49 protein-coding genes, 2 tRNA genes and 1 riboswitch (2 of these 52 only partly in view) are annotated in these 57,198 nt (G+C 63.5%); of the genes, 32 read left to right on the top strand and 19 right to left on the bottom strand.

Features of this window, described 5'->3' with window-relative positions:
* The 4 genes from Q0H23_RS03445 to Q0H23_RS03430 form a co-directional block, all read left to right on the top strand.
* Positions 1-83, top strand: the 3' end of a protein-coding gene (locus tag Q0H23_RS03445) for an SMC family ATPase (RefSeq protein ID WP_293835717.1). The gene continues 3,235 nt to the left of window position 1, outside the view; only the last 83 of its 3,318 coding nucleotides appear in the window; its start codon lies beyond the left edge, outside the window; its stop codon occupies positions 81-83.
* Between the two features lie 90 nt (positions 84-173).
* Entirely contained in the window at positions 174-668 is a 495-nt protein-coding gene (locus tag Q0H23_RS03440) for a low molecular weight protein-tyrosine-phosphatase (RefSeq protein WP_293835715.1), read from the top strand.
* An 86-nt stretch (positions 669-754) separates the two neighbouring features.
* Positions 755-1,915, top strand: a complete 1,161-nt coding sequence (locus Q0H23_RS03435; RefSeq protein ID WP_293835713.1) for an aminotransferase class I/II-fold pyridoxal phosphate-dependent enzyme — start codon at positions 755-757, stop codon at positions 1,913-1,915.
* A 409-nt stretch (positions 1,916-2,324) separates the two neighbouring features.
* On the top strand, positions 2,325-3,551 hold the full coding sequence (locus Q0H23_RS03430) for an iron-containing alcohol dehydrogenase (RefSeq protein ID WP_293835710.1): 1,227 nt from the start codon (positions 2,325-2,327) through the stop codon (positions 3,549-3,551).
* A gap of 378 nt (positions 3,552-3,929) precedes the next feature.
* Here Q0H23_RS03430 and Q0H23_RS03425 read toward each other — a convergent pair whose 3' ends face one another.
* Together Q0H23_RS03425 and Q0H23_RS03420 are read right to left on the bottom strand one after the other, a co-directional pair.
* Positions 3,930-4,844: an HAD family phosphatase gene (locus Q0H23_RS03425; protein WP_293835707.1), complete on the bottom strand. Its 915-nt coding sequence runs from the start codon at positions 4,842-4,844 to the stop codon at positions 3,930-3,932.
* 10 nt (positions 4,845-4,854) lie between these two features.
* A complete protein-coding gene (locus Q0H23_RS03420) occupies positions 4,855-6,474 on the bottom strand; it encodes a Mur ligase family protein (RefSeq protein ID WP_293835704.1) in 1,620 nt (539 codons plus the stop codon).
* A gap of 204 nt (positions 6,475-6,678) precedes the next feature.
* Here Q0H23_RS03420 and Q0H23_RS03415 point away from each other — a divergent pair.
* The 6 genes from Q0H23_RS03415 to Q0H23_RS03390 all read left to right on the top strand — a co-directional run bounded on the left by Q0H23_RS03415 (position 6,679) and on the right by Q0H23_RS03390 (position 11,366).
* Positions 6,679-6,754 (top strand) — tRNA-Val (locus Q0H23_RS03415).
* Positions 6,755-6,849: 95 nt separating this feature from the next.
* On the top strand, positions 6,850-7,809 hold the full coding sequence (gene murI / locus Q0H23_RS03410) for a glutamate racemase (RefSeq protein WP_293835702.1): 960 nt from the start codon (positions 6,850-6,852) through the stop codon (positions 7,807-7,809).
* 13 nt (positions 7,810-7,822) lie between these two features.
* Complete coding sequence (gene rph / locus Q0H23_RS03405; RefSeq protein WP_293835699.1) at positions 7,823-8,557, top strand: ribonuclease PH; 735 nt, start codon at positions 7,823-7,825, stop codon at positions 8,555-8,557.
* Between the two features lie 102 nt (positions 8,558-8,659).
* Positions 8,660-9,286: an RdgB/HAM1 family non-canonical purine NTP pyrophosphatase gene (gene rdgB / locus Q0H23_RS03400; protein WP_293835696.1), complete on the top strand. Its 627-nt coding sequence runs from the start codon at positions 8,660-8,662 to the stop codon at positions 9,284-9,286.
* 332 nt (positions 9,287-9,618) lie between these two features.
* Entirely contained in the window at positions 9,619-10,356 is a 738-nt protein-coding gene (nagB, locus tag Q0H23_RS03395; RefSeq protein ID WP_293814335.1) for a glucosamine-6-phosphate deaminase, read from the top strand.
* Positions 10,357-10,592: 236 nt separating this feature from the next.
* Positions 10,593-11,366 carry an HAD family hydrolase gene (locus Q0H23_RS03390; protein WP_293814334.1) on the top strand — a complete coding sequence of 258 codons (774 nt, stop codon included), beginning with the start codon at positions 10,593-10,595 and terminating at the stop codon, positions 11,364-11,366.
* 107 nt (positions 11,367-11,473) lie between these two features.
* Here the strand turns inward: Q0H23_RS03390 and Q0H23_RS03385 are convergent, their stop codons facing one another.
* Positions 11,474-12,562: an aminopeptidase P family protein gene (locus tag Q0H23_RS03385; protein ID WP_293814333.1), complete on the bottom strand. Its 1,089-nt coding sequence runs from the start codon at positions 12,560-12,562 to the stop codon at positions 11,474-11,476.
* 147 nt (positions 12,563-12,709) lie between these two features.
* Here Q0H23_RS03385 and Q0H23_RS03380 point away from each other — a divergent pair, with 147 nt between their 5' ends.
* The 3 genes from Q0H23_RS03380 (at position 12,710) to Q0H23_RS03370 (ending at position 14,049) form a co-directional block, all read left to right on the top strand.
* Positions 12,710-13,009, top strand: coding sequence for a Veg family protein (locus Q0H23_RS03380; protein ID WP_293814332.1), 300 nt, complete (start codon positions 12,710-12,712; stop codon positions 13,007-13,009).
* A 9-nt stretch (positions 13,010-13,018) separates the two neighbouring features.
* On the top strand, positions 13,019-13,885 hold the full coding sequence (locus tag Q0H23_RS03375) for a 4-diphosphocytidyl-2C-methyl-D-erythritol kinase (RefSeq protein ID WP_293835693.1): 867 nt from the start codon (positions 13,019-13,021) through the stop codon (positions 13,883-13,885).
* Between the two features lie 87 nt (positions 13,886-13,972).
* Positions 13,973-14,049 (top strand) — tRNA-Pro (locus Q0H23_RS03370).
* A gap of 167 nt (positions 14,050-14,216) precedes the next feature.
* On the opposite strand, the gene Q0H23_RS03365 is transcribed toward Q0H23_RS03370, so the two are convergent.
* Positions 14,217-15,059 carry a fused MFS/spermidine synthase gene (locus tag Q0H23_RS03365; protein ID WP_293835690.1) on the bottom strand — a complete coding sequence of 281 codons (843 nt, stop codon included), beginning with the start codon at positions 15,057-15,059 and terminating at the stop codon, positions 14,217-14,219.
* Positions 15,060-15,265: 206 nt separating this feature from the next.
* On the opposite strand from Q0H23_RS03365, the gene tatA reads away from it, so the two are divergent.
* The 5 genes from tatA to Q0H23_RS03340 all read left to right on the top strand — a co-directional run bounded on the left by tatA (position 15,266) and on the right by Q0H23_RS03340 (position 23,131).
* Entirely contained in the window at positions 15,266-15,583 is a 318-nt protein-coding gene (gene tatA / locus Q0H23_RS03360) for a twin-arginine translocase TatA/TatE family subunit (protein WP_293835686.1), read from the top strand.
* An 82-nt stretch (positions 15,584-15,665) separates the two neighbouring features.
* Positions 15,666-16,142: a transcription elongation factor GreA gene (gene greA / locus Q0H23_RS03355; RefSeq protein WP_293835684.1), complete on the top strand. Its 477-nt coding sequence runs from the start codon at positions 15,666-15,668 to the stop codon at positions 16,140-16,142.
* Between the two features lie 154 nt (positions 16,143-16,296).
* Positions 16,297-18,243, top strand: coding sequence for a lysine--tRNA ligase (gene lysS, locus Q0H23_RS03350; protein WP_293835680.1), 1,947 nt, complete (start codon positions 16,297-16,299; stop codon positions 18,241-18,243).
* A 378-nt stretch (positions 18,244-18,621) separates the two neighbouring features.
* Positions 18,622-20,310, top strand: coding sequence for a threonine/serine exporter family protein (locus Q0H23_RS03345; protein WP_293814326.1), 1,689 nt, complete (start codon positions 18,622-18,624; stop codon positions 20,308-20,310).
* A gap of 202 nt (positions 20,311-20,512) precedes the next feature.
* Positions 20,513-23,131 (top strand): ATP-dependent Clp protease ATP-binding subunit, encoded by a 2,619-nt coding sequence (locus tag Q0H23_RS03340; protein ID WP_293814325.1) that lies wholly within the window; start codon positions 20,513-20,515, stop codon positions 23,129-23,131.
* Positions 23,132-23,405: 274 nt separating this feature from the next.
* Here the strand turns inward: Q0H23_RS03340 and Q0H23_RS03335 are convergent, their stop codons facing one another.
* From Q0H23_RS03335 to Q0H23_RS03290, 10 genes are all read right to left on the bottom strand, one after another.
* A complete protein-coding gene (locus tag Q0H23_RS03335; RefSeq protein ID WP_293814324.1) occupies positions 23,406-24,635 on the bottom strand; it encodes an ABC transporter permease in 1,230 nt (409 codons plus the stop codon).
* A 3-nt stretch (positions 24,636-24,638) separates the two neighbouring features.
* The gene (locus tag Q0H23_RS03330) at positions 24,639-25,454 is read right to left on the bottom strand and encodes an ABC transporter ATP-binding protein (protein ID WP_293835676.1); all 816 of its coding nucleotides are present in this window, start codon (positions 25,452-25,454) and stop codon (positions 24,639-24,641) included.
* Positions 25,455-25,456: 2 nt separating this feature from the next.
* A complete protein-coding gene (locus Q0H23_RS03325; RefSeq protein ID WP_293835672.1) occupies positions 25,457-26,962 on the bottom strand; it encodes an efflux RND transporter periplasmic adaptor subunit in 1,506 nt (501 codons plus the stop codon).
* A gap of 195 nt (positions 26,963-27,157) precedes the next feature.
* Complete coding sequence (locus tag Q0H23_RS03320; RefSeq protein ID WP_293835668.1) at positions 27,158-28,066, bottom strand: peptidoglycan-binding protein; 909 nt, start codon at positions 28,064-28,066, stop codon at positions 27,158-27,160.
* 94 nt (positions 28,067-28,160) lie between these two features.
* Entirely contained in the window at positions 28,161-29,207 is a 1,047-nt protein-coding gene (locus Q0H23_RS03315; RefSeq protein WP_293835665.1) for a polyprenyl synthetase family protein, read from the bottom strand.
* Between the two features lie 9 nt (positions 29,208-29,216).
* Complete coding sequence (gene galE, locus Q0H23_RS03310; protein WP_293835662.1) at positions 29,217-30,272, bottom strand: UDP-glucose 4-epimerase GalE; 1,056 nt, start codon at positions 30,270-30,272, stop codon at positions 29,217-29,219.
* 243 nt (positions 30,273-30,515) lie between these two features.
* A complete protein-coding gene (locus tag Q0H23_RS03305; RefSeq protein ID WP_293835657.1) occupies positions 30,516-31,715 on the bottom strand; it encodes a CHAP domain-containing protein in 1,200 nt (399 codons plus the stop codon).
* A 586-nt stretch (positions 31,716-32,301) separates the two neighbouring features.
* Complete coding sequence (locus Q0H23_RS03300) at positions 32,302-33,105, bottom strand: energy-coupling factor transporter transmembrane component T (RefSeq protein ID WP_293835654.1); 804 nt, start codon at positions 33,103-33,105, stop codon at positions 32,302-32,304.
* Complete coding sequence (locus Q0H23_RS03295; RefSeq protein WP_293835652.1) at positions 33,099-34,841, bottom strand: energy-coupling factor transporter ATPase; 1,743 nt, start codon at positions 34,839-34,841, stop codon at positions 33,099-33,101. Before Q0H23_RS03295 ends, Q0H23_RS03300 begins: the two co-directional genes overlap by 7 nt.
* Before the next feature lie 27 nt (positions 34,842-34,868).
* Positions 34,869-35,438 (bottom strand): ECF transporter S component, encoded by a 570-nt coding sequence (locus Q0H23_RS03290; protein ID WP_293835650.1) that lies wholly within the window; start codon positions 35,436-35,438, stop codon positions 34,869-34,871.
* Positions 35,439-35,444: 6 nt separating this feature from the next.
* Positions 35,445-35,588, bottom strand: a riboswitch (FMN riboswitch).
* Between the two features lie 308 nt (positions 35,589-35,896).
* Here Q0H23_RS03290 and murB point away from each other — a divergent pair.
* Positions 35,897-36,841 (top strand): UDP-N-acetylmuramate dehydrogenase, encoded by a 945-nt coding sequence (murB, locus tag Q0H23_RS03285; protein WP_293835648.1) that lies wholly within the window; start codon positions 35,897-35,899, stop codon positions 36,839-36,841.
* A 5-nt stretch (positions 36,842-36,846) separates the two neighbouring features.
* Here the strand turns inward: murB and Q0H23_RS03280 are convergent, their stop codons facing one another.
* From Q0H23_RS03280 to Q0H23_RS03270, 3 genes are all read right to left on the bottom strand, one after another.
* Complete coding sequence (locus Q0H23_RS03280) at positions 36,847-38,013, bottom strand: serine hydrolase (protein WP_293835645.1); 1,167 nt, start codon at positions 38,011-38,013, stop codon at positions 36,847-36,849.
* A 21-nt stretch (positions 38,014-38,034) separates the two neighbouring features.
* The gene (locus Q0H23_RS03275) at positions 38,035-39,399 is read right to left on the bottom strand and encodes a PFL family protein (RefSeq protein WP_293835643.1); all 1,365 of its coding nucleotides are present in this window, start codon (positions 39,397-39,399) and stop codon (positions 38,035-38,037) included.
* Positions 39,400-39,688: 289 nt separating this feature from the next.
* Positions 39,689-40,555: a DegV family protein gene (locus Q0H23_RS03270; RefSeq protein ID WP_293835640.1), complete on the bottom strand. Its 867-nt coding sequence runs from the start codon at positions 40,553-40,555 to the stop codon at positions 39,689-39,691.
* 203 nt (positions 40,556-40,758) lie between these two features.
* Here Q0H23_RS03270 and Q0H23_RS03265 point away from each other — a divergent pair, with 203 nt between their 5' ends.
* The 3 genes from Q0H23_RS03265 (at position 40,759) to nhaA (ending at position 43,913) form a co-directional block, all read left to right on the top strand.
* Positions 40,759-41,322, top strand: a complete 564-nt coding sequence (locus tag Q0H23_RS03265; RefSeq protein ID WP_293835637.1) for a DUF1836 domain-containing protein — start codon at positions 40,759-40,761, stop codon at positions 41,320-41,322.
* A 267-nt stretch (positions 41,323-41,589) separates the two neighbouring features.
* Complete coding sequence (locus tag Q0H23_RS03260; protein WP_293835635.1) at positions 41,590-42,516, top strand: manganese-dependent inorganic pyrophosphatase; 927 nt, start codon at positions 41,590-41,592, stop codon at positions 42,514-42,516.
* Positions 42,517-42,521: 5 nt separating this feature from the next.
* Positions 42,522-43,913, top strand: coding sequence for a Na+/H+ antiporter NhaA (gene nhaA, locus Q0H23_RS03255; RefSeq protein ID WP_293835634.1), 1,392 nt, complete (start codon positions 42,522-42,524; stop codon positions 43,911-43,913).
* 1,039 nt (positions 43,914-44,952) lie between these two features.
* On the opposite strand, the gene Q0H23_RS03250 is transcribed toward nhaA, so the two are convergent.
* Complete coding sequence (locus Q0H23_RS03250; protein WP_293835632.1) at positions 44,953-46,041, bottom strand: hypothetical protein; 1,089 nt, start codon at positions 46,039-46,041, stop codon at positions 44,953-44,955.
* 765 nt (positions 46,042-46,806) lie between these two features.
* The gene (locus Q0H23_RS03245) at positions 46,807-47,097 is read right to left on the bottom strand and encodes a hypothetical protein (RefSeq protein WP_293814307.1); all 291 of its coding nucleotides are present in this window, start codon (positions 47,095-47,097) and stop codon (positions 46,807-46,809) included.
* A 256-nt stretch (positions 47,098-47,353) separates the two neighbouring features.
* On the opposite strand from Q0H23_RS03245, the gene Q0H23_RS03240 reads away from it, so the two are divergent.
* From Q0H23_RS03240 to ricT, 10 genes are all read left to right on the top strand, one after another.
* Entirely contained in the window at positions 47,354-48,646 is a 1,293-nt protein-coding gene (locus tag Q0H23_RS03240; protein ID WP_293835629.1) for an aminotransferase class I/II-fold pyridoxal phosphate-dependent enzyme, read from the top strand.
* A gap of 116 nt (positions 48,647-48,762) precedes the next feature.
* Positions 48,763-49,635, top strand: coding sequence for a tetratricopeptide repeat protein (locus Q0H23_RS03235; protein WP_293835626.1), 873 nt, complete (start codon positions 48,763-48,765; stop codon positions 49,633-49,635).
* 13 nt (positions 49,636-49,648) lie between these two features.
* A complete protein-coding gene (locus tag Q0H23_RS03230) occupies positions 49,649-49,960 on the top strand; it encodes an STAS domain-containing protein (protein WP_293835624.1) in 312 nt (103 codons plus the stop codon).
* Between the two features lie 43 nt (positions 49,961-50,003).
* Positions 50,004-50,516, top strand: coding sequence for a twin-arginine translocase TatA/TatE family subunit (locus Q0H23_RS03225; RefSeq protein WP_293835622.1), 513 nt, complete (start codon positions 50,004-50,006; stop codon positions 50,514-50,516).
* On the top strand, positions 50,517-51,308 hold the full coding sequence (tatC, locus tag Q0H23_RS03220) for a twin-arginine translocase subunit TatC (protein ID WP_293835620.1): 792 nt from the start codon (positions 50,517-50,519) through the stop codon (positions 51,306-51,308).
* Between the two features lie 3 nt (positions 51,309-51,311).
* Positions 51,312-53,951, top strand: a complete 2,640-nt coding sequence (locus Q0H23_RS03215; RefSeq protein ID WP_293835617.1) for a DNA topoisomerase I — start codon at positions 51,312-51,314, stop codon at positions 53,949-53,951.
* 4 nt (positions 53,952-53,955) lie between these two features.
* The gene (locus Q0H23_RS03210; RefSeq protein WP_293835615.1) at positions 53,956-54,789 is read left to right on the top strand and encodes an HAD family hydrolase; all 834 of its coding nucleotides are present in this window, start codon (positions 53,956-53,958) and stop codon (positions 54,787-54,789) included.
* A complete protein-coding gene (tmk, locus tag Q0H23_RS03205) occupies positions 54,790-55,479 on the top strand; it encodes a dTMP kinase (RefSeq protein ID WP_293835613.1) in 690 nt (229 codons plus the stop codon).
* On the top strand, positions 55,472-56,626 hold the full coding sequence (locus tag Q0H23_RS03200; protein ID WP_293835611.1) for a DNA polymerase III subunit delta' C-terminal domain-containing protein: 1,155 nt from the start codon (positions 55,472-55,474) through the stop codon (positions 56,624-56,626). The genes tmk and Q0H23_RS03200 overlap by 8 nt, the downstream gene beginning before the upstream one ends.
* Positions 56,605-57,198 carry the 5' end (the start) of a regulatory iron-sulfur-containing complex subunit RicT gene (ricT, locus tag Q0H23_RS03195; RefSeq protein WP_293835608.1) on the top strand. The gene runs 990 nt beyond the window's last position, so 594 of the gene's 1,584 nt are visible here — the first part of the coding sequence; it begins with the start codon at positions 56,605-56,607; its stop codon lies beyond the right edge, outside the window. Before Q0H23_RS03200 ends, ricT begins: the two co-directional genes overlap by 22 nt.

Genomic DNA, 57,198 nt, shown 5'->3' with positions numbered 1-57,198 from the left:
TTCGCACCAGCATCGATCGCAAGATCGTGGTCGAGGCGGGACGTACGGGGTCCACCCTCCATATCGAAGGCGCCGTTGCCTAGCCAAAGGTGACAAGGGGACAGTCCCTTTGTCACCTTTTCGTTACTATGGTTGCTCAGCCGTCCACCCACTCTGAGACTCGGAGTGCCTCTATGCATCGCATCCTGTTCGTCTGCCTCGGTAACATCTGTCGCTCGACCATGGCTCAGTTCGTTATGGAGGACCTCGTCCGCCGCGCGGGACGCGAGGGCGAGTTCATGATCGACTCCGCCGGCACGTGTGACGAAGAGCTTGGCAATCCGCCCCACTACGGCACGGTCAACAAGCTGAACGAGATTGGCGTTCCCGTGGGGCATCACCGCGCTCGCCTCATTCGAGCCAGCGAATATGCGGATTGGGACTACATCGTCTATATGGACTCGAGCAACGGCCGCGATCTTAACCACATCTTCTCGGGCGATCCGGAAGGCAAGTGTGTGAAGCTTCTCTCCTTCGTTCCCGAGGATTCTACGCTGCGTCCTCGTGCTCGCATGCACGATGGATCCGTGCGTGACGTCGCCGACCCCTGGTGGACTCACAATTTCGATGACACCTACCGCGACGTTTCCGCCGCTTGTGTTGCGATGCTGGAAAGTCTTGAGAAATAAGCCGAGCGTCCGGCGAACTCCGACGTACAATCGCAGGTCACAAAAACGCGCCTGAAAGCGCGTCGTGTCCAGCGACGGAGGTTCCCATGCAGTTCTCGAAGCGTCTCGACCGGTTCGGCAGCGAGGTCTTTGCCTCGCTCAACGCTCGCCGCCGCGAGCTCGAGGCTTCGGGCCGCACGGTTATCGACCTTTCCGTGGGTACGCCGGACTTCGAGCCACCCGCGCATGTGAAGAACGCTCTTATCGAGGCTGCCAAGGATTCCGAGAACTGGAAGTATGCCCTGGCAGATCTTCCCGAGCTCACCCAGGCCGTCATCGACTACTATGCAGACCGCTTCGGCGTTACCGGGCTCACCCCCGACCAAATCATGAGCGTGAACGGAACGCAGGAGGGCATGGGCCGCATGGCGGAGGCCCTCCTCGACGAGGGCGACCTCGTGCTCGTGCCCGACCCCTGCTATCCGCTCTTCCGCGCCTCTGCCCTTATTGCCGGCGCCGACCTCGCCTTCTATCCGCTTGCGGAGGAGAACGGCTTCCTGCCGGATGTCTCCGCCATCGACCCCGCCGTCGCGGACCGTGCGAAGTACATGGTTGTTTCTCTGCCCGCAAACCCCGTGGGTTCGGTGGGCACGCCGGAGAACTACGCCCAGATCATCGAGTTTGCCCGCGCCCATGACCTCCTGATCGTCCATGACAATGCCTATAGCGACATCATCTTCGATGGTGGCGAGGGCCATAGCTTCTTTGAGAACCCCGGTGCAGCTGAGGTTGGCGTCGAGTTCTTCAGCCTCTCCAAGTCCTTCAACGTCACGGGTGCTCGTGTGAGTTTCCTTATCGGCCGCGCCGATGTCATCGCGGCTACGAGAAAGCTCCGTGGCCAGAGCGATTACGGCATGTTCCTGCCCATTCAATACGCTGCCATCGTGGCGCTCAACGGCCCTCGCGATTCCGTTCGCACCCAGGAGCTGCTCTACCAGGAGCGTCGCGATGCCCTGTGCGATGGCCTGGAATCAATCGGCTGGGAACGTCCCAACGCGCATGGCTCGATGTTCGTCTGGGCGCGCCTTCCGCATGGACGCACGGATTCGATGCAGTTTGTGCTAGAGCTTATGGAAAAGGCCGGTGTCATCGTGACGCCGGGTGCCAGCTTCGGTCCCGCGGGGGAGGGCTTCGTGCGTATGGCGCTCGTGCAGCCGCCTGCGGTCATCCGCGAGGCCGTCTCTGCGATTGACGAGTCTGGGCTATAGCGCCGAGCCCGCTTGGACCCCGTTCGAGGTCCAAAGTTGTACATGAATCAATGAACAACCACTCTGAGCTGGCATTAAATTGTCTATCGGAACGAGGTCAATTCGTCTTGTAAATCGACGGATTGAGAATTTCCGTGGGCGGTCATTACTCCACGCTTACGGAAAACAGCGTTTGGAGAAACCGCTCGCCGGATAAACTTCTACGCGGTTGAGTCCTTCGAGCTGTGGCTTATTGAGAGCCGCGTTCGAGCAGAACGGGCCTGACCCTGTGGCGTCCATGCGAAGGGGATTCGCGTTCGCTGCATGCGCGGCAGGCGTGGGGATATCGCCTGTCTTCTGGGAAAAGCCGGCGGTTCTTGCCGTCGGGTACCGGTGACAATTCCACCGGAGATTGATTTGGAGGATCGTTATGGCTGGTCGTTTTACCAATCCGCGTGACCTCTACTTTGGCGAGGGCGCTCGTCACGAGGTGAAGAACCTCAAGGGCTCCAAGGCCATCATCGTCAGCGGCGGCGGCTCCATGCGTCGCGGTGGCTTCCTGCAGGACATCCAGAAGGATCTTGAGGACGCTGGCTTCGAGGTCAAGCTGTTCGAGGGCGTCGAGTCTGATCCTTCCATCGAGACCGTCATGAAGGGTGCCGAGGCCATGCGCGAGTTCCAGCCTGACTGGATTATCGCCCTCGGTGGTGGCTCCCCGATCGACGCCGCCAAGGCCATGTGGGTCTTCTACGAGTACCCCGAGGAGTCCTTCGACAACATCATCCAGCCGTTCTCCTTCCCGGAGCTGCGCCAGAAGGCCCACTTCTGCGCCATCTCCTCGACCTCCGGCACCGCTACCGAGGTCACCGCGTTCTCCGTCATCACGGACTACGCCAAGGGCATCAAGTACCCGCTGGCCGACTTCAACATCACCCCTGACGTCGCCATCGTCGACCCCGAGCTCACCTACACCATGCCTGCCAAGCTTTGCGCCCACACCGGCATGGATGCCCTGACCCACTGCATGGAGGCCTACGTCTCGACCTTCGCTTCCATGTTCACCGACGCCAACGCCCTCCACGGCATCCGCGAGATCGTCGAGTGGCTCCCGAAGTCCTATGAGGGCGACAAGGAGGCCCGTCAGCACATGCACGAGGCTCAGTGCATCGCCGGCATCGCCTTCTCCTCTGGTCTCCTCGGCATCGTGCACTCCATGGCTCACAAGACCGGTGCCGCCTTCGAGAACGGTCACATCATCCACGGTGCCGCCAACGCCATGTACCTCGGCAAGGTCATCCAGTGGAACTCCAAGGACCCGCGTGCCGCCGAGCGCTACGCCTACGTCGCCAAGGAGGTCCTGCACCTTCCCGGCGAGACCAACGAGGAGCTCATCGCCTCGCTCGTCCAGAAGATCCGCGATCTCAACGACCAGCTCAACATTCCGCAGTCCATCAAGGACTACGCGAACGGTGGCGTGAAGGTCGACGCTGAGAACCCGCAGATGGTCTCCGAGGAGGAGTTCCTCGCGAAGCTCCCCGAGATCGCCGCGAACGCCGAGCAGGACGCCTGCACGCCGGAGAACCCGCGTGAGACCAAGGCCGCCGACTTCGAGAAGATCCTCAAGGCCTGCTACTACGACACGGATATCGATTTCTAATTTCGCTTCCTAGCGAACTGGCTTGAGTGAGGCCCGGTACGGCGTCGCACGCAAGGCTCCCCACGCTATGCGCGGCGGATGGCTTGCCCCGCGATGCCCGTCCCGGGCCTTCTCATGTCCCGGGACGCGTGCCGGCCGCGAGCGCTCCGTGTCAGCTGCGGCACCGCGCCGGCGCGCCGCGGGGCCGCGGGGCGGGACCGCGGGCTCGCCGTCGCCGAGTCGCGGCAGAACGGGGACCGCGGGCTTGCCGGCGCCGAGTCGCCGCAAAGCACAACGCCTACCTCTTGTAAGGGTTTGGGGCCAGAATCGGGCCGGATTCCTTACAAGAGGTAGGCGTTGGCGTCTGATGCGCGCGGACCCGCGATCGCGCGCGGGTAGCTACTCCTTCGCGGCGAGCAGGCCGCGCATGGCGGCGACCCAGCCGTCGGTCGAGCGCTTCGTAGAGACGAGGATGTTGTCGCGGGCGGCGATCTCCTCCTTCGCGCGGTCGTGGCCCAGGCCGTTGCACATGAACAGGAACGTGCCCACGGCGTCTGCGATCACGCAATCTGCCGGGGAGTCGCCCGCGCCGAGAACCTCCTCGGGAGCCAGGCCCGCGAGCTCGATAAAGCGCAGGATGCCGGTGCCCTTACTCACGCCGGCCGGCGTGATGTGGTACGTGTGAATGCCCTGGGGGTTTGCGCGGTCAACCTCGAGTGTCGTTTCGCCGGAGATGTGGTCGACCATGCCGTTGTCGGAGAGGTACAGGGGCAGACCGCAGTGGTCGAGCATGTCCTGCATCTCCTCCTCGGGCGCGTCGCCGCGCATGGCGATGGTGACCTCGCGGTATTCGAAACCGATGCCGTTATCGTGGTAGGTCTCGAGATGTCCGGGCCAACGCTCGAGCATCGCGTCGATGACGCCAGTCTCCCAGATCACGTCGTGAGGGGTCTTGCCGCAGGTCTCGGCATACGGCATGCGTCCGCAGAAGTAGTGCCACTCGGGCTGGCTGGCCTGCTTGGTGCACACCACGCCGCCCATCTCCGCAATCCAACCGGGAAATCCCAGCACGCGGGCGTCTTCCATGATCATGGCGCGGTTGCGGCCGGTGCATGGGATGACGGAGACGCCGGCGCGCGTGAGCTCGACCAGCGTCTGGACGAGGTCTGCGCAAGGCTCCCCGGCGGAGTTCACTGTGGCCTTGGCGCCTGTGAACATGGTGCCGTCCGCGTCCGTGATGACGTAGCGGACCTTGCGCAGGCGCTCGGCAAGCTCGCCGGTGGGACGCTCCGGAAACGTGAGGTAACCAGCCATGTCCATCCCCCTAGAGCTCGATGCCGCGCGCGGCGGCAGCGTTTTCGAATGCCTTGCCGTCGGGTACCATCGTCTGGAACTCGTCACCGCGGTGAATGAGCGTCTCGTCGCCCTTGCCAAGCAGGCAGACGAGCGACGGCTCCTCATAGCCGAGCGCGACGTCGAGGCAGCGGGCGACGGCCTCCTCGCGATTGAGCACGTACTCGTGCGTCACGGGAGTGCCATCGGCGAGCGTGGCGCCCTCGGGCACGTTGCCGTCCATCTCGCGGCAGATCTCCTCGTTCGAGTCGTGCGCCGGGTCCTCCTCGGTGGTGACGATGTGGCACGCCCAGCGAGCGGCCTCGCGCGGGAGCTCGACACGGCGCTCGAACGCCTTGCCGCCGGGCGCCCCGATGAGGGCGATGATGCGCCTGCCAGGGAACTCCTCGGTCATGGATGCAAAGAACTTCTGGTAGGAGAGGGTGTTGTGCGCGTAGTCGACGACGCAGAGCACCTTGGAATCCGGCTTGCCGATGAGCTCCATGCGGCCGGGAACGCGACAGGCGGCGAGGCCCGCCACGATGGCGGCGTCGCTTACGCCGAGCAGCTTGGCGCAGGCGATGGCGACGAGGGCGTTCTCCACGTTGAAGAGGCCGGGGAAGTTGATGGTGACGGGGAGCTGCCATTCGACGCGCGCGCCGTCTTCCTCCGCGGCATCCGTGCCGTGGGCGACGAAGGTGAGCTGGGTGCCCAGGGGCTTGATGTCGGTCGCCCAGATGTCCGGGTAGACCATGTCGCAGCTGCCGCACTCGACGGGATCGGCGCCAGAGGTCGAGACGGTGACGATGCTCTCGACGCCGGCGGCACGCGCCGCGTCAAGGACGCGCTCGAGGTGGGCGGTGCCGAGGTTGATCACGGCATTGTCGCACTGGGAGAAGATCTTGAGCTTGCTGGCGAAGTAATCCTCGAATGTGGGGTGCTCGACGGCGGAGATGTGGTCCGCGCCGATGTTGAGGAACGCCGCAACGTCGAGTGAGAGCCCGAGGCTGCGGTCATACTTGAGCGCCTGGCTCGAGATCTCCATCACCATGGCGGAGAGGTCATGCTCGCGGGCGTTGGCGAGGTGGCGCCAGAGGTCGGGTGCCTCGGGCGTGGTGTTTGTGGATTCGATGTCCTCCGCGCCGTCATAGGTGTCGATGGAGCCGATGATGCCGCAGGTCTTGTCGCCGTTCTCGGCGTCGATGATGTAGCGCAGCATGTACGCGGTGGTCGACTTGCCCTTGGTTCCCGTGATGCCCACCTGGGGAACGTCGAGGTCGGGCCTGCCAAAGGCGGCGGCGGAGACGAGGGCCATGGCGCGGCGCATGTCGCTGGTCACGATCGCAGGCGCGGAAGGCGCGGTGGCAGCGAGCTCCTCGGCGTGGTTCGGGTCGCAGATGTAGGCGACGGCGCCCGTCTCGAGGGCAGAGGTGAGGAAGGCGGGCTTGAAGGCGCGTCCCTTGCAGAAGAAGACGTTGCCCTTGCGGACGCAGCGCGAGTCGCAGGCGGCTCCAGTCACATTCGCGTCCGCCTCCTCGGGAATGCCGCTTACGAGAATGTCGTTGGCATCGAGCAGGTCACAGAGCTCGAGCAGGGTGGTGGCGCTGGTCATGAGACGTCTCCTAACGTGCGGCCGGGCTGTGCCGGCGCGTATTCAACATTCCAAGTATACGCGGCGCGCGATGGAGGGACGGTTGTGGGTGCGGTAGAAGGGTGACGCGTGCGTCTCGGGCCGGGCCGCGGGGATGACGGGTCGTGGGCATGCCGTGGTGGAGTGAGCCGTGGGCTCTCCCTGTGCTACACTTCCCATGCCTGCGGGCGATTGGCGCAGTGGCTAGCGCAGGTGCCTTACACGCACAAGGTCGGGGGTTCGAATCCCTCATCGCCCACCATGTAACCGCAGGCCGGAGGCATTGTCTCCGGCCTTTTTTCATATGCCGCCACCGGCTCCGGATTCCGTCGGTCCCGGTGAGAGGGGAGCGAGTCCATGAGCGTGCTCGATGACGGGTTCGACCCCGCGGCCGTGACGTCGCCTCACGCGGTCATCGCTTCTGAGAACAGCAAGCCCATCGGCATTTTTGACTCTGGCATTGGCGGCCTCACCGTCGCCCGCTGCATCGCGTCGCTTCTCCCCGCCGAGTCGATCTATTACGTTGGCGACACCAAGCGATGCCCCTATGGCCCGCGTCCCCAGGCGGAGGTTCGCCTGTTCGTGCGCCAGGTCGGCCGCTGGCTCGAGCGCCACGACGTCAAGCTCGTCGTCATCGCGTGCAACACCGCCACGGCCGCCGGCCTCGATGTCATCCAGCGCACGCTCAAGGTGCCGGTCATCGGCGTGATTGAGCCGGGCGCCCGCGCCGCGATTCAGGCGACCCGCTCGCGTCGCGTTGGCGTGCTCGCCACGCAGGGCACGGTCGACTCGGGTGCCTATGAGCGTGCCATTCACAACCTCGATGCCGGCGTGCGCGTCACGCAGAGTGCCGCCGGTTCGTTCGTCGACTTCGTCGAGCGCGAGCTCGCTACGGGCACCTATCTGCACGAGGACTGGATGGATAGCGTCGGCATCTTCGACACACCGGAGGTCCGCGAGCTGGCTCGCAGAAACGTCGCCCCGCTTCTGGGCCGCGGCGTCGACACGGTCGTTCTTGGCTGCACGCACTTCCCGCTGCTTGCGCACGAGATCTCGAGTGCCCTTGGCCCGGACGTCCGCACCGTGAGCTCGGCGGAGGAAACGGCCCGCGAGGTGGCGGAGATTCTCGGCCGCCGCGGCGAGCTTGCAGACCCTGCCTCGCCCAACCTCGGCGCTGGCGGCGAGCCCAAGTATCGCTTTGCCACCACCTCGGATGACATCACGTCGTTTGCCGTCGCGGGTAAGTTCATCTTCGGGCATTCGCTCGATTCGATCGAGCACATCGAGCTAGACACGCTCGAGTCGCTCGTTGACTAGCAAGGAGACTCTCATGCAGGACTTCACGCAGCGCAGGCCCGAGGGCCGCGCCCTCGACCAGCTGCGCCCCATCACGCTCACGCGCGACGTCATGAAGAACGCCCACGGCTCGTGCCTCGCGGAGTTTGGCGACACACGCGTCATGTGCACCGCCACGATCGAGGAAACGTTGCCTGCGTGGCGCAAGGCGAGCCGCAAGGGCTGGCTCACCGCGGAGTACGCGATGCTGCCCGCCTCCACGAGCTCGCGCACGAAGCGCGAGTACAAGGGCCGCAAGGGTCGTTCGATGGAGATCGAGCGCCTCATCGGCCGTAGCCTTCGCGCCGTGTGTGACCTCGATCACCTGGGCGAGTTCACCATCACCGTCGACTGCGACGTCCTCCAGGCGGATGGCGGAACGCGTACCGCGAGCATCACTGGCGGTTGGGTGGCGCTGCACGATGCGCTGATGAACTTCGTGGAGCAAGGCAAGATCAAGAGGCTGCCGCTCACGGGCCAGGTTGCTGCCATCAGCATGGGCGTCGTCGCTGGCACGCCGATGCTCGACCTCGACTACCCCGAGGACTCGCACGCCGACGTCGACCTCAACCTCGTGGGGACCGCGGACGGCGGCATCGTCGAGATCCAGGGAACCGGCGAGCGCTCGACCCTTTCCCGCGCCCAGCTTAACGAGCTGCTCGACATGGGCGAGGCTGGCATTAAGCGCCTGTGCGACCTCCAGAACGAGGTCACGGGCTTCACGGCGTAGGCCATGAGCTGGGTGCGCGCCCATTGCGTGGCGCGCCCGCCGAGCCGGTCCGGCCATTCTCGATGCACTTCCCATTACACGCGCACACGATAAGGAGCAACCATGGCCAAAGTAGACATCGCCACGCTTGACCCCGCAAAGACCGTCGTCGTCGCCACGGGCAATCCCCACAAGGTGACTGAGATAGAAGCCATCCTTGCCCCACTCATGCCGGGCGTCTCCTTCTACGCGCTTGGCGAACTCGGCGATTTCCCCGATCCGGTGGAAAACGGGGACACCTTCACGCAGAACGCCATCATCAAGGCCGAGGCCGCGCTTGAGCAGACGGGCTTTGCTGCCGTGGCTGACGACTCTGGCCTCGTCGTCGATGCGTTGTCCGGCGAGCCGGGCATCATGAGCGCCCGCTGGGCTGGCGTCCATGGCGACGACCAGCGCAACAACGAGAAGCTCATGCGCGAGATGGAGAACGTGCCGGAGGAGGAGCGCACCGCGCGCTTCCATTCGAGCGTTGTGCTGATCCAGGCCGACGGCACCGTCATCTGCGGTGAGGGCGACTGCGAGGGCATGATTGGCTGCGAGCCGCGTGGCGTCAACGGCTTCGGTTACGACCCGCTCTTCTGGCCTACCGACACCCCAGGCCGCACCATGGCCGAGCTCGAGCCCGCGGAGAAGAACGCCATCTCCCACCGCGCCCACGCCCTCGCCGACCTCGCCCGCCAGCTCGCCTAGAAAAACCAGAAAAAGGGACAGTCCCTTTTTCTGGTAGCGTTGCAAAAGTTGACAAAGGGACAGTCCCTTTGTCAACTTTTGTGAGCTTTGCCGGCAACTCCTGCCATTCCCCGAATTATTGCTTGAGGCTTGGGACACGTCGGTTCATCATGGAAGCGCCTGGGGCAACGCCCCAATCCGCCATGGACGGGCAGGGGCCTCGACGTGGCGCGAAATCCTCATAGCTGCGCGACCTCGCCCTGGTGGCCGCGTCTCACGTTGGTTGCGGCCGACGCGGGCCGCAGGTGGGGCGCAAAGGATAGCACCCCATCCCGTTAGAGAAGGGACGCGCCATGAAGATCATTCACGCCAAGGATTACGAGGACATGAGCCGCAAAGCGGCGAACATCATCGCCGCTCAGGTCATCCTGAAGCCGAACTGCGTGCTCGGCCTCGCCACCGGTACCACGCCCATCGGCACCTATCAGAACCTCGTTGAGGCCTGCAAGAACGGCGACTGCGATTTCTCCGAGGTCAGCACGTACAACCTGGACGAGTATCGCGGACTCGACCATGATGACCCGCAGAGCTATCACTTCTTCATGCGTGACAACCTGTTCGATCACGTCAACATCGACCTCGCCAACACTCACGTGCCGGATGGCTCCAACCCGGATGCCGCCGCTGCCTGCGCCGAGTATGACAAGATCGTCGCCGAGGCCGGCTATACCGACCTTCAGCTCCTGGGCATTGGCAACAACGGGCACATCGGCTTCAACGAGCCCGACGACCACTTCAGCGCCGGCACCCACTGCGTCGACCTGACGGAGAGCACTATCCAGGCCAACAGCCGCCTCTTCGAGAAGGAGGAGGATGTCCCGCGCCAGGCTTACACCATGGGTACGCAGACCATCATGTACTCCCGCATGATTCTCGTTGTCGCTAACGGCGAGAAGAAGGCCCAGGCTGTGCATGACATGTGCTTCGGCCCGATCGCGCCCAGCTGCCCGGCATCCATCCTGCAGCTTCACCCCAACTGCGTTGTCGTTGCCGATGATGCCGCGCTCTCGATGTGCGAGGGTCTGTACTAGAATCGGTCAAAGCAAGCCGATAAGAGCCAAGTCCGGGCCCGGGGCATTGCGCCTCGGGCCCTTTTCGTTGCACGGAGTGGGTGTGGGCGACAGGCGGGGTTGACAAAGGGACAGTCCCTTTGTCAACTTTTAAGCTAGGCCGGGGCTCGCCGCACCCGTCAACCTGAAAAAGGGACTGTCCCTTTTTCAGGTTTTGGTGGGGCGGCAGGGGATATGCGCGAGAAGCGGAGTTGCACATGGCAATCAAGGCGCTGTTTCTGGACATTGATGGCACGCTCGTCCCGTTCGACGCGCCCGATATGCGCCCCAGCACGAGAGCCGCCCTCGAGGAAGCCCATCGCCGCGGCGTGGCCTCGTTCATCGTGACCGGCCGCTATAAGGACAGCATCGGCATGGACGCGAGCTTTGACTTCGACGGCTATGCCACCGCCAATGGCGAGTACTGCTTCATGGCCTCTGGCGAGGTCATTTCGAGCAAGCCCATGCCCGAGAAGTGCGTGGCCGCTCTGGTGGAGCGCCTTCGCGAGCGCGGCCTCTCCACGTCCTTCACGGAGCCGGACGCCCTGTACTTCTGCGGCGACCCGGATGAGCTCGCCCGTTCCCTTCGCTACAAGCCTGGGCATGAGGTCCGCTCGTGGGACGATGTCGACTGCGCGAACGTTCTGCAGATCGTGACCGACGTCGCGCCCGAAGCGGACGAGGAGCTCCTCGGTGGCATAGATGGGCTCGAAAACGTGCGCTGGTCTCCTAACTTCCTCGACATCGTCAGCGCGGGCTGCGGCAAGGGCGATGCGATTGACGCCTTCTGCGTGCGTCTGGGCATCACGCCGGCCGAGTGCATGGCCATCGGCGATGGCGGCAATGACATCCACATGCTGCGCCATGCGGGCATCGGCGTGGCCATGGGCCAGGCAAGCGATGACGTGAAGGCTGCGGCGGACGTAATCGCGCCATCCGTGGACGAGGACGGCGCGGTCTGGGCCATCCGCAAGTACGTGCTGGAGGGCTAGCCGCCGCGTAGCGGCTCTGTCGCCAACTCCCTCGCGAAGCACACATGAGCGGGCCGAGGCGAGATCGCTCGCGCCTCGGCCCGCTTGGCTTTCTCTTCGGCCCCCTGCTACTCGATGACGGCGAGCTCCTTGGGATAGCTGTTCATGACCTCGCAGCCATCCTCCGTGACGATGAGCAGGTCTTCGATGCGCACGCCCATCTCGCCCGGCAGATAGATGCCTGGCTCGATGGAGAAGCACTGACCGGCGCGCACGGGCTCGTCGTGAGCCGAGGAGACGTCCCCGGGCTCGTGGTCCTCCAGGCCGATCTGGTGACCCAGGCGGTGCGTGAAGTACTCGCCGTAGCCTGCCTCCTCGATGATGCGACGGGCGGTGAGGTCAATCTCGGCGAATGTCACGCCGGGGCGCACGATGGCCTCGGCGGCCTCGTTGGCGCGACGCACCGTCTCGTAGATCTCGCGGTCGCGTTCGCTGGGTTCGGCGCCAAAGAAGAACGTGCGCGTCATGTCGGAGCAGTACGAGTCGCGCTTGCAGCCTACGTCGAAGAGCACGAGGTCGCCGCGGCGAAGCTGCGTCTCGTCCGGCTCGTGGTGCGGGTCTGCGGCGTTGGCGCCGAAGCTCACGATTGGCGTGAAACTGTGCTCCTGGGCGCCAAGGCGTCGGTACTCGGCGAGAAGGCCGCTCGCGATTTCGTGCTCGGTCACGCCCTCGCGCAGCTGGGAGCGCAGCCACTCCATCGCCTTGTCGTTCGTGGCGGAGGCGGCGCGCATGAGGTCAAGCTCGCTGGCATCCTTGATGGAGCGCGCGAGGTCGACGGCGGGCGAGCCCAGGCGGAACTCGCTCGCGGCGTGGGCGTCCATGAGGGGGAGCAGCCAGCGGGCGGCGAGCACCTTGTCGACGCCGAGCGGCGAGCTCCCGTCGCAGGTTTCGACGACGAGCGGAATCGGGTCCTCGGTGTCATCGAAGACCTTGATCTCGCAACCGGTCGCGGTGGCGTCCGGGAAGAGGCGGTTGCAGAACATGACCGTCTTGACGCCCCCGTCCGTGCGGGCGAGGTAGAGGGCATAGAAGCGCTCGTAGGGGAGGTTCCAGTAGCCAGTGAGGTACCAGATGGACATCGGGTCGGTGACGAGCACCTGGCTCATGCCCATGTCTTCGAGGTTGTCGAGTACGCGACCTGCACGCTCCATGTTCATTCTGCGTTCCTTTCGCCCGGGATGTTGAGGCGTTGATAAGCAGACAGTACGATAGCAATTCACATGAATCAGAGTGGCCGCAGTCTACCTTTGTTAACTCCTTCCAAACATGGAGTTATTTCAGGCGGTCAGGATAGAGAGCGTAGCATGGAGAACGAAGTCCCTTCCGTCAACAGGGTTGATGAAATCCGCGAGAAGCTCGAGGGCCTCAAGGGCGAGCGCCTGAAGGTCAAGGCCAACATGGGTCGCTCTCGCATCGTCGAGCGCACCGGCATCCTCGTCCAGGCGCACCCGTCGCTGTTCGTCCTCGAGGTCGAGGAGCGCCGCGGTCGCAAGGCCCGCCAGTCCTACCAGTACGTTGACGTGCTCACCGGTACTGTCGAACTGTTTGACAGCGAGTCTGGCGAGCGTCTCTTCGACTACGTCGCTGCCGATCTCGAGGAGTAGCGTCCGCTTATGTCGCGGCAGGTCGTCGAGACCCCTTGTAAGGTCAACCTCCACCTTGGCATCCATCACGAGAAGGACGACCGCGGTTATCATCGCGTCGATTCTGTGATGGTGCCGGTGGCGCTTTGCGACACCGTTGTCGTAAGCGATGCTCCTGAGCTCGAGGTTGTTCATACGCCCGCTCTTGAGGTCGCTCCCGAGAAGACGACGGTCTGGCGTGCGGCGACGCTTCTCGCCGAGGCCCTGGGGGAGCGACCCGAGGTCCGCGTCGAGGTCACGGCGCGCATTCCGGAGAAGGCGGGTCTGGGAGGCTCGTCCGCGGATGCGGGCGCCGTCCTGCGTGCTCTTTGTGAGCGCTGGGGCGTCTCCGTGTGCGACGAGCGTGTTGTAGCCGTGGCGAGGCGCGTCGGCGCCGACGTCGCGTTTTTCCTCGATCCACGACCGGGCCTGTACCTGGGTGCCGGAGATGTGCTCGAGCGCACCTTCCCGGAGTTCTCGATGCCCGTTGTTCTCGTCATGCCCGCCGTCGGTGGCGTCTCCACCAAGGAAGCGTATGACGAGTTCGATCGTGCGGGCGAGGATCCTGCGAGCTACGAGGTGGTGTGCGAGGCCCTCGCCGCCGGCGATGTTGCCGCGATGGCGGCCAACCTTTTCAACAACCTAGCTCCTGCGGCGTGCCACCTGTGCGGCGATGTCTGGGTAGTGAGTGAGTGGCTTGCATGCCAGGATGGCGCTATCGCTTCGATGGTGACGGGTTCCGGCGCGTGCTCGTTCGCGATCTGCGAGAGCGGGGACGCGGCGGAGCGCATTGCCGAAGCCGCGCGAGAGCATCATGGTTGGCGAGCATGGGCCGCTATCGCCGGAGGCGCGGAGTAGCTTTTCGGCTCATAAATCGCTCATTTAACTCCGTTGAAATTTTTCGGTTGCATCAAGCGCACAGTGTGCTAAACTTCTCTCTCGCATCGGGTTGTGGCTCAGTTTGGTAGAGCACCGCGTTCGGGACGCGGGGGTCGCTGGTTCGAATCCAGTCAACCCGACCACGAAATTGCAGGCCAGGGGCTTCGGCTCCTGGCTTTTTTGTTTGCGTTTGCCTCGATGCTCCCCATTTCGTGGCGTCGGGGTTGCAAAACAGCGTCTATCGCGTGGATTGCACTTTGTCCCGTGGCGCCCGCCCCGCGTTATCGCAGAGTTCGTTCAGCTTCTCGACCTATCTCGCGCCGCCGCGCCACTCGAAGCCGGCGAGCCTCTCGCAGCCTGCCGCGACGAGGTCGGTGTCACTTGCGACAAGCGTGTTGTTGCCGGGCTCGGTGGGTTTCTCGGCCGCCTCGGGCACGAGCCACACGTGCGCGAAGCCGGCGGCGAAGGCGTCGCAGGTCTCCTCCAGCGGACGCGCTTTGCGACCCTCGAGCGGAAGTCTCAGCGTCGCGAGGTGGGTGCCGCCCTCGCACAGGTGGTCGCGCACGACGCGGACGCCCTCCTCCCCGGTCAGCGGCCCAAGCGGCTTCGAGCCGGAGAACGCCTCGTTGATGATGAGGTCGAAACCCTCCTCCTGCGACTTCAGCCAGCTCCAGCCGTCCTCGACGGCGAGCTCGAAGCGCCCATCCTCCCCATGCTCTCGCTCGAGGCGATCGAGGCCGAAGCTCTCGCGTGCAATCTCGACGATCTTGGGGTCAATCTCCGCCACGCTCACGCGGACGGGAGGGAGATGGTCCACGAGCCACTTGGGCATCGAGAACCCACCGCCGCCAACGACCGCCACGCGGCGCAGGCACGGCAGCTCGGAGATAATGCGAGCCTGTTCACGCTGGTAGGAGACGGGAAGTTCGCTCCAAAGCTCGTCTGTGGCATAGGCGACGCTTTGGAAGGCTCCATTGACATTGAGCATGCGCACGGGGGTGCCGTCCGCATCTTCCGTATCGAAGATGAACGTCACGCCAAAGCGCGTGTGCCTCACGGTGACGCCGCGCCACGCAAGCAGGCGCATGCAGAGGAGATGGATGAGGAACCCGGCAATCGTGAGGGCGATGAAGACGAGAAGGGCGGTGGGCATGAGTCTCCGACGGATTCGGGGATTGGCGTGCGGCTAAAGTGGGTACACGCCAATCAACGTGGAAATTGCGGGCACGAAGGCGCATTGTCTAAGTAGTCGCTGCGGAATCGCGCTGGGGCTAGTATACTTTCACAGTTGCACGGTTCCACTGGAGCTGTTTTGCTTGCAGACCACGCCACAAAGGCTGTCGTTGAGAGGAACTACACATGATTTTTGGTCTTGGTATGCCCGAGCTGATCGTCATCCTGGCCGTTGTTCTGGTCATCTTTGGCCCGAAGAACCTCCCGAAGCTCGGCAAGTCCCTTGGCAAGACCGCCAAGAGCATCCGCGAGGGCATGGACGAGGCCGAGGCTGAGGCTGGCAAGGACAAGGCCACCGAGGCTGCCGATGTCGTCGTTGAGAAGCCCGCTGATGCTGAGGATGCTGACGTCGACGCTGACGACGGCAAGTTCTGCGGTGCTTGCGGCACCAAGAACCCGGCGGACAACAAGTTCTGCAAGAGCTGCGGCGCCAAGCTCGACTAACTAGTTTCTTTTAGGCTCGCGTGCGTATGCATGCGAGCCTTCGCACCACTGTACCAACCGCCCTTTGGCAAGAAAGCGAACCATGGCTGAGAACGAGATTATCCTTACCCCCGAAGGCCGCCAGAAGCTCCTCGACGAGCTCGCCTGGCGTGAGGGAGACCACGACGCCGAGATCATCGAGCGCATCAAGGTCGCTCGCGACTTCGGCGACCTCTCCGAGAACTCCGAGTACGATGATGCCAAGGAGGAGCAGTCCAAGAACGCTTCCCGCATCGCCGAGATCCGCAAGATTCTCTCGACCGCTAAGGTCTCCGAGAACGCCGGTCACGTTCTCGCCGTCTCCATCGGCTGCACCGTCGAGATTCAGGAGGTTGGCAAGGATAAGAAGGTCGCCTACACCATCGTTGGCACCACCGAGACCAACTCTCTAGAGCACAAGATCTCGAACGAGAGCCCGGTGGGCTCTGCGTTGATGGGTCGCGCCAAGGGCGATGTCGTCGAGGTCACCAGTCCCTCTGGCATCACGCGCTCCTACATGATCACCAAAATCTCGCGCTAGGGCGAGTGGTCGCACGGGCAGATGCCCGAGCCTAGTACGTAGTCGCCCCTTCCGTGCCCGTCGCGGGAGGGGCGTTTTGTTTGTTGCAGCCAGCCGGCACCCTGTGTCCGGCGAGCGCCTGCGCGGTAGAGCGCGGGCAGAAGGAGACAAGAGCATGTCTGACGAGACCAAGAACGTGGCCGCCGAGCCTGCCACTACCGACGAGCGCGCGATGCGTATCACGCGCAGGCAGGCCATCATCGACGCCGGTGGTGACCCGTACCCCGAGCACTGCGACGTGACCGCTCACGTCGCGGACCTTCTCGAGCGTTATGATCACCTCGAGGCCGAGGGTGAGGACGAGACCGTCTGGACCGTCGCCGGCCGTATCCGCGCCAAGCGTGGTCAGGGCAAGGTTGCCTTCGTCGTCCTCCAGGACGCCACTGCTCGTATGCAGCTCTTCTGCCGCATCGATAACCTGGGTGAGGAGGGCATGGCCGCCATCCGTCAGTTCGACCTTGGCGATATCGTCGAGGCTACCGGCAACGTGGTCCGCACCCGTCGCGGCGAGCTGTCGCTTTCGCCCAAGTCCGTGCGCCTGCTCACTAAGTCTGTCCGTCCGCTGCCCGAGAAGTTCCATGGCCTCTCTGACAAGGAGACCCGCTATCGCCAGCGCTACGTCGACCTCATCGTGAACGACGACGTCCGTGAGACCTTCCGCAAGCGCTCCGCCATCATCACGGCCTTCCGCCGCTACATGGAGGAGGACGCCTACATGGAGGTCGAGACCCCGATCCTCCAGACCATCCAGGGCGGTGCCACGGCCAAGCCGTTCATCACGCACTTCAACGCCCTTGACCAGGAGTGCTTCCTGCGCATCGCGACCGAGCTCCCGCTGAAGCGCCTGCTCGTGGGCGGCTTCGAGCGCGTGTACGAGATTGGCCGCATCTTCCGCAACGAGGGCATGGACCAGACTCACAACCCCGAGTTCACCTCGATGGAGGCCTATCGCGCCTACTCTGACCTCGAGGGCATGAAGGAGCTCGCCGAGGGCGTCATCAAGGCCGCGAACGCTGCCATTGGCAACCCCGAGCAGATCGATTATCAGGGCACCACGATCGACCTCTCCGGCACCTGGCCCTCCATTCCGATGACCAAGGTCGTCTCCAACGCCCTTGGGGAGGATGTCGACCTCGACACCCCGATCGAGCACCTGCGCGAGCTCTGTGCCGCCAACAAGATCGAGACTAAGCCCGAGTGGGGCACTGGCAAGCTCATCGCTGAGCTCTACGACGAGATTGGCGAGCCCTCGCTTGTGAACCCGACGTTCGTCGTTGACTATCCCGTCGAGGTGAGCCCGCTTGCCAAGCGCTACGACGACGAGCCGCGCCTCACGCACCGCTTCGAGCTCGTCATTGCCGGCCACGAGTATGCCAACGCGTTCTCCGAGCTCAATGACCCGATCGACCAGGCGGAGCGCTTCCGTGCCGAGATTGCCGAGCGCGATTCCGGTGATGACGAGGCCATGCAGTTCGACGCCGACTACGTCCGTGCACTCGAGTACGGCATGCCGCCGGCGGGTGGCATCGGCATCGGCATCGATCGCGTCGTCATGCTGCTTACCAACCAGCCGTCCATCCGCGACGTCCTCCTCTTCCCGCACATGAAGCCTGAGGCGGGTGCCAAGAACGGTGCCGCCGAGGCCAAGGCCGCAGAGCTTGCCGCTGCTGCCGAGGTCGCGCCCATCGACTTCTCCAAGGTGAAGGTCGAGCCGCTGTTCGAGGACTTCGTCGACTTCGAGACCTTCAGCAAGTCCGACTTCCGCGTTGTGAAGGTCAAGGAGTGTGATGCTGTCAAGAAGAGCAAGAAGCTCCTGCGCTTCGTGCTCGATGACGGTTCTGGCACCGATCGCGTGATCCTCTCCGGCATTCACGGGTACTACGAGCCCGAGGAGTTGGTGGGCAAGACGCTTATCGCGATCACCAACCTGCCCCCGCGCAAGATGATGGGCATCGACTCCTGTGGCATGCTGATCTCCGCCCTCCACGAGGAGGACGGCAAGGAGTGCCTCAACCTCCTCATGGTGAGCGATCGCATCCCCGCCGGCGCCAAGCTGTGCTAAGCCGGTTGCGTCGAGTGCCGTCGCGTTCGAGTTGCTGACACATGCGTCTTGCGGCCGTGATGTCACGGGTGATGTGACGTCCATAATGAGCTTTGAGCCCGTCGTTGCCCTTTCGGCAGCGGCGGGCTCTTTGCTGCTCTGTGATGCCGACGCGCGGGATTGGCCGTGGACCGGTATGACGCGTCTCACGAGTCGTAGACGTTGCAAATCGGCATGCACATGCGTCTTAAGCGTGTCGTTGCACAGGGGGATTGCTCATGTGCTGCCATCGAGAGTAGCGCCTCGCGAACTTTCAGCTATGTAAAGTGGTACTGTTGCGTGCGGAAAACGGGCAGGAGTGACCCCAGTCGAGCCACCCCTTTGGCTGGGAGGTTGCCCATGATTAGGCGCGAAGATGAATGCGAGTCTGAGGCGGAACGGGTGTTTACGCGAGCATCCGAGGCGGAGCACGGGATCGCACGAGAGCGTGACGCAGAGCGCGAAGCCGTGAGCGACGCGGAACGCGAGGTCGTGCGCGAAGCGACTCTCGAGGGCGTCAACATGTTCGACGGGGCGGATGATGCTGACGAGGACGACGTCCCAGGGCATCGAGCCCTTGAGCCTCTAGACGACTTCGACATTATCGATGACGAGCCAGATGCTGCGACGGCGCGCCCTGCTACCGCGAGGACGGTCGAGCATACAAGGCCCATACAGTCTCCAGTCGTCCATCACCACGGTGTTCGAACAAACGCCCTGCATATGAAAACGGTTTGGAAGGACGTTGTCGAGGCGGGCGACGAGCTTGCAGTGAAGGCGCCAATTGCTGACAAGTCCACGATCGTGTGCCGTACGGGCATGCTTATGCTCGCGAGCGGCACGGGTGCCTGGCGTGTGCGTGACACGATGAACCGTGTCGCCGCCGTGCTTGGCATCACGATTCACGTCGACCTATCGCTTCTCTCCTTCGAGTGCACATGCATCGAGGGGCATCACATCTTCAATGAGGTTGTGAGCCTGTCTTCCGCCGGCGTTAATACGCATCGCATCTGGATGATGGAGAGCTTTCTTCGCGAAATCGAGACGTATGGACGTAACTTTACGGTTCATGAGTACCACCAGATGCTGGAAGACGTCGAGCACGCGAGGCCAGACTATCGCCCCTGGCAACAGGGGCTCGCTGCGGGCGCTGCCTGTGGCGCCTTCGTGTTTCTGCTCGGCGGCGGCCCTGTCGAGATGCTGTGTGCGCTCGTAGGCGCAGGCATTGGTAACTTTGTGCGCTCGAACATGCTTGGCAAACGCCTCGGGCAGTTCAGTTCGCTCGCGGTGGGAGTTGCCGTTGCATGCGTGTCATATCTTTTTGCCCTGCTCGCGCTTAGTGGTTTCGACCCGACTGCGATGGCGCATAAGGAAGGCTACATCGGGGCGATGCTCTTTGTAATTCCGGGGTTCCCGCTTATCACCGCCGGGCTCGACATCTCGAAGCTCGACATGCGTAGTGGTATGGAGCGTTTAGCGTATGCCGTCTCGATTATCGTGGTTGCCACACTTGTGGGCTGGATGGTGGCGGAGTGCGTCGGCCTTTCTCCTGATGATTTTGCTCCGCAAGGTCTTGGGATGCTCCAACTCACAGCGCTACGCATGGCGATGAGCTTCGTGGGAGTCTTCGGCTTCTCCGTGATGTTCAACAGCCCAATGCGAATGGCCGCGACTGCGGGTTGCATCGGTGCGGTGTCGAATACAATCCGCTTGTCCCTCGTAGATCTGAACGTACTCGTTCCATCGCTTGGCCTGGCTTCTGGCGTTCCGCCCGAGGCGGCGGCTTTTATCGGGGCTCTCATCTCGGGACTTTTAGCAAGCGGCGTTGAGGAAGTTCTGACGTTCCCGCGCATCGCGCTTACGGTGCCCTCGATTGTCATCATGGTGCCGGGCCTGTATCTGTATCGAGCGATGTACTACATGTGCATCTTCGACACGGTGGATATGCTTGGCTGGCTCGTTCGCGCAATTCTTATCGTGACGTTTTTGCCTCTTGGCCTTGGAATTGCGCGCACCCTCACGGATTCTCGCTGGCGCCATACGTCGTAAGGCCAATTGCCGGGTGGTGTCGGGTGGTGTTAGCCGAACGAATCGTTGGCGCTGCGTGGGCACCGCCCATAGGCGAGCGATATAGACGTCGCGGTTTTGCCTACCCGGCTCGAGGGTATAAGCTAACAACGTGCCCGTGCTGCCATGAGGCCGCATGGGCACGTTGGTTTTGCAGGAAGAACGACCGAGGGGGAACCTTCGCATGTTCGATAAGTTCACAGACAAGGCCCGCAAGGTCATGAGCCTCGCCCAGGAAGAGGCTCGTACCCTGGGGCAGATGTACGTCGGCACGGAGCACTTGCTTCTCGCCCTCATCAAGGAGGGGGAGGGCATCGCCGCCCAAGCCCTCGCCCAGCTCGACGTTACGTATGACGAGGCGCTTGAGGCCGTGCGCCAGGTCACGGATCGTGCGTATGAGCCCGTGCCCGGCGGCCACATCCCGTTCACGCCGCGTGCCAAGCGCGTGCTCGAGGGCGCCTATCGCGAGACCATGAGCCGCGGCGCTACCTATATCTCGACCGAGCACCTGCTGCTTGGCATCGTTCGCGAGGGCAACGGCGTGGCGATGGAGACGCTGAGCCGCCTTGGCATCTCGGGCGATGCCGTTCGCAATGCCGTCAACGAGCTCATCGAGAAGAACGCTCCGGCTGATGACGCGTCCTCGCAGGCGCAGGAGGTCCGCATTGGCCCGGATGGCGTGTCCGTCGGCCCGGCGCGCACCAGCTCGTCCTCGAGCGATGACGCCTCGATGCTCGAGAAGTACGGTCGCAACCTCACGGCGCTCGCCGCGGAGGGCAAGCTCGACCCGGTCATCGGCCGCGATCGCGAGATCGAGCGCGTGATGCAGGTGCTCGCGCGACGTCAGAAGAACAATCCGCTCATCCTCGGAGACCCGGGCGTTGGCAAGACCGCCATCGTCGAGGGCCTGGCGCAGCTTGTCTCCGCTGGTACCGTGCCTGACATGCTTCGCGGCAAGCAGATTTGGACGCTCGACGTTTCCGCCCTCGTTGCGGGCTCAAAGTACCGCGGCGAGTTCGAGGATCGCCTCAAGAAAGTCATCGCCGAGGTCGAGAAGGACGGCAAGGTCATCCTCTTCATCGACGAGATGCACACCATCATCGGCGCCGGCTCTGCGGAGGGGTCCATCGATGCGGCAAGCATCCTGAAGCCGCCGCTGTCCCGCGGTGAGATCCAGGTCATCGGTGCCACCACGGCGGAGGAGTATCGCAAGCACATCGAGAAGGACTCCGCGCTCGAGCGCCGCTTCCAGCCGGTGAACATCAACGAGCCCAGCCCGGAGGACACGATCAAGATCATCCAGGGCCTCCAGTCGTCCTACGAGGCGCACCACCACGTGCGCTACACGCCCGAAGCGGTGGTTGCCGCCGTCACGCTCTCGAACCGCTACGTCCAGGACCGCTTCCTGCCTGACAAGGCAATTGATGTCCTCGACGAGGCGGGTGCCCGCACGCGTGTCCACAACATGACGCTTCCGCCGGAGATCGCCGAGGTGGACGAGGACCTTACTCGTGTCCGTGCTGACAAGAAAGCCGCTGCTGACAGGCAGGAGTTCGAGGACGCCGCCCGCCTGCGCGACCGCGAGAAGGAGCTTCTCGCTCGTCGCGTCGAGCTCGAGGATGCATGGCACAAGCGCATGGACGCCAACGTCGTGACCGTCGATGAGGCCGCCATCGCAGACGTAGTCTCCTCGATCACGGGTGTGCCCGTCTCGAACCTCTCCGAGGCCGAGGCGTCGAAGCTACTGCGCAGCGAAAGCGTTCTCCACCAGCGCGTCATCGGCCAGGAGGAGGCCGTGAGTGCCGTTGCCCGTGCCATCCGCCGCAGCCGCTCGCCGCTCAAGGACCCGCGTCGTCCTGGTGGTTCGTTCATCTTCCTGGGCCCCTCGGGCGTGGGCAAGACCGAGCTCGCCAAGTCGCTCGCGGAGTTCCTCTTTGGTTCCGAGGACGCGCTCATCACCTTCGACATGAGCGAGTACATGGAGAAGTTCGCCGTGAGCAAGCTCGTGGGCGCGCCTCCGGGATACGTGGGCTATGACGAGGGTGGCGAGCTCACTAAGGCCGTCCGTCGCAGGCCCTACTCCGTCGTCCTCTTCGACGAGATCGAGAAGGCTCACCCTGATGTCTTCAACATTCTGCTGCAGATCCTCGACGAAGGCCGTCTGACTGATGGCCAGGGCCGCAAGGTCGATTTCTCCAACACCGTTATCATCATGACGAGCAACGCCGGTGCGCGCGAGATCGCCAAGCCGAGCTCCATGGGCTTTGGCGCGAACGCGGGCGCCCTCTCCGACACGGAGATCAAGAGCCGTGCGATGGGCGAGCTCAAGAAGCTCTTCCGTCCGGAGTTCCTGAACCGTGTTGATGAGATCGTGGTCTTCAAGTCGCTCACGAACGCTGAGATTCGCGGCATCGTCGACCTCATGATCACGGACCTGCGCAACCGCCTCATTGGCAATGGCATGTCCATCGAGCTCACGGACGCTGCAAAGGATTTGCTCGCCAAGGAGGGCGCCGATCCCATCTATGGCGCTCGTCCGCTGCGTCGCGCAATCCAGACGCTCATCGAGGACCCGCTTGCGGAGAGTCTGCTCGAGGGCGGCTGGGTTCCGGGTGATATCGTGCTCGTTGACGTTGGGGAGGACGGCAAGCTCTCCTTCACCAAGACGAAGGGCGAGATTCCCGAGCGCACGGAGCGCGAGCACATGGCCTCGCGCGAGCTTCCTGGTGCGGGTTGGGGCGCCCCTGCAGGTGGCTCGTCCTCGCCTGCGAGTGGCTCGGGCCTGGCTGCCGCGGGCAACTAGCTCGGGCGTGCCTGTGCGGCTACGTGCCGCGGGCAGTGGGCGCAGGCGTCGCGGATGGCGACAACTGACTGCCGCGGGCAGTGGGCATAGGCGTCGCGGATGGCGACAACTAACGAGACGAATGCGGGGCGTCGGCCATATGACCGGCGCCCCGTTTGTTTGGGTTGCGATATGTGACAGCGTGCCGCGCGGTGCGTCCCGTCCTGCGTGGCGCTCCAGCGGCGGCGCGGTGCGTCGCGGCTGCTTCGCGTCGGTGGCCGCGCGTCCGCTCTCGCTACTGATAGCGCAGTGCCTCAACCGGGTCGAGCCGGGCGGCGCGGCGCGCCGGGTAGTAGCCAAACACGAGGCCGATAAACACGCATACGCCAGTGGCGAAGCCAACGGCGCTGAGCGAGATGGCCGGCACGAGCATCGCGCCGCCGGAGCCGCCTATCTCTGCGACCAGCCCGGTGGAGCTGGCGATCCACGCGAGCGCCCACGAGCTGACGTAGCCCGCGATGATGCCGATGACGCCACCGGCGAGGCTGATGGCGATGGACTCCGCGAGGAACTGTGCCGTGATGTCCGTGCGCGTGGCGCCGAGGGCGCGGCGAAGGCCGATCTCGCGGATGCGCTCCGTCACGTTGGTGAGCATCATGTTCATGATGCCAATGCCGCCCACTAGCAACGATATGCTCGCAATCGCGCCGGCGATGAGCGCAAACGAGTTCATGAAGTTGTCCAGCGCCTCGATGCTCTCCTTCATGGAGTAGACGGAGATCATGGCCTCCGCATCTTCGTCAGGAATGCGCTGGATGCGTGCAATCTGGCTCTTCGTCTTCTCGACGAGGGCCGTCATGTCAACGCCCTCCTTCGCGAAGCCGACGACCTCCCAGAGCTCGCGAGAGTTCGCGCCCAGGCGCATCTGAGCGCACTTGAGCGGTACCCAGGCCTGTCCGTTGCCCTCCGACATCATGGTCATCATGCTCTGGCTGGTGACGCCGACGATGGTGTAGGAGGCGTTTCCCATCTTGATGGTCTTGCCGGCGAAGTCAGCCTCGGGATTGCCAAAGAGCTGACGCATGACGTCGGGCGTGACGATGCAGACTTGGGCGCCGCGACTCTCCTCGTCTGCCGTCCACGTGCGTCCCCTCGCGGGCTTGATGCCGGTGGCGGTTAGATAATCGTTGTCACCACCAGATATCTGCATGTATATGGAGCCCTTGTCCGTCGTCACGTCTGCCGCCGTCGAGGCGCCGCCGGCGATGAACTCGTACTCGGGGATTGTCTGCTCGAGCGTGTCGATGTTCGACTTCGTGAGGCCGTAGGGCGCGTAGATGGAGACGCGCCGGGCGGCGTCGAGGCCCAACTCGCCCACGAGCGAGTTGCGCACGCCTCCGATGAGCGAGGTCATGGCAATGACGGCGGCGATGCCGATCACGATGCCGAGGACCGTGAGGAGACTCCGCCCTCGGTTGGCGTCAAGCGCGCTCGTTGTCTCGGTTGCGAGGTCACGGGGCGTCATCTCTTACACCTCCGGAATGCGGTTGGGGAGCGACGTGGCGCTGCCTGGGCCGGGCCCCGCAGCGCGCTGGAGACGCGTTGCGGCGGCGGTTCCAGCGTCCGCGCGCGTCCCGAGCGTGCCACCGACACGCCCGCCGCCCGCGAAGGCGCCGTCTGCAAGGCGCCCATCGAGGATGTGCAGAGCGCGGTCCGCACGTGCGGCGACGTTTGGGTCGTGTGTGATGAGGACGATGGTCTTGCCGCGGTCGCGAAGGCGCTCGAAGGTCTGCATGACCATCTCGCCGGTCGCGGAGTCGAGGTTGCCCGTCGGCTCATCCGCGAGGATGATCGCCGGGTCGCTGACGAGGGCGCGTGCGATGGCGACGCGCTGCATCTGCCCGCCGGAGAGCTCGTTGGTCAGGTGGTCGAAGTGGTCCGGCGCGATGTCGACGGCCGTGAGCGCGCGAATCGCGCGTGGTTCGCGTTCGCGACGGTCCACCTCGGCATAGGCGAGCGGCAACATGACGTTGCGCAGCACCGTGGCACGCGGCAGGAGATTGAAGCTCTGAAACACGAAGCCAATGCGCCTGCCACGCACGAAGGAGAGGTCGTCGTCAGAGAGGGTCGAGATGTCGACTCCCTCGAGGCGATACGTGCCCGTGGTGGGCGTGTCGAGCAGCCCGAGGATGTTCATGAGGGTCGACTTGCCCGAGCCAGACGGCCCCATGATGGCGACAAACTCACCCTTGTTGACCGTGAGTGACACTCCGCGAAGAACGTGGTTGAAGCCAGCGCCCGTCTCGAAGATGCGATGGATGTTCTTGACGTCGATGACGGGCATGGTTATCGCGCCACAGTCGTCTCGCCCTCGACGGTTGAGTCGAGGGAGCTTACGGAGGCGTCGCCGGAGGCAACGTCCGCGGCGTTTCCGGCAACGTCGTCCATGGTACCGGCATCCATATCGTCTATGGTCGCGGCTTCCATGCCGGAGATGATGACGAGGTCGCCGTCGCAGATCGCGCCCTCCGTGGGCTTGATGGCGGTCTCCGAGCCGTTGTCGCCGAGAATCTCGACGTGGACGGTGTGCGCGGCGTGGGTCTTCTCGTCATCCTCGACGTAGACGACGCCGGTGCCGTCGCCGAAGTCCGTCACGGCGGCGGAGGGGACGATGAGGGCGGAGTCGATGGAGCTCGTGATGATGGAGACGTCTGCCGTCATGCCGGGCTTGAGGCGCGGATCTGGCGTGGGGATGACAAGCTCGACGGCATAGGTGGCACCACTGCCTCCGCCATAGCCGTAGCCGCCACCATCGTTACCGCTGGAGGTCGAGGCAATGGACTTGACGGTCGCGGAGAGCGTGAGGTCGGGAACGGCGGAGAAGGTGACGTTCGCTGGCTGGTCAAGGGAGAGCTTGTTGATGTCGACCTCGCTGATCTGGAGCGTCACGTTCATCTGGGAGAGATTGGCGACCAGGCAAAGCGAGCCGGTGCCCTGGGTGCCCGCGCTGGCAACCGCCTGGCCCACGGTAGCGCCGGGCTGGGCGTTGAGCTCGACGATGGTGCCGTCGATGGGGGACTTAACGGTGCGCTGCTCAGCGCGCTCGATCGCCTGGTTGTACGCGTCGTTTGCTGCCTCGAGCGAGATTTGGGCGGACTCGGGAGCGCGCTGGGCCTCGGTGAGCGCATTGCGGGCGCTCTTGAGCTCGGCCTGGGCCCCTTCGAGGGCCGCTTGCAGATCCGTGTCGTCAGGATTCGCGTTCAGCAGATTCTGCGCTTTGCTGACGGCCTCCTCCGCGGCACTGACGGTTTGCCTCGCCTGCTCGACACCCTGGTTTGCCTCGTCAACGCCTTGCTTGGCGGTACGAACGCCACGTCCGGCCTCGTTGATGGCGCGGTCAAGGTCGTCGTTCTTGATGGTGAAGAGGACGTCGCCCGCCTTGACCGTCTGGCCGGCGACGACGTTGACGGAGTCAATCGCGCCGTCGATCTGGGGCTGAACCACATACGAGGAGGAGGGCTTGATGGAGCCGGACCCGGTGACCTCAGTCGTGAAGGGACCGGTGTAGGCAGGGGTGGTGACGACCTGGATGCTGTTATCAGGCTTGTTCGCCGAGACGGCGCGGAAGACGAAGAAACCCACGACGAGCGCGGCGATGATGCCAACGACGATGCCCCTCCTGATCAGCTTCTTGCGGCGACGCTCGGCACGCATGCGCTTCAGCTGCTCGTAGGCCTCGCGCTCCTCGGGATCGAGGCCTGCCAGGGGGTCATTGGGATCAGGGACTGCGAGAGGGCTGGGGGAGATGACGTCCAGCTTCTGGGTCTCCTGGTCATGGTTGCCGAGTTGCATGTGGTCTCCGTGGGGGTCGGGGTCATTTTAGGCAGCGTGCAATCCAGACAAGCATATCGGACATTGTTTGGCCTGATGCTGAGAGCTCGGCAGATGACAGATATGTAAGGGAAAAGGCGCGAGGCTCAGTCAAGGAGTGAGCCTCGCGCCTTAATGTCAACGACGAGAGAGCTATGTGTGGCAACGCCTTATTCGCTAGGAAAGTGCCGCGCAGAGCGTGTCGACAAGCGAGACGGCGAGCATCTGGGCGTCGTTGATGGTGAAGGAGCCGTCGAAATTGGGGTCTGCGGGCAGCTCGATGCGAACCACGGGAGGCTTCGTGCGCGAGCTCTCAAGAGCCGTGCGCAGGCGCAGGGCGAGGTCACCGTCGTCCGCCATGGTCACGTTGGCGACGGAGGAGACGGCGGGACGCGGTGTCACGGCAAGGACGATAACGGCGCGGTCGGTCGGGAGGGCGTCCTTGGTCGAATCGACGAGGCGAAGACCGGTGTCATCAGACATGGCGCGAGCGATGTTCCAGATGCGGCCCGCGACATTGCGCGAGATCGGGTCCTCGGCGGTGAGTGCCACGGCGACCTCGTCGAGAACGAGCGCGGCACGGGCGAAGCTCATACCGCTCATGGGATGAGGACCCTGAGCGGGCTTGCCGGCCCAGACGTGGCGAAGGCGTTCGATGGCGTCGAAGGTGTCAGCGAAGGCGATTCCGTCTGCGAGCATGCCGACGTTCTCCTGGAAGAGCTTGACGGCACCCTCCGTGTGGGGTCCGTAGTAGCCGTCGGCCTCGCCGCAGGAGAAGCCGAGGACGTTGAGCGCGTTCTGCAGACAGCGGACGTCGTTGCCGTGGAAGTTGGGGAGACGCAGGTAGAGGGTGCGATCACCCATCTGGTAGCACTCGTCGACGAGGACGGACCAACAGGGCAGATCAACTTCCGCCGAGATGGACAGGCCGTGTTCGATGCGGAAGCGAGCCACGGCGTTTGCGGTGGACGAGCCAAACTCGGATGCGGAGCGTTCCGCCTCGTCGATCTCGTAGTCAAGCGATGCCAGGCGATCCTGGACGTCCTCGACCATCGAGCCGGTCATGCCCTCGCGAATCGGATCCATCAAAGTACTCCTTGTGTGCCTGCGCGGCCGCCTGGGGGAGCGCCGCGCCTCTAAGATGCTTCGTGGGCCTTACGGGCCCCGTTCTTGCTTGCGGCTAAGCCGCGCGCTCTACAAAGAAGTCTGCCATAGAGCAGAGTAGGTCGCGAGCCTCAAACGAAATGTGGCCCTTTTCCGCCGCCTCTGTTGCCAGGCGCTTGGTCTTCTCCGCGCCCTTCTCGGCAAGAGAACGGCAATGCTCGATGCCGCCACCCGCCTCGATGAGCTCAACGGCGCGCGTGAGGTCATCGGGTGCGGTCACGCCTGTGGTCAGGAGCGACACGAGCTCGTCGCGCTCTGCGGTGCCAAGGTTTTCGAGCGCGTGGACCACGGCGAGCGTGCGTTTGCCCTCCGTGATGTCGCTCCTGAAGTCCTTGCCCTGGGCGTCCGCGTCGCCTACGAGGTTCAGCAGGTCATCCTGTAGCTGGAAGGCGACGCCGGCCTCGATGCCAATCGCGTAGAGCTCGCGTGCGACGTCCTCGCGGGCGCCACCGGCGATGGCACCGAGATAGAGCGGGAAGGCGGCCGTGTAGTAGGCAGTCTTGCTCGTGACCATGAAGGTGTAGTCCGCGCTCGTGATGTCCCAGCGCCCGTCGCGTGCCCAACCGAGATCGAGTGCCTGCCCCTCGAGGGTGTGGCGCTCCATCGTGGCGAGGCTGCGCAGGAGCGAGAGCTTGGTGGGCGCGTCAAGCGCGGCGTCCTCCATGACGACCTCGAACACCTGCGTGAGGGCGAGGTCACCCATGTTGATGGCGACGCCTGTCCCCTCCGTGACGTAGAGGCACGGCTCGCCGCGGCGGAGCTCGGACTCGTCCGCGATGTCATCGTGGACGAGCGCGGCGCTCTGGAAGAGCTCGATAGCGATGCCGGCGGAGAGGGCGCGCTCTGGCGCGGCGCCCACGGCCTCGGCGCCGAGCAGGCAGAGGACCGGCCTCACGCGTTTGCCTCCACCCGAGGTGAAGTGGGCGAGGGGCGCGTAGAGGTAGCGGTTGAGGTCTGCCGTCGCGCAGGAGGTGTCGTCAAGCGGGGTTGCCGCGACGCGGGAGAGCGCCTGCTCCACGAGGGGCAGACGCTCCTTCAGATATCCGGGGAAGGTGTTGCTCACGCGGCCGTCCTAGCCCTCGTAGCCGTTGGGGTTCTTGGACTGCCAGTTCCAGGAGTCGCGGCACATGTCGTCGATGTCGTACTTGGCCTCCCAGCCCATCTCGGCCTTGGCCTTGGAGCAGTCCGCGTAGTTCGAGGTGACGTCGCCGGGGCGGCGCGGGTCGATGACGTAGGGGATGTCCTTGCCGCAGGCGCGGGAGAAGGCCTTGATGATCTCGAGCACGGAGGTGCCCTTGCCGGTGCCGAGGTTGAAGATCTCGACGCCCGTCTTGCCGTTCATCCACGCGAGGGCGGCGGCGTGGCCGGTGGCGAGATCGCAGACGTGGATGTAGTCGCGAACGCCGGTGCCGTCGGGCGTGTCGTAGTCATCGCCGAAGACGTGGACGGCCTCGCGCTTGCCGATGGCGGTCTGCGCGACGTAGGGCACGAGGTTGTTGGGAATGCCCTTGGGATCCTCGCCCATGAGTCCGGAGGGGTGGGCTCCGATGGGGTTGAAGTAGCGGAGGAGGACGACGTTCCACTCGGGGTCAGCGGTGTGGAGGTCGGTCAGGATCTGCTCGATCATCCACTTGGTCCAACCATAGGGGTTGGTGGCGTTCTTCTTGGGACTGGCCTCGGTGAGGGGCAGGGAGTCCGGGTCGCCGTAGACGGTGGCGGAGCTGGAGAAGATGATGGACTTGCAGCCGTGCTCGCGCATGACGTCGACGAGCGTGAGCGTGTTGCCCAGGTTGTTGGAGTAGTACTCGATCGGCTTGGAGACGGACTCGCCCACGGCCTTGAAGCCGGCGAAGTGGATGACGCGGTCGATCGTGTGGGTGCCGAAGATCTGTTCGAGCGCGGCGCGATCATTCACGTCCGCGATGACGAGCTCGAGGTTCTTGGCCGCCTCGGGGCCAACGATGGTCTTGATGCGGTCCTCGACCTTCGCGGAGGCATTGGAGAGGTCATCGACGATGACGACCTTGTAATCCTTCTGGAGCAGCTCGACCACGGTGTGGCTGCCGATGAAGCCGGCGCCGCCGGTGACGAGCACACAGGTGTCTTTGGGATCGATCTTCTCGCTCATGGGGTTCCTTTCGCCCAGGCGTTCAGTGACACGTAGACAGGGTGGACCTTGTCCACACCAACTTCCCATTATAGTGCCGATATGGTCGTGCTCGAGACATGAGCGGGCGGTTGGCGAGCTGAGCCGATGACGTGCGAGCTCATGTGACGAAGGACTGACGAAAGCGGGGTCGCTCGAGTTAACCGGGCGACCCCGCTGCTTTAGCGAGCGCATGCTGAAATGGAAGGATTGCCGAGCGATTGCCTAGCCTGCCCAGCCCCAGCGCGGCGTGACGATGTCGCCGTAGGAGGCAATCCAGGAGTCGAGGCTCTGCGTGTTGATGTAGCCCACGTTCTCCATGACCATGCCACCGCCGATGTAGATGCCAACGTGGCCGTAGATGCGGCCGGCTGCGGTGCTGCCGTGCGTCGAGACTGCGACGATCATGCCGGCCCGCAAATCGCCCTTGTTGGAGCTCGTGCAGTAGTTCCAGTACATGTTGTTGGCGTTGCCGCCGGGATATCCAAGGCCGGCAGCCTGGTAGACGCGGCTGACCCACATGGCGCAGAGGCCCGCGCCCGGCGAGGCGACGCGATGACAGGCGGCGACGATGGCGGCGCCCTTGTCAGTCGGGGAGGCGTTGCTAAGGCTGCCGGAGACGCCGCCAGCAGCGCTTGCGGCCGCCTTCGCTGCCTCCGCCTGACGGCGCTCCTCCTCGGCTGCGGCCGCGATCTCCGCGTCGCGCTTCGCCATGAGGGCCTTCACGTCATCGGAGAGGCTGTTGACGACGGAGCTAGCCTCGTCCTGCTTGGCCTGAACGGCCTGGAGCTGCTGGGTCTGCTCCTCCTTGAGCTGCTCGAGCTCTGCCTTCTGCTGCTCGAGCTCGGCCTTTGCCTGTTCGAGCTCTGCCTTGGCGGTCTTGACGTCGTTGATCAGCTGCTCGTCGCTGGCATTGATCTTGCCCATGTAAAACAGATTGTTCGAGAACTCCTCAAAGCTCTGGGAGTTGAGGATGAGGGCAAGGATGTCCGAGTTGCCGGTCTTATAGCTGCTGGAGATGCGGCTGGCGAGCTGGTCCTGCTTGGCTTCGATCTCCGTCTGCTTGGCGTCGATCTCGGCCTGCTTTGCGTCGATCTGGGCCTGGACTTCCTCGATCTTGCCGACGGTCTCGTTGAGCTTCTGGTTGAGCTCCTGGTACTCCGCGGCGATGGCGTCGAGCTTGGCCTGGGCGGCGTCAAGCTCTGCCTGGGCGGAGCTGAGGGCGTTGGTCGTTTGTTGGGAGGCCTTTGCGGCAAAAGCCGAGGAAGGCGCACCGAGCATACCGGCGGTGATGACGGAAAGGCCAAACATGGCCTTGAGCGCCGTGCGGCGCGTCATGAGCTTCTGCGGACGAGAAAGAGTGTTGAGCTCGTCTTTTTCATATGAGGAAACGCCCTCGGTGGGGCGGAGGTTGCTTCGCGACATGTGTGCTCCAAGTGGTGTACGTTTGCGTGTCGGTGGCTCTGATTAGAAAAGGATAGACCAACCGAGTCTCCGTTGCCCGAATTACACGGCTTTGACGGATGAGACATCTGGCGAACAGTTCTAGTTACGACTCCACATGGCAGGTGGGACATCTGACGAACGGTTCTAGTTACGAGCCCACACGGCAGGTCTACGGCTGAGAGGGCGGACATCGCGCCTCGTGGGCAACAAGCCATGCAAAGTGCTTCCGTGGGGTCGTTGACATATCTACGGAGTCGAAGTTCGCTGATGCCAAGCCATGTAAACGCCTTCTGCTCGCCCCTCTAATGTCGCCAGAGGATTTTTCCGAGAGGATGGTCAAAAAACCCATCTTGGCGTACGCCTGAAGACAATTTGTGGTGTGAAGCGCGGTGCGTGCGACAGTTAATTGATCGATTTGGGCCCGTAAGGTGTGGCTGGGCTTGGGTAGAGGCTCCTTAAGTACTCAGTTGTTTGACTCCAGTCAAGCAACTGACGATGTGATCGACTTGGACCGTACGCCAAGAAGGTGTTTTTGACCATTGGCCGCGGAAAATGCTTGCGAGGGCTAGATTCCAAGAGCCGAAAGCGCGATGAGGCAGGCGCTCCAGAGGACGCAGGCGGCCGCGAACGCGATATCGCGCGGGCGGATGCGCTGCTCATGGTAGTGCGTACGACCCGCGCCGCCTTCATAGCAACGGGCGTCGAGCGCTCGGGAGAGATTGTCGGCGTGACGAATCGCTCCGGCGAACATCGGCACGAGGATGGCGCCAATGGCACGGACGCGGTTGGCGAGGCCACCCTCCTCGAAGGACGCGCCTCGTGCTGCTTGGGCATCCATGATCGACTGAGCTTCGTCCGCAAGCACCGGCACGAAGCGAAGGGCGAGTGAGAGCACCATCGAGATCTCATGGGCGGGAAGGCCCAAACGGCCGAGAGGCGAGAGCAGGGACTCGAATGCGTCCGTGAGGGCAGTGGGTGTGGTGGTGAGCAGCAGCAGGGCGCCCAGTGCCACTGCCATAAGCAGGCGGACCGCGTAGAGCGCGGCGATCCAGATGCCCTCAGTGGTGAGCGCGAGCGGCCCTAGTTGCGCGAGCGTTGTCCCGCCGTGCGCCATGAAGAGGTTAAAGACGGCGACGAAGGCTACGAAGGGCACGATGGGGCGAACGCTTGCCCAGATGATCTTGGGCGTAACGTGGCTTGCGGCGACGAGCGCGAGGATGCCGATCGCGGCGAGGGCGAGTCCCGTCGGGGTGGTCACCGTGACCATGAGAATGACGAGGGCCATGAGGCAGATCACCTTCACGCGCGCGTCGAGGCGGTGCACGAGCGAGGTGCCAGGCTGATAGCGGCCGATTGGGGAGGCTAGCAAGATCGATCCCCTCCTCTGAGCCGGGTGATGTTGGTGACGAGCGCGCTGGTTGTGAGCGGCTGGCCAAGCTCGCCCGGTGCGAAAACGCCGGCGTCCTCGAGGCTGTGGGCGAGCTCGAGGGGGGCGGGTACGCCGAGGCCAAGCTTGTGAAGGGCTTCCCCATGGGAGAAGACCTCCTCAGGCGTGCCGGCGAGGGCAATGCGTCCCTGGTCGAGCGCGATGACGCGATCAGCGAGCTCGGCGACGTCCTCCATCGAGTGGGAGATCATGAGCACGGTCACTCCGCGGGCGTGGAGCGCACGAACGTGCTCGCGCAGGCGGGCGGCTCCGCGCGGGTCGAGCCCGGCGACCGGCTCGTCGAGGACGAGGACCTCGGGCTCCATGGCGAGGACGCCGCCCAGGGCAACGAGTCGCTGCTGTCCGCCCGAGAGGTCGAAGGGGGAGGCGCTGGCCTTATCGGCGATGCCGAGGAATTCGAGCTGCTCGTTCACGCGGCGAGCGACTTCTTCCTCGGGAAGTCCGAGGTTGCGAGGGCCGTAGGCGACGTCTGCCGCGACGGTCTTGGCGAAGAGTTGGCGCTCGGGGCGCTGCATCACGAAGCCGATCTTGCCGCGAAGCTCGCGGCGGCGCTTACGGTCAGCGGCAGGAATGCCACATACGCTGACTTCGCCGGATTGTGGATTGCCGAGCGCGCATGCGAGGCGGGCGATCGTGGACTTGCCGGAACCCGTCTGGCCGATGAGGGCGACGAGCTCACCGCGCGCAAGCTCGAAGGAGAGGTCGTCAAGGGTGGGGGCAGCGCCGTACGAGAAGCTGACGTTTGAGAAGCGGAGGGCTGCCGGCGCGTTATCGCTGGTAGGGATGTTTGTCGCGTGCGGGGACGGTTCCTCGTCCGCAGACGCGATGACCCCCTGGTTCGCGCCCCTCTCGGCAAGGACATGCGCGAGCTCGCTTGCGCTTGCGCAGGGCTCCAGGCCAAGCTCGAGCGACACGCGCGTTGCGAGAGGAAGGTCAAGGCCGCATTCACGTAGCTCGCGGGCGTGCGCGAAGACCTCGGCGGGAGTTCCCTCGAGAGCGACGTGACCGGAGCGCATTACGATGACGCGGTCTGCGGCGAGCGCCTCGTCCATGAAGTGCGTGACGTGGACGAGGGTGGTGCCGGCCTCCTGAAGCAGGTCGAGCACGCGCATGATGCCGCGGCGCCCGCGGACGTCGAGCATGGCGCCGGGCTCGTCAAGCACGAGCATGTCTGGGTGCATGGCGAGGGCGCTCGCGATGGCGACGCGCTGCTGCTGGCCGCCGGAGAGGCGCGCCGGATCTGCCTGGGCATATGCGGACATCGCCACGCGTCCCAGTTCCTCGTTGACGCGTCGGGCGATGTCGATGCGCTCGATGCCGAGGTTCTCTGGCCCGAAGGCCACGTCATCGGCGACGACGCTCGTGACGATCTGGTCCTCGGGGTTCTGGAAGACGAGGCCCGTGACCCGGCGCGCGTGACGGTAGGCGTCCGGGTCAGGCGAGCCGTCGAAGCAGGTACGGCCTGCGAGCTCGACGGTTCCCTCGTCAGGCGCAACCAGGCCTGCGAGCACCTGAGCGAGTGACGACTTACCGGAGCCGTTGGGACCGAGCACGCAAATGCGCTCGCCGGGTTCAATGCGTAGCGAAACGCCATCGAGGGCCCAGGTGAGGCCGCCGTCATAGGAGAGACGGACGTCCTTGAGCTGGGCCCTCGACATGGGCGCGTTGTTAGGCGAGGCGGCCAATTACCTGCTCACGAGCTTGGAGACGGGCTTGAACACCACGGCGGTCACGGCACAGTTGAGCGCGACCTTGATGATGTTGAAAGGCAGCAGCACCGGCACGATCATGGCCATGACGTCGGCCGAGGTCATCGTGGGGGTGTAGATCGGGGTGATGACGATGTTGGCTCCGCAGGCGACGACGAGGGTGGCGACGGCGCCGAGCGCCATGCCGGTGGCAGCGCCAGCGACGGTCTGCTTGCGTTCGTACACGAGCGAGGCGGGAACGACGAGCGCGAGCGTGCAGAGGATGCCCATGAGGCCGCCCCACGGATTCATGAAGAGGTGGGGGAGCCAGGACAGGACGCTCACGATGGCGCCCGTGCCCGTGCCGAAGGCGAGGCCGGCGACGAGGCAGACGGCGCCGGACGGGTCGTACTTCAGCCACGCGACCGGCGGAACCGGGATCTCCATGTAGCTGACGATCATCGAGACGGCGACGAACAGCGCGCAGATGGCGATGCGCTGAGTCGACCAGCCGCCTGACGTGGTGCCGGTGGTTGCGTGGGAGTTTGCGTGCGTGGAAGTAGCCATAAGTGGCCTCCGTTTCTTCCATCCGGACTGTGACCGTTGGCTCCGGACTCTCACCGGATCGACCGCGTATTCGCGGGTCGCGGGCTCCTGGTTGGCTCTTTGCCACCAGTTACCGCCAGTGGGGAATTTCGCCCCGCCCTGAAACTGACACCGATAGGCTAGCACATTGCCCACGGCGCGCAAAGGGATTTATGCGCGAGGGCTCGAGACGCTGTGGGACGAACGGGGGAGCGGGCACGTGGCGCCGGGGCCGAGGTACGGCGGAGTATGCCCTGCGAGGCGGAGACGCCCCGGTCTGGCGGCCCCGAATGCGGAGTTTGCATTGACGCGCGAAAGGGCGGGTAAACTTCAGCGGAGAGAATCAGACGTTCGCCGCGCGGCAGCCTTGGGCTGCCTGGCCGGTCATCGCAGCTCATGATCATCGCCGCGCGGCCGCGCGCGTAGCCCGAGGAGGACCCATGTCCCAGGATTCCGAGAAGTTCGACGCCCTCGCCCACGCCCTCGAGAGCGTGGTGGGCGCGGATGCCGTCCGCCGCGACGAACCGATGAGCGCCCACACCACCTTCGGCGTCGGCGGTCCGGCGGACCTGTTCGTCACGCCCGCGACGGAGGACGAGCTCGTGCGCGTCACGCGCGCCTGCGTCGATACGGGTGTGCCGCACTTTCTGCTTGGCCTGGGCTCTGACCTACTCGTCGGCGACAAGGGCTATCGCGGTGTCATGATCGACTGCGCCGGCGCGCTCGACGACATCCTGTTGTTGGGTGATCCGCGCGAGGCCTGCGAGATCCTCTGTGAGGCAGGTGCTGCCATCGCGGATGTATCCGAGCTCGCGGCTTCCCTCGGCCTAACGGGCCTTGAGTTTGCCTGTGGCATCCCGGGCAGCGTGGGCGGCGCCGTCTTCATGAACGCCGGTGCCTATGACGGCTGCTGCGCCGATGTCCTCGAGAGCGTCCGCTGCCTCATGCCGAGTGGCTATGTCGAGGAGATTCCGGCCGATCAGCTCGAGATGGGCTACCGCACGAGCCGCGTGCGCACCGAGGGCCTTGTGGTGCTCTCCGCCACGTTCAAGCTCGAGGCGGGCGACCGCTCCCAGATTGCGGATCGCGTGGCCGAGCTTACGGAGGCGCGCCAGTCCAAGCAGCCGCTTGAGTATGGCAGCGCGGGCTCGACCTTCAAGCGCCCCGAGGGCCACTTTGCCGGCAAGCTCATCAGCGATGCCGGCCTCAAGGGCTACCAGGTGGGGGGAGCCGCGGTCTCGACTAAGCATGCGGGCTTCGTCGTGAACCTTGGCGATGCTACGGCGGCCGACGTGCGCGCCGTCATCTCCCATGTCCAGAACGAGGTCAAGCGTCAGTTCGACGTCGAGCTCGAGCCCGAGGTCAGGTTCGTGGGCGAGTTCTAGGTTCGTTAACCCGCCATATGCTCGTGGAGCTCGAGAAGCTCGAGCGCGATGCTGTCGATAACGGAGAAGTCCGAGCCTTTGTTGGTCATTACGACGAGAACCACATCGCCGGTCTCCTCGCGCACCACGCCGGCGTCGACCGTGGTCGAGAGGGAGCCGCCCTCGCCGGGGTACCATCCGGCCTTTGACCAGGTGCCGCCAAAGGCTCTGCCCACGTACTTGATTGCAGAGGTCTCCGGTATGGCGAACTCGCTTGCGAGATAGGCGGCTCCCGGCTCGTTGCTGGCAAGGTACTGCCCACAGAGCGCCCACATCGAAAGCAGCTGGTTAGGCGTCACAAACTCGTAGTTATTGTCCGCGATGCTCGCGACGCTGAGCGTCTGCATGGCAGAGTCGATGTCGCTGGTCGCCGCCGTTGCCGGCAGGTTCTCCGCGCCCGCTTCGTCAACGAGCTGTCGCATGACGTCGTCGCCGTTGCTCCCGCGCAAGATGGCGTAGGCGACGTTGTCAGACTGCTCGATCGTCGCGGAGATGAGGCCCGAGAGGGATTCGATGCCATCGCCCAGGCCATAGCGCGCGAGCGCGGCGACATAGGGCCCCTTGAGCGAGCTTGCGGAGTAGAAGGCGGTGTCTGCGTTGTAGCTGATGGTCGCGCCGGTGTTGACGTCTAGCAGGACATAGCCAACCTTGTAGCCCGCGTCTTCGATGGCGTCGGTCGCGTGACGAAGAGGGACGATTTTGTCGTTGGTGATGCTGGCATCTGAGACGACGATGCCCGCTGGGTCCTCGGGGACGGAAAACCCTGTCGAGATTAGGCTATCCGCGAAGGAGGCTCCGCTTGAGGGCGGTGCGGACACTCGAGCGCTGAGGACACCGACGGGTTCTCCCGGGCGAGCCGCCACAGAATCGTTCTTCGTGTGTGCGATACCAAAGACGAGGGCGATGATGATGACGACAGCGACCGCGCTGGCTATGACGGAGGCGCGGGCGTCCACGAGGAGGAGCCACCTAAGCACGCGCGGAAGCGCGGGCGTTTCCGCCTGCGCTTCCGTCTCGGTGTCTATCTCCGCCTCGACGAGCCTCTCGTTCGTCTCGGCGACGTTGTTCAACTCGGGCGCATCGGCTGACTCGAACGTTTCGTCCAGGTCGCTCTCGCGCTGATCGTCTGACATCTTGCCTTGCCTCGCTGCCGCCTAGTTCTTGAGGGAGTTGAGCGGGGCGGGGAAGCGGCCGCCGCGGTGCGCCAGGACGTGACCCGCGTTGGGGTTCACGTGCATGACGGGGGCGCGGCCAAAGAGGCCGCCGAACTCGACGCAGTCGCCCTCGGCCTTGCCGATGGCGGGGATGAGGCGAACGGCGGTGGTCTTGTTGTTGATGACGCCGATGGCCATCTCGTCGGCGATGATGCCGGCGATCGCCTCGACCGGCGTGTCGCCCGGAACGGCGATCATGTCGAGGCCGACGGAGCACACGCAGGTCATGGCCTCGAGCTTCTCGAGGGAGAGCGCGCCGGCCTCGGCGGCGTCGATCATGCCGGCGTCCTCGGAGACCGGGATGAAGGCGCCGGACAGGCCGCCCACGCTGGAGCTCGCCATGACGCCGCCCTTCTTGACGGCGTCGTTGAGCATGGCGAGGGCGCACGTGGTGCCCGGACCGCCGCACTGGCCGACGCCGATGATCTCGAGGATGCGTGCCACGGAGTCGCCGATGGCGGGGGTGGGGGCGAGCGAGAGGTCGACGATGCCCTTCTCGACACCGAGGCGGCTCGCGGCCTGGCGGCTCATGAGCTCGCCGGCACGGGTGATCTTGAAGGCGGTCTGCTTGATGCGCTCCGCAACCTCCATCATGTCGGCCGTCTTGGGGAGCTCGGCGAGGGCCGCCGCCATGACGCCGGGGCCGGAGACGCCGACGTTGATGACGGCGTCAGCCTCGCCAGAGCCATGGACGGCGCCCGCCATGAACGGCGAGTCCTCGACCATGTTGGCGAAGCAGACGAACTTGGAGGCGCCCACGGAATCACGATCCGCCGTGAGCTTGGCGGCGTCGATGATGGTCTGGGCAGCCATGAGGACGGCGTCCATGTTGATGCCGGCGCGCAGGCTCGCGACGTTTACGCTCGAGCACACGCGGCTCGTGGAGGCAAGCGCCTCGGGGATGCAGTTGATGAGACGGCGATCTGCGTCGCCGATGCCCTTGTGCACGAGGGCGGAATAGCCGCCAAGGTAATCGATGCCGAGGGTCTCCGCTGCGCGGTCAAGCGCGTGCGCGAGCGGCACGAGGTCGATGTCCGGGCAGGCGGCGGCAATCTGGGCGATGGGCGTTACGGAGACGCGCTTGTTGACGATGGGGATGCCATACTCGCGCTCGAGGTTCTCCGCGGTCTCAACGAGGTGCTCGGCCTTGGTGGTGATGCGGTCATATACCTTGGTGCACATGCGGTCGAGGTTCTCGTCCGCGCAGCCCATGAGCGAGATGCCCATGGTGATGGTGCGAATGTCGAGGTGCTGCTCGGTCACCATGTTGAGTGTCTCGGCGACCTCTTCTGCAGTAATAGACACGATGTCCCCTTCGTTTGGCATGGACGTGCGGCATGCGCTTGCGGACGCGCAGGCCCAGCGTGTGCGGGCTTATGCGCGCAAATGTGCGATTTACACATTATGCACGAGTGCTAGGGGAGACGATACCGAACGGTGCCGCTGTTCGTTGGATTGTTACAGGCAGCGGAGCGTTTTGCGGCGTCGAGGCTTTTGTGGCCAGTGCCCTCGCAATCCCTGCATGTGGAGGAGGCCGCTCGAGGCGGCCTCCGCATGGGTTCTGGGTGGTTTGGCTCTTGCCCGGGGGCGGACGCTAGAGTGCCGGGACGGGCTGGGCTGCCATGCCAATGAGGCTGGGACCCGCGTGCACGATCAGGTCCGGCGAGAGGCTGACCTTGACGATTTCGCAACAATTGGGAATCATCTCGTGAATCTTCTCGGAGAGCTCCTCCGTGCGAGGCTCCGCCTTGGTGCAGCACACGGCACAGATAACCTGCGCGTATTCCTTGGCCTTCTCGGCAATGATGGCAAGCTCGCTGGCGAGGGCCTTCTCCCAGCCACGACACTTCTTGACGGTGACGTACTTGCCCTCTTTATCGCAAGTGAAGACGGGCTTGAGGTTCAGGACGCTGCCGAGGCGGTAGGTGGCCTCGTTGATGCGGCCACCGTGGCGCAGGTAGGAGAGCTCGCGCACGGTGAAGTAGCCGTGGGTCTCCGCTGCGAGGGCCTCGAGCCTGCCCTGGAGCTCGTCGAAGGGGATGCCCGCCTCGACCATGCGGACGGCTGCCATGACGGTGAGACCCGCCGCGATGCCGATGCTCTTGGTGTCGACGACCGCCACCGGGAAATCGGGCATTTGGCCGGCGACAAGGTGGACGGTGTGGTTGGTGGCGGAGAGACCGGAGCTGATCGTCACGAAGACGGCTGCCTCGTAGCCATCGGCACGAGCGGTCTCGAGAGCCTCTCGGATGTCCTTGGGGGAGGGAAGGCTCGTTGTGGGAATCTCCTCGGCGAAGCGGTCGATCACCTCGTCGGCGGTAATCTCCGAGCCGGAGCGATAACTGTCGCCGTTGGAATAGTTGACTGCGAGCGACACGGTGCGCACGTCATGAGCCGCGGCGAAGTCCGCCGGGGTGTCAGTGCCCGAATCCGTGATGATGGCAATGCGCTGCTCGTTCATGCGGGGCTCCCTGTTAGGTGCGGTGCGACTGTTGCTCGTGCGATGCAAAGTCTCTCGGTCGAATCCTCGAGATTAGTGTATCTAGTTATGGATACTAGGATACGTCATTTTGATAATGCGTAAACTTGCGTCACAAGTTGGGTTGGACGTACATTTACCCACTGAACCCTGGGGAATTGGCTATTCAGACAAGGGGGCCGGCGATGACTTTGCACGAAGATGACGTTCGCGATCTGCGCGAGCGCATGACGCGCGTCCACATCGCGCGAGTCGAGGAGATGCCGCGCATAGAGCTCTATCTCGACCAGGTGCTCTCCTTTGTGTCCGAGAACCTCTCGTTCATGGCCCTCCCGGGCGAGGAGCTCATCACGAGCTCTATGGTCAACAACTACGTGAAGCAGCGCGTGATTCCGGCCCCTCAGCGCCGTCGCTACACTCGTCGCCATGTCGCTTCGCTCATCTTCGTGTGCACGCTGAAGCGCGTGCTTCCCATAAGCGAGGTCAAGACCTTGTATGATGCCTGCGTCGACCGCGGCGTGAACGTCGCCAGTACGTATGACGTGCTCGTCGCCACGCTTGAGGAGACCCTCGCCCGTCGCTTTGCCGTTGACGAGGACGAGCGTGCCATTCCCGCAACCCCGCACGTGCCGTTGACGGATGCTAACGGTGTCGAGGTCGCCCCCGACCTGTCGCGCCTCATGAGCGCCGCCGTCGAGGCTGTGGCGGATAAGGTCTACGTGGAGCAGACTCTTTCCCAGGTGAGGTAGGCGCTGCCGAGGCGCTGGGCGTGGCTTTCCCGGTCATGTCATGACGTGAGCGCGGTCCGGTTGCGCCTCCGTGCGGACGCGCTGCCGAGACGCTGGCTGTCCCCCAGGTGAGGGCAACATTTCAGCGTCTTTGTGGAACAGCGCCCCGCTCAGATGGGGCAGACAATTCGGTGGGTACAATTAAAAAGTTGCAAAAACGGTGGGCGCAGGGGCGCCTGCCTTGCCGGGTGCCGCCGCGGTGCCCGCTTAGATTTGGAGGTACGCGCAATGAGCACGGTCTACGTCTTTGGTCACCAGAACCCTGACAACGACGCCGTCATGTCCGCCGTCGTTCTCGCCCAGCTTCTTAACCAGGTTGGCTACGAGGGCAACGAGTACAAGGCCTGCGCCCTCGGTGCGCTTCCGGCCGAGTCCGCCAAGCTCCTCGCCGAGGCTGGCATTGCCGAGCCCGAGCAGATCAAGGGCGTCGAGGCTGGCCAGCTTGTCGTCCTGACTGACCACAACGAGTCCAGCCAGTCCGTCGAGGGCCTGAAGGACGCCACCGTCCTGGGCGTCGTCGACCACCACCGCATCGGTGACTTCGAGACTGCCGCTCCGCTCCACTACATCGCGCTTCCCTGGGGTTCCAGCTGCACCATCGTCGCCAAGCTGTTCGAGGTTCTCGACCAGGAGCTCACGGACGTCCAGGCGAAGCTCCTGCTCTCTGCCATGATGACCGACACGCTCATGCTCAAGAGCCCCACGACCACCGACGTCGACCGTGCCATCGCCGCCAAGCTTGGCGAGCAGCTTGGCGTTGATCCGGTCAAGTTCGGCATGGAGGTCTTCCTCTCCCGGCCGTCCGGCTCCTTCACCGCGGCCGAGATGGTCGGCAACGACATCAAGATGTTCGAGGTCGCCGGCCAGAAGCTCCTTATCGGCCAGTACGAGACGGTTGACAAGAGCCGCGCTCTCGGCATGATCGACGAGATCCGCGAGGCCATGCGCGCCTACCAGGCCGACAAGGGCGCCGAGGGCATCGTCCTTTGCCTGACCGACATCATGGAGGAGGGCTCCCAGGTCCTCTTCGAGGGCGAGACCGCCGTTGCCCAGAAGGGCCTCGGTATCGCCGACGAGCACGATGGCGTCTGGATGCCCGGCGTGCTCTCCCGTAAGAAGCAGGTTGCTGCCCCGATTCTCGCCGCCGCGGAGTAGAAGATATGACCCAGAGCCCGGAGCCCATCATCAACGAGGAGATCATTGCCGAGGAGGTGCAGGTTCGCCGCTTCGAGCGTAGGGATGCGCGTCAGGAGTTCACGTCTAACGGCATCATCGCCGCCGCCGTGATGGTGCTCGCCGCCATCCTCGCCGTCATCGTCGCGAACACGCCCGCCTATGAGGCGGTCCACCACTTCTTCGAGACGTCGATCGGCGTGTCCATCGGCGGCGTGAGCGCGAGCCTCACGCTCGAGGAGTTCGTGAACGACTTCCTGATGGCCATCTTCTTCCTTCTCGTGGGCATCGAACTCAAATATGAGATGACCGTGGGCCAGCTGCGCCGGCCGCGACAGGCGGCGCTTCCCATGCTCGCCGCTGTGGGCGGCGTGGCCGTGCCCTCGCTCATCTACCTCGCCCTGAACCTCGGAAAGGGTGGCGCGCCCCATGGCTGGGCCGTTCCGATGGCGACTGACATCGCCTTCGCTCTCGGCATCATGTCGCTGCTGGGCGACCGTGTGAAGCCAGCGACCAAGGTCTTCTTCTCGACCCTCGCGATCGCTGACGACATCCTCGCCATCATCGTAATCGCCGTCTTCTACGGGCAGACCCCGAGCATCCCGTGGCTTGCCGCGTCGCTTGGCTGCATCGTCGTGCTCGCGGCGCTGCACCGCATGCGTGCGTTCGCCGCTCGCTGGTACATTATCGTGGGCCTCGTCCTGTGGGTATGCATGTTCAACTCCGGTATCCACGCGACGCTCGCCGGTGTCATCCTGGCCCTGTTCCTGCCTGCCAAGTCCGATATTCGCCTCGACGCGCTGCGTGACTGGCTTGGCGACAAAGCAGACCTCCTCGAAGACGCCTATGACGAGGAGTCGCATGTCCTCGGCCAGCACGATTTCACGGAGAAGGCTCACAGCGTCGAGCGCGTGATGCATCGCGTTGCGCCGCCGCTGGTCCGCGTCGAGAGTGCCATCTCGACGTTCGTCAACTTCGGCATCCTCCCGCTGTTCGCCTTCGTGAACGCGCAGGTCTGCCTCGTGGGTGCCGATCCGGCGGCCATCCTCGCCGATCCTGTGACTCGCGGTGTCTTCCTGGGTGCGTTCCTGGGTAAGCCGATTGGCATCATCGGCGTTACCTTCCTGCTCGTGAAGATTGGCTTCGCCAAGCTGCCGAAGGGCGTCGACTGGAAGCAGATCATCGGCGTGGGCCTCATGGGTGGCCTTGGCTTCACGATGTCCATCCTTATCGCCGGCCTTGCGTTTGTGAGCGAGACCGAAGTGCTTGCGGCCAAGTGCGCCATTCTCGCGTGTTCTATCGCGAGCGCCGCCGTGGGCAGCGCCTTTATCCTTGCCGCGACCAAGAAGCCCGTCGAGCCTGAGGTCGACGAGGATTAAGTGGTACGAACATGTCGGACGGCTAAGCGCTTGATGACTTAGTTTGGTGTGCGGGCGGGTCTTCCAACCACGGAGGATCCGCCTTTTTTATGTGGCGTTCCTGTGTTGGCCGCGCTGACGGCCACCTTGCTTAAGGCGGGGCGAGCTGCCCTTGCCGGCGGCCACCTTGCTTATGGCGGGGCGAGTTGCCCTTGCCGGCGGCCGTGCCGTCCGTGACGTTGCCGCGTTGTCCGCGCCGGCGGCCATTCAGTTTGCGGAGGAGTCGCGTTGTCGCGCGACTTGAGACATTGGCGAAGTTTCGGCGTATATGGGCCGGCTAAGCATGTCGTCTGTTGCTTTCCGGTGATGCCCCCAAATTGTGGAGACAAATAAACACATATCGGGCGTCTATGTATGAGGAAGCGTGCTTCCACGGATTGCTGCAGTCTCCGTGACATTAAACAGTCGCATATTGACCGCCTATACGTGACGAAACGTGCCCCTTAGCCCGTTAGCAGAAACCGTGACGACTATTTGCGCAGTTAAAAAGGTAAACCTTCATAATTTATGTCAGAAAGTCGCCACGGATTAATCAGCGTGGGGTCGTTGCACCGTTTTGACATGCAAGCCGGTTTTAAGTGCGTAGAATCGCACAAGCAATCCTTCGTGAAGGCTGGCTGCGGTGCCGTCCTGAACGAAGCGCGCGTTTAGAGGCCTTAAACGTGCAGGATTGCGTGCCCGATCGCGTATGAAGGCTGGCGGGGAGGCAGCGGTGGCTAATCCTACATGCATAAAGCTCCCAAGCGTGCAAGATTGCGCGTCCGACCACTCGTGAACACTGGCTGTGTTGTCATGCCAGCTGACTCTGCACGCTTAGAGGCCTTAAGCGTGCAGAGTCGTAGTTGGCTATTCGCGGGCAGGCGGAGGTGGGCCGTAGCGATCAATATTACGCATGCTTAGAGACGCCGAGCGAACGGAATCGTGCCGCCTCAATCCATGGACTGCCTAAATACGGAAAGCGCTCGAACTTCAAGCGCCCGTATGGACTGCCTTAATTCGGCTAGCGCTCGAACTTCAGTCGCCCATTCCTGATGACTGCGCCGTTTGGCGCTGGAACCCCACCCATCATTGCCGAACTCTCACGCCTCATTGCGAGCCCTTCGGGGCTATTTGCTTTCGGCACGCCGTAGGCATCGAGCAGCTGACACAGCTTCTGACCGTCCCATGCGTCACTGAATGAGACGCGCATGACTTTTGCACCGACTGCTGTGAGCAACGCTTCTCGCTGGCGCTCTTTTGCAAAGACTCGTGCGAGGTCAAGACCTCCTGTCATCTCGGGATTTATGCGCTTTTCGATGCCGTCAACCTCGCAAATGATGATGGTCCCATCGAGGAGAATCCAAATTGCGTCAGCGCGGAAAGGATGTTTCTGGTCAAGCGGATTAGGTATCCAAATCTGAAGCCTAGGAAGAACATAGCCGTATCGGATGATTGTCGCGCGAGCGATTGACTCGCCGCCGCTTTCGCTCAGGGGATCGGCGCATTGTGCGATGCTGAGTGCCCGTTGGATTCCGGGTGTGCCCTTACCGAGATCGGACAGCTTGTCGCGCAGTTCGCTTCCCGACAGACCGAGGAGCCTGGCGGCTGAATCGGCGATTGAGAGGCCTTCGCGAAATCCGGAGTCGCAAAGGCACTCGAGGGTTGTCTCAAGAGGGGACGTTAGCGCTATTCCGCCAAACCATTCGATTTGACTGCGCCGGATTCGGTGGCGAACGACCTGCTTCGACTGTCTGCTGGATGATCCATTGAGATTTGCAACATGTATAGCGCCGTGCATGCGGTAGGGAACGTTGAGACCGTGGATGATAGCTGCGGAAACGTGGCAGAACACCCAGCTCGGATGAAGCATTGCGATGCCGAGTAAGATGGCGCGCTCCTGCTGCTCTGGTTTATAACTAAGGGAATTCCAGAAAGACGGGGATGCGTAGACTCCAGGATAAGGGGAGACGACCAGGCCTTTTTCGACTCTTCTAGAGAGGGCCGCTCGGTCATTTCGATTGCGAGGACCAAGGCACGAGCCCCGGCGTGATGCCTCGTCGAGTAGGGCGCCCAGGCGCGCGTCTGTTGCTTTATGTGTTCCCTTGCCCATAGGGCCTCCTTAAGACCGACTCATGCCTTTGCCATATGAAGAACTGTGCGTTGTGGTGAAAACGCGCCGTTCTGCCTTGCGGGGTGATGGCTGGATGTGCAAAGCGCACATTCAGACGCCGCGAAGGCGAATAGATACCAATACGAGGTGGACCTATTGTGCCTAGATTGAGGCGAATATTAAGTAAAAACACGTGAATGGTATCTATTCGTGGATAAGTGTATCTACCTGGAAAAACACAACATTCTTTGTTGTATTTCCGTTAGATTCTGTCAGAAATTGTCTGATTATTGTCATGTCATCTTAAATGGCTGGAGGCAGTAAAGAGCGGCGCGTCGCTGGCGCTTTGAAGGCTCGACGGCAGGATTGAAAACAGGTGTGAATCGAGGCTGTAAGCGTGTCGAGCTGAGATATGAGAGCCGTAGCGGTGTGAAGTGCCGGCAAACGAACACATATAGGGGCTGAATATGCGCCGATGTTTGGTATGCGTAATTGGGAGACAAACGTTGATGACAAATGAGCACATATGGCGAATGTATATGCGTCGGAATGCTGGTTAAGGGGGGCTCTGAGGAATCCGTGGCGGCTATTTACGCAGTTAAAAGCTGCCCTGGTCAATATAAGTGCTAAAAAGTCGCCAAGGATTTCGCGAACCTGGCCACAGTCGAAATAATGCATGCATAGACACGTTAACCGCGACGAATCGTGCTGCGTCCGGGTGGCGCGACGCTGGTTGGCTCGTGCGAGAGACAAGCGGGGGCTACGTTACTCCACGGTGCCGAAGCGCTGAGTCCAGCCGTGCGCGACGAGAGCGGAGTTGAGTTGGTCTGCGAGGCGGGGGCGCTCATAGACGCCGCTCGGTAGCATGCCGACGACCTCAAGCAGGTCATACGGGAGGTCAAATGTCTCCGCCATGACTTGAACGTCGAGGTTATCCACGAAGTGCTCGCTCATGAACAACGCATCAACGAAGCGTTGGAGCTCGCCGTACTCGTCAGAGTTTGGTATGTAGGGAGGCTTTTCCATGGGCACTATGGTAACAGCCGCGGATGCCATTCGCTCTCTCGTAACGCGCGCTTCACCACTTCGCGTTCCATAACGATTATTTCTCTCTATACTCGAATGAGCGTAAGCACAGCGCCAGCACGGATCATTTCAAGGGGGAATGCGCCGCTGCCTCCAGTGGTCGGATCGCGAGCGACTATCCCGCAAATGAGCGTCATGCGGATTGGGGTCGCATCCGGCGCATCGGCGTTGTGCGAGCTCAAGCGCTAGATCGGGCAGAACCAGGCGTCGACGAATGGAGACGAGCATGGCAAGTGTCTACGAGCAGATGACGAACGAAGAGCTTGACGAGCAAATCGCCCAACTCGAGGCGGAGGCGGAAAAGCTCCGCGCTCGCGGCCTCAAGCTCGATATGGCCCGCGGCAAGCCGAGCCCGGAGCAGGTCGACCTTTCTCGCCCCATGCTCGATGTGCTCAACTCGTCTACCGACCTCGTCGATGAGGGCGTAGATGCCGGTAACTATGGTTGTCCTGACGGCCTCCCCGCGGCTCGCCGTCTCATGGCGGATCTTCTTGGCGTCGACGCAGACAATCTCATCCTCGGGGGATCTTCGAGCCTGAACATCATGCACGACGTCATCGTCCATGGCTGGATCCACGGCGTTCGCGGCTGCGAGCCCCATGCGGTTCAGGCCGCCCGCGGCCCGCTCAAGTTCCTGTGCCCGTCGCCCGGCTATGATCGCCACTTCGCAGTCAGCGCTTCCGTGGGCTACACGAACGTGCCCATTCGCATGACGCCGGAGGGCCCCGACATGGACGAGGTCGTGCGCCTCGTCGAGAACGATCCGACGGTCAAGGGCATCTGGTGCGTCCCCAAGTACTCGAACCCCACGGGCATCACCTACTCGGATGAAGTCGTCCGCCGTTTCGCCGCCCTCAGGCCTGCCGCGCCGGACTTCCGCATCTTCTGGGACAACGCCTACGCGATCCACGATCTCAACGAGGAGCCGGACTACTTGCTCGATATCTTCGGCGCGGTCGCTGCGGAGGACCACGATAACCTCGTCTACGAGTTTGCCTCGACGAGTAAGGTAACCTTCCCGGGCAGCGGCATTGCCTGCGTCGTCGCCAGCCCCGCCGACATCGCCGACCTCCGCAAGACCTTCAACGTGGAGCGCGTCTGCTCTGACAAGCTCATGCAGCTTGCACACGTTCGTTGGTTTGGCGATGCGGATGGCGTCCGCGCTCATATGGTCGAGCACGCGAGGATTCTTGCCCCGCGCTTCGAGCTCGTGGACGAGAAGCTCGAGAGCGGTCTGGGCGACCTCGAGTGTGCCACCTGGTCTCACCCGCGTGGCGGCTACTTCGTTTCCTTCGATGGCCCCAAGGGCTCTGCGAAGAAGATTGTCGCCCTTGCCGAGGAGCTTGGCGTCAAGATGACGCCTGCAGGCGCTACCTGGCCTTATGGCAAGGACCCGGACGACACGAACATTCGTATTGCACCTTCGTATCCCAGCCTTGATGATCTCGGCGCCGCGCTTGACGTCTTCGTGACCTGTGTGCGACTCGTGTCGGCACGATTCGCTCGCGAGGCGCGCTAGACGGCTTCGGCGCGCGTGTGAGGTAGAATACGCAGAATGTGTGCGCCCAGGCCCCGGCCCGGGCGCACCTGCATCAAGGGGAATTGCCCGATAGTGGGCAGGAAGGACGCTCATCGATGGCATCGAAGCCAAAGAAGACAGACGAGGCTTCCACGCGCGTATCGACCGTCAAGGGCGAGGAAGCTGCGGGCAAGGGCCTAGGCACGACCGACCGCGGCCGTAGCCGCAGCGAGTCGCCCGCCGAGGATCAAGCTCCCGTGCGCACGGTGACGCCGTCGAACCGCCGTCCTGCCGTGATTGTTGGTGTCGTGCTCGTCTCCATCATTATGGTGGGTTCAATCCTGCTGCCGTCCCTTTCCGCCATCATCTCCGGCATCCAGAAGAGCAAGGCTTCTGCCGCGACTGCTACAACCGCGGCGGCCACCTCTGCCGCGACGACCGACGCCTCTACCTCTGACGCCGCGACGACCAACACTTATATGAATGACCTGGACGAGCACTACCAGTCCATCGTCTCCCCGCTCGAGGAGAAGCTCAAGGATTCTCCGGACGATAAGGCCGCCCTTATCAACCTTGCGAACAACTACCTGAACTGGGGTAGCACCGCCAGGAACTATGCCTCGACCGATGACGACCAAGCCCACATAAAGGAGCTGCTCACCACGGCTGAGGGCTACTACGATTCATACCTTAAGCTCGAGGACGCAAGCGCCGCGCGTGTGAACAGAGCGCTTTGCCAGTACTATCTTGGTGACCAGGCCGGTGCCATCAAGGCTCTTGAGGACTTCACCAAGAACGTGGGTGACTTTGCTCCGGCATGGACCAATCTGGGAATGATGTACCAGGAGACCGGAGAGACTGAAAAGGCCACGGACGCCTTCAACAAGGCGCTCGAGGTCGACCCTGACAACACCTATGGACTTCAGAGCTACGCAACGTCGCAGCTCCAGTCCCTTACCTCTGCCGCCACGACGTCGGCTGCGGAATAGGAAGGGGGAGGGCATGGACCTTTCCATCACAAGCGCCGAGAAGGTGGGCAAGACCCTCGTCACCGTTGTGGGCGAGGTTGACGTGTCGAACGCGGGCGAGCTCCGCGAGGCGGTGGATTCCGCGCTCGAGGCAGCTCCCGCGGAGGTCTCCGTCGATCTTGCGGAGGTCTCCTACATTGACTCGACCGGCATTGGCGTGCTCGTGGGCGCTGCCAATCGCGCGCAGGAGGCGGGAGTGGCCTTCTCCGTCGCTCATCCGCAGGCAAACGTCAAGCGTGTGCTCGGCCTTCTTGGCGTCGAGCGTCAGCTCAACGTGGAAGACTAATCACACCCATCGTTCTCGGGTCTAGACGCCCAAGGAGGCATTCGTGTTCGGCATCGGAGATCAAGAGCTCTTCCTCATCATCCTGTTCGCGTTCCTGTTGTTCGGGCCTGACAAGCTGCCCGGCATGGGGCGCACCATCGGCCGTGCCCTGCGCCAGTTCCGCACCGCGCAAGAGGGCGTGACCAAGGTCGTCCAGTCCGAGATCATCGACCCGATCCAGAACGTTGCCGAGACCTCGACTGGCAAGGCCGCCGCGAAGGCCAAGGCCGAGGACGAGGACATGACGGAGGAGGAGGTTGCAGCCGCCAAGCCGGCGGAGACCTTCGCCGAGCGCCGCGCCCGTCTCGCCGCCGAGAAGGCCGCTGCCGAGAAGGCCGCTACCTCTGCCGCTGACGCCGATGCTCCCGCCGAGGTCGCTCCCGAGACGCCTTCCGCCGAGGTCGAGCCTGCTCCCGAGCCCGAGCCTGCCCCCACCTCCGTCGAGGCCCTCTATGGCCTTGACGACGATGATGACGATGACCTTGACCTTGACCTTGATGACGGAAAGGACGCCTAAATGCCCGTCGGACCTGCAAGAATGCCGCTGCTCGACCACCTGAGCGAGCTGAGGCGGCGCCTCACCATCATCGTCGCGTGCGTGCTTGTGACCACCTGTGTCATCTACATGGCGTCCCCGACGCTCATCCAGCTGCTCATCGACCCGGTTCGCGAGTTCATGCCGGACGGGGGCAAGCTTTACGTGACCACCGCCCTTGGTGGCTTCACGCTGCGATTCAAGGTCGCGGCGTTCTTCGCCATCATCGCGTGCTGTCCGATCATCATCTTCCAGGTGCTCGGCTTCTTCATGCCGGCGCTTAAGCCGAGCGAGCAGAAGTGGGTCATGCCCACGGTCGCCGCTATGGTCTTCCTGTTCTTCTTCGGCATGGTGTTCTGCTACTTCATCATCCTGCAGGCGACCTTTGGCTGGATGCTCGACCAGACGGTCGACTTCGCGGCCATCTTCGCCAACGCCGAGGACTACATCAACATCATCATGCTCCTCGAGCTTGGCTTTGGTGCCGCCTTCGAGCTGCCACTGGTGATCTTCTACCTCTCGATCTTCCACCTTGTCCCGTATAAGGATCTGCGCGGCAACTGGCGTGCCATCTATGTCGGCCTGCTTATTGCCTCCGCCATGGTTACGCCCGACGCCAGCCCCGTCACGATGTTCCTTATGTTCGGAGCCGTCATCGTCCTGTACGAGGCCTCGCTCTTCGTCGCGCGTCGCGTCCTGATCGCGCGCGATGGCAAGGAGTCTCTCAAGTGGACGCGAGACGAGTACGCCGAGCACAAGTTCAACGAGGATTAACCCATGAAGCTCGTCATCACAGAGAAGAACGACGCCGCCGAGAAGATCGCCGCCCTGCTTTCTGAGGTCGGTAAGCCCAAGAAGGACAAGGTCTACGACACGCCTGTCTATCGCTTCCAGCGTGATGGCGAGGAGTGGGTGACGATTGGCCTGCGAGGCCACATCCTTGCTCCGGATTTCCCCGCTGAGCTCAAGTTCTCTGACGCCCAGGGCTGGTACGCCATCTCCCAGGAGGGAGAGGTGCTGCCGGCTGACGTTCCGGATGGCCTCGCGCGTCCGCCATTCAAGAAAAAGAAGCCCTTCCTCGAGGATGGCGTCGACATCAAGGGCTGGAAGGTCCCGAGCCTGCCCTATCTCGTCTGGGCCCCCGTCGAGAAGCTTCCGGCGGAGAAGGGCATCATTCGCGCCCTCAAAAACCTGGCCAAGAAGGCGGATTCCGTCGTCATCGGCACGGATTTTGACCGCGAGGGAGAGCTCATCGGGTCTGACGCCCTTTCGCAGGTGCTCGAGGTGAACCCTGACGTTCCCGTGACGCGCGCTCGCTATTCGGCCTATACGCGAGCGGAGATCGAGCACGCCTTCGCTAACCTTGTGGAGCTTGACCAGAACCTCGCTGACGCCGGCGAGTCCCGTCAGTACATCGACCTCATCTGGGGCGCCGCCCTCACGCGCTATCTCACGATGGCGCGCTTTGGCGGCTTTGGCAACGTCCGTAGCGCTGGTCGTGTGCAGACGCCTACGCTCGCCCTCGTGGTCGAGCGCGAGCGCGAGCGCCTCGCCTTCGTTCCGGAGGACTACTGGGTCATCAACGGCCAGGCTTCTGCTGTTGGTGCCTCGGAGGACGAGCGCTTCAAGATTTCCCATGCCAAGGGTCGCTTCTCGGTCGAGGCTGAGGCGACCGAGGCGTACGGTCACGTGCAGAACGCAACCACGGGTACCGTCACCTCGGTGACGAAGAAGAGCCGCACACAACGTCCGCCCGCGCCGTTCAACACGACGAGCCTTCAGGCTGCTGCCGCGTCCGAGGGCCTTTCTCCAGCGCGTACCATGCGCCTTGCCGAGAGCCTCTACATGGACGGCCTCATCTCGTATCCGCGCGTTGACAACACCGTCTATCCGCCGTCTCTCGACCTGAGGGCGACGGCAAAGATGCTCGCGGGCGTTCCGCAGTATGCGCCCTACGTGGCCAAGCTCACGGCGGCGCCTGAAATGCATGCAACGCGTGGCAAGCAGTTTGACACGGACCACCCACCCATCTATCCCACCGGCGTGGCTGACCCCGGCAAGCTCGAGCCTGCCGCGTGGAAGCTCTACAACCTCATCGCGCGCCGTTTCCTCGCGACGCTCTCTGATCCCGCGACCATCGAGGGAACCAAGCTTGCGATTGACGTTGCGGGCGAGCCCTTCCAGGCGAGCGGCGATGTCCTCAAGGACCCGGGCTTCCGCGCCATCTATCCCTTTGGTCTCAAGAAGGACGAGCAGCTTCCCGAGCTTTCGGAAGGTGACGCCGTCGATGTCTTCGGCATCAACCTCGAGGCCAAGCAGACGGAGCCTCCTGCGCGCTACAGCCAGGGCAAGCTCATCCAGGAGATGGAGAAGCGCGGCCTTGGCACCAAGTCGACGCGCGCGAGCATCATTGAGCGCCTCTATACGGTCAAGTACCTCAAGAACGATCCGGTTGAGCCGAGTCAGCTTGGCATGGCCATCATCGACGCCCTTCACGAGTTCGCTCCGCGCATCACGACACCGGACATGACGAGTGAGCTCGAGCAGGACATGACGAAGGTCGCCGAGGGCACCGACACCCAGAATCAGGTCGTCTACCACTCGCGCGCGCTGCTCGCCGGCATGCTCGACGCGCTTATCGAGCATAAGGATGACCTCGGCGAGGCGATTGCCGATGCCGTCACGGCGGATGCCCGCGTGGGCGCCTGCCCCAAGTGCGGCAAGGACCTCGTTATCAAGTCGAGCGCCAAGACCCGTGGCAGCTTCGTTGGCTGCATGGGCTGGCCGGACTGTGATGTCACCTACCCGCTGCCCTCCGGCGTGCGCTATGAGGCCATCGAGGGAGAGGGTGCCGTGTGTCCCGAGTGCGGCGCTCCGCGTATCAAGTGCAAGCCGTTCCGCGCCAAGGCGTATGAGATTTGCATCAACCCGAAGTGCCCCACCAACTACGAGCCTGACCTCAAGGTTGGCGAGTGCCGCGCCTGTGCCGAGGCCGGCCGCCATGGCGACCTCATCGCCCACAAGAGCGAGCGCACGGGCAAGCGCTTCATCCGTTGCACCAACTACGAGGAGTGCGGCACGAGCTATCCGCTCCCGGCTCGTGGCAAGCTCACCGCGACGGACGAAACGTGCCCCGAGTGCGGCGCGCCCATGATCATCGTCGAGACGGCGCGCGGTCCGTGGAAGAAGTGCGTGAACATGGACTGCCCCACGAACGAGCGCAAGACGCCCGCCCGTGGTCGCGGCGCGCGAGCCACGGAGACCAAGGCCGCGGCGAAGACCACGACCAAGGCTGCGAGTTCCAAGAAGGCGCCCGCAAAGAAGGCGACTGCCGAGAAGGCGTCTGCCAAGAAGGCATCCGCCAAAAAGACGACCAAGAGCGCGACTTCCTCGCGCAAGAAGACTAGTAAGGAATAACTGCATGTTCGAGGTGACACCGGTTCCTGAAGGCTTGGAGCGCGTTCGTTTCATCGCGTCTGACATGGACGGGTCCCTCCTCACGAACGCCTCCGTTCTCCCCGAAGGTTTCGAGGAGCGCGTTGACGCGCTCGCGAGCGTGGGGACGCTCTTCTCCGCCGCCAGCGGAAGGCCCCTCTATACTCTCGAGGACAATCTCGGCCACCTTGGTCACAAGATCATGCTGATTGGCGACAACGGTGGCGTTATCAGCCGAAATGGCAAGGTCATCTACCAGGCAGATCTTCCGGTGGAGGAGTACCGCCGCATGGCGCGCATCACGCATGAGAAGGGCGATGTGGGTCTCATCTGCGGCGTTGATGCCTGCTATGTCGAGCCTAACGCGAAGCCATACGAGGACTACTTTCGCACCTTCTACACGCGCGTGGTCTATGTGGACGACCTCACCCAGGTCGATGCTCCCGCCGATAAGTACACGGTCTACTTCCCGAACAACGATGCCTCCGAGCGCCAGGTGGAATATGCCGCGGCCATCGGCGGAGACTACACCTTCGCTTGCGGCGGCATCATGTGGCTCGATGTCATGCCCGAGGGCGTGAGCAAGGGTAACGCCATGCGCCGAATCTCCGAGCTCTGTGGCATCGGCCTTGACGAGATGCTCGCCTTTGGCGATGCCCCCAACGACGCGGACATGCTCGAGACCGTTGGCTTTGGCTACATGATGGCCAACGCCCAACCCTGCATGGCAAACCATGCGAGCCTCGTGGCGCCCAGCAACGAGGACTGCGGCGTGCTCCAGGTGATTGACCAGGTCGTTGCCGCAAAGCAGGCGATCTAGATGATGCGTGCGGAGACGGCGGCCGCCCGCCCTGGCGCGTTCGTGACCCTCGAAGGCGTTGATGGCGCGGGCAAGACCACGCAGGTGGTGCGCCTCGTCGAGCGCCTCGAGGCATGTGGCCGCGAGGTCGTCCGTCTACGCGAGCCGGGCGGTACCGCGATCTCCGAGAGGATCCGCGCCCTTCTGCTTGACCCCGGCAATTCCGAGATGGCCCCCGAGTGCGAGCTGCTGCTCTTCGAGGCTTCGCGTGCCCAGCTCGTGCGCGAGGTGATCGAGCCTGCGCTCGCGCGTGGTGCCGTCGTGGTGTGTGACCGCTTCTATGACTCGACCCATGCCTACCAGGCCGGCGGCCGCGGCTTCGATGATGCCCTCGTGCGCCGCGCGAACGAACTCGGCTGTTGTGGCGTCCATCCTGATGTGACGCTCGTCCTCGACATGGATCCAGGGCGAGCGTTCGAGCGCGCGGGTGCGCGGGGCGAGCATGATCGCATGGAGGCAGAGGGCCTCGCCTTACAGTGTCGCGTGCGCGAGGACTATCGCCAGCTTGCGGAAGCAGAGCCGGCACGTGTGCGACTCGTCGATGCGGATGGCGCGCCCGACGAGGTATATGCGCGCCTCGAGGAAACCCTGACGGCTGCCTTGCCAGGCCTATTTGAGGGCCTCGCGGCTCAGGAGAGCAATCATGACTAATGACGCTGGCAAGGACATCCCCGCCGCGTTCTCGCGCGTCGAGGGTCAGCCACGCGTGCGCGACTTCTTTGCCGCAGCCGTGCTCGAGCATCGCGTGGGCCATGCTTACCTCTTCCTGGGGGCCCCGGGCTCTGGCCAGCAGGAGGCGGCCATGGCGCTCGCGGAGTGCCTCGTCTGCCCCAAGGGCGGTTGCGACTCGTGCGACGAGTGCATTCGCGTGGCGCATCGCACGCACCCGGACGTCCACTGGCTCTCGCCTGAGGGCGCGAGCGGCTATGTGGTCGAGCAGGTGCGCCAGCTCATCGCAGACGTCTCGCTCGCCCCGGTGCGCGCCAACGCGAAGGTCTACATTCTCGACCGTGTCGACACGCTGCGCGAGGCTTCGGCGAATGCCCTGCTCAAGACTATCGAGGAGCCGCCAGAGGGAGTGGTCTTCATTCTCATGGCGCGTACGGCTGATGCCGTGCTGCCCACGATTTCGTCTCGCTGCCAGCTCGTGCCCTTCCGCGTGAGTGATCCCGCCGAGGCGGCTCGTCGCGTCGCCCTTACCTGCGGTGTGGCCGAGAACGACCCCGCCGCAAGGATTGCGCTTGCCGTGACGGGCACGCCCGAACGTGCCTGTGACTATCTACGCTCCCCGGCGCGTCGTGAGGCTCGTAGGCTCATGGTCCGCACGCTCGATGCCCTTGCCGCGGATGACTCGTGGGACGTGCTCTGTGCCGCTCGCGACCTTGCCGTCGCGGCCAAAGTCCCGCTCGATGATGTTCGCGCGGATCAGGAGCGTGCCGCTGAGGAGAGCGCAGACTACCTTTCCTCGAAAGCCCAGAAGCTTGTGGAGCAGCGTAACAAGCGCGAGCTTACCGCCCGCGAGCGTTCGGGTATCATTGAACTTCTAGCAGCAGCTGACTCGCTTTTGCGGGATGTCCTCATGCGCGTGAGCGGTGTGGACGCCCCCATCGTGAACGTCGACTGCGAGGACGTCGTCTCGCGTCTCTCCGCCCGCACCGATGTTGCGGGGGCCCTTCGCGCCCTCGATGCCGTGAGCCACGCGGAAAGTGACCTCGCCCACAACGTATCCCCCCAGCTGGCTCTTGAAGTCATGCTGTGCTCTTGCAAGGAGGCACTATGCCCACCGTCATTCCGGTGAAATTCGCTTATGCCACGCGCGACCTTTGGTTCGATCCCCGTGAGACCGGCGCGGTCGAGGGCGATCACGTCATCTGCTCGACCGAGCGCGGCACCGAGATGGGCCTCGCCACGGGCGATCCGATGGAGATAGACGAGGCGGAGCTCAACCGCAAGACCGACGGCGCGGCCCTGAAGCCCGTCGTTCGTATTGCGGGGGAGGAGGATTTCGTTCGCGCCGACGAACTTTCGGCGCGTGGCGACGCGGCTATGCCCACCTTCCGCAGGCTCGTCTCCAAGAGCGGTCTCGACATGAAGCCCGTCGGCGTCGAGTACATCTTTGGCGGAGAGAAGGTCGTCTGCTACTTCTCCGCGGATGAGCGAATCGACTTCCGCCAGCTCGTGCGCGATCTTTCGCGTGAGCTCCATGAGCGTGTTGACATGCGTCAGGTGGGCGTGCGTGAGGAGGCGGCGCTCGTCGGCGGCTTTGGCCACTGCGGCCAGGAGCTGTGCTGCGCGCGCTTTGGCTGCGGTTTCGAGCCCGTCTCGATTCGCATGGCCAAGGAGCAGGACCTTCCGCTGAACTCGAACAAG

This window comes from uncultured Parolsenella sp., from assembly GCF_934660935.1.
Taxonomy (GTDB): domain Bacteria; phylum Actinomycetota; class Coriobacteriia; order Coriobacteriales; family Atopobiaceae; genus Parolsenella.
The sequence above is the reverse complement of the archived record's forward strand: the minus strand, read 5'-3'. Positions and strand labels throughout refer to the sequence as shown.

Bases quoted from the DNA above. Each gene is read 5' to 3' on its own strand.
- Q0H23_RS03385 (WP_293814333.1), bottom strand. From the start codon at position 12,562: ATGAACATGGAGCGTGCAGGTCGCGTACTCGACAACCTCGAAGACATG.
- Q0H23_RS03320 (WP_293835668.1), bottom strand. From the start codon at position 28,066: ATGGATCCGATTCGCGAGGGCATGACCGGCTCGATGGTCGAGGACGTC.
- Q0H23_RS03280 (WP_293835645.1), bottom strand. From the start codon at position 38,013: ATGTCAGACGATCAGCGCGAGAGCGACCTGGACGAAACGTTCGAGTCA.
- Q0H23_RS03265 (WP_293835637.1), top strand. From the start codon at position 40,759: ATGACTTTGCACGAAGATGACGTTCGCGATCTGCGCGAGCGCATGACG.
- Q0H23_RS03365 (WP_293835690.1), bottom strand. From the start codon at position 15,059: ATGCCCACCGCCCTTCTCGTCTTCATCGCCCTCACGATTGCCGGGTTC.
- Q0H23_RS03380 (WP_293814332.1), top strand. From the start codon at position 12,710: ATGGAGAACGAAGTCCCTTCCGTCAACAGGGTTGATGAAATCCGCGAG.
- Q0H23_RS03215 (WP_293835617.1), top strand. From the start codon at position 51,312: ATGAAGCTCGTCATCACAGAGAAGAACGACGCCGCCGAGAAGATCGCC.
- Q0H23_RS03435 (WP_293835713.1), top strand. From the start codon at position 755: ATGCAGTTCTCGAAGCGTCTCGACCGGTTCGGCAGCGAGGTCTTTGCC.
- Q0H23_RS03250 (WP_293835632.1), bottom strand. From the start codon at position 46,041: ATGGGCAAGGGAACACATAAAGCAACAGACGCGCGCCTGGGCGCCCTA.
- Q0H23_RS03345 (WP_293814326.1), top strand. From the start codon at position 18,622: ATGATTAGGCGCGAAGATGAATGCGAGTCTGAGGCGGAACGGGTGTTT.
- greA (WP_293835684.1), top strand. From the start codon at position 15,666: ATGGCTGAGAACGAGATTATCCTTACCCCCGAAGGCCGCCAGAAGCTC.
- Q0H23_RS03230 (WP_293835624.1), top strand. From the start codon at position 49,649: ATGGACCTTTCCATCACAAGCGCCGAGAAGGTGGGCAAGACCCTCGTC.
- Q0H23_RS03390 (WP_293814334.1), top strand. From the start codon at position 10,593: ATGGCAATCAAGGCGCTGTTTCTGGACATTGATGGCACGCTCGTCCCG.
- Q0H23_RS03200 (WP_293835611.1), top strand. From the start codon at position 55,472: ATGACTAATGACGCTGGCAAGGACATCCCCGCCGCGTTCTCGCGCGTC.
- murI (WP_293835702.1), top strand. From the start codon at position 6,850: ATGAGCGTGCTCGATGACGGGTTCGACCCCGCGGCCGTGACGTCGCCT.
- Q0H23_RS03335 (WP_293814324.1), bottom strand. From the start codon at position 24,635: ATGACGCCCCGTGACCTCGCAACCGAGACAACGAGCGCGCTTGACGCC.
- Q0H23_RS03340 (WP_293814325.1), top strand. From the start codon at position 20,513: ATGTTCGATAAGTTCACAGACAAGGCCCGCAAGGTCATGAGCCTCGCC.
- Q0H23_RS03420 (WP_293835704.1), bottom strand. From the start codon at position 6,474: ATGACCAGCGCCACCACCCTGCTCGAGCTCTGTGACCTGCTCGATGCC.
- Q0H23_RS03240 (WP_293835629.1), top strand. From the start codon at position 47,354: ATGGCAAGTGTCTACGAGCAGATGACGAACGAAGAGCTTGACGAGCAA.
- Q0H23_RS03260 (WP_293835635.1), top strand. From the start codon at position 41,590: ATGAGCACGGTCTACGTCTTTGGTCACCAGAACCCTGACAACGACGCC.
- galE (WP_293835662.1), bottom strand. From the start codon at position 30,272: ATGAGCGAGAAGATCGATCCCAAAGACACCTGTGTGCTCGTCACCGGC.
- rdgB (WP_293835696.1), top strand. From the start codon at position 8,660: ATGGCCAAAGTAGACATCGCCACGCTTGACCCCGCAAAGACCGTCGTC.
- lysS (WP_293835680.1), top strand. From the start codon at position 16,297: ATGTCTGACGAGACCAAGAACGTGGCCGCCGAGCCTGCCACTACCGAC.
- tmk (WP_293835613.1), top strand. From the start codon at position 54,790: ATGATGCGTGCGGAGACGGCGGCCGCCCGCCCTGGCGCGTTCGTGACC.
- Q0H23_RS03295 (WP_293835652.1), bottom strand. From the start codon at position 34,841: ATGTCGAGGGCCCAGCTCAAGGACGTCCGTCTCTCCTATGACGGCGGC.
- tatA (WP_293835686.1), top strand. From the start codon at position 15,266: ATGATTTTTGGTCTTGGTATGCCCGAGCTGATCGTCATCCTGGCCGTT.
- rph (WP_293835699.1), top strand. From the start codon at position 7,823: ATGCAGGACTTCACGCAGCGCAGGCCCGAGGGCCGCGCCCTCGACCAG.
- nhaA (WP_293835634.1), top strand. From the start codon at position 42,522: ATGACCCAGAGCCCGGAGCCCATCATCAACGAGGAGATCATTGCCGAG.
- Q0H23_RS03430 (WP_293835710.1), top strand. From the start codon at position 2,325: ATGGCTGGTCGTTTTACCAATCCGCGTGACCTCTACTTTGGCGAGGGC.
- Q0H23_RS03425 (WP_293835707.1), bottom strand. From the start codon at position 4,844: ATGGCTGGTTACCTCACGTTTCCGGAGCGTCCCACCGGCGAGCTTGCC.
- Q0H23_RS03290 (WP_293835650.1), bottom strand. From the start codon at position 35,438: ATGGCTACTTCCACGCACGCAAACTCCCACGCAACCACCGGCACCACG.
- Q0H23_RS03330 (WP_293835676.1), bottom strand. From the start codon at position 25,454: ATGCCCGTCATCGACGTCAAGAACATCCATCGCATCTTCGAGACGGGC.
- murB (WP_293835648.1), top strand. From the start codon at position 35,897: ATGTCCCAGGATTCCGAGAAGTTCGACGCCCTCGCCCACGCCCTCGAG.
- Q0H23_RS03270 (WP_293835640.1), bottom strand. From the start codon at position 40,555: ATGAACGAGCAGCGCATTGCCATCATCACGGATTCGGGCACTGACACC.
- Q0H23_RS03305 (WP_293835657.1), bottom strand. From the start codon at position 31,715: ATGTCGCGAAGCAACCTCCGCCCCACCGAGGGCGTTTCCTCATATGAA.
- Q0H23_RS03210 (WP_293835615.1), top strand. From the start codon at position 53,956: ATGTTCGAGGTGACACCGGTTCCTGAAGGCTTGGAGCGCGTTCGTTTC.
- Q0H23_RS03245 (WP_293814307.1), bottom strand. From the start codon at position 47,097: ATGGCATCCGCGGCTGTTACCATAGTGCCCATGGAAAAGCCTCCCTAC.
- nagB (WP_293814335.1), top strand. From the start codon at position 9,619: ATGAAGATCATTCACGCCAAGGATTACGAGGACATGAGCCGCAAAGCG.
- tatC (WP_293835620.1), top strand. From the start codon at position 50,517: ATGCCCGTCGGACCTGCAAGAATGCCGCTGCTCGACCACCTGAGCGAG.
- Q0H23_RS03325 (WP_293835672.1), bottom strand. From the start codon at position 26,962: ATGCAACTCGGCAACCATGACCAGGAGACCCAGAAGCTGGACGTCATC.
- Q0H23_RS03235 (WP_293835626.1), top strand. From the start codon at position 48,763: ATGGCATCGAAGCCAAAGAAGACAGACGAGGCTTCCACGCGCGTATCG.
- Q0H23_RS03440 (WP_293835715.1), top strand. From the start codon at position 174: ATGCATCGCATCCTGTTCGTCTGCCTCGGTAACATCTGTCGCTCGACC.
- Q0H23_RS03375 (WP_293835693.1), top strand. From the start codon at position 13,019: ATGTCGCGGCAGGTCGTCGAGACCCCTTGTAAGGTCAACCTCCACCTT.